Origin of the sequence: Polaribacter pectinis (assembly GCF_014352875.1) — a bacterium.
In the GTDB taxonomy this organism is placed as follows: domain Bacteria; phylum Bacteroidota; class Bacteroidia; order Flavobacteriales; family Flavobacteriaceae; genus Polaribacter; species Polaribacter pectinis.
This window is the reverse complement of sequence record NZ_CP060695.1, coordinates 2,495,583-2,553,253: the sequence shown is the minus strand read 5'-3', so window position 1 is coordinate 2,553,253 and position 57,671 is coordinate 2,495,583. Positions and strand designations below refer to the sequence as shown.

56 protein-coding genes and 1 tRNA gene (2 of these 57 cut by a window edge) are annotated in these 57,671 nt (G+C 30.0%); 24 read left to right on the top strand and 33 right to left on the bottom strand.

From position 1 onward, the window contains the following. Positions 1-391, bottom strand: the beginning of a protein-coding gene (gene recJ, locus H9W90_RS11370; RefSeq protein WP_187481714.1) for a single-stranded-DNA-specific exonuclease RecJ. Its footprint begins 1,295 nt before the window's first position; only the first 391 of its 1,686 coding nucleotides appear in the window; the start codon lies at positions 389-391; its stop codon lies off the left edge, out of view. A 20-nt stretch (positions 392-411) separates the two neighbouring features. Then, on the bottom strand, positions 412-852 hold the full coding sequence (locus H9W90_RS11365) for an OsmC family protein (RefSeq protein ID WP_187481713.1): 441 nt from the start codon (positions 850-852) through the stop codon (positions 412-414). A gap of 106 nt (positions 853-958) precedes the next feature. Between H9W90_RS11365 and H9W90_RS11360 the strand changes: the two genes are divergently transcribed. From H9W90_RS11360 to H9W90_RS11350, 3 genes are all read left to right on the top strand, one after another. Then, entirely contained in the window at positions 959-3,121 is a 2,163-nt protein-coding gene (locus tag H9W90_RS11360) for an Ig-like domain-containing protein (protein ID WP_254712481.1), read from the top strand. 7 nt (positions 3,122-3,128) lie between these two features. Beyond that, positions 3,129-3,719: a carboxymuconolactone decarboxylase family protein gene (locus H9W90_RS11355; protein ID WP_187481712.1), complete on the top strand. Its 591-nt coding sequence runs from the start codon at positions 3,129-3,131 to the stop codon at positions 3,717-3,719. A gap of 189 nt (positions 3,720-3,908) precedes the next feature. After that, positions 3,909-4,877 carry a helix-turn-helix domain-containing protein gene (locus H9W90_RS11350; protein ID WP_187481711.1) on the top strand — a complete coding sequence of 323 codons (969 nt, stop codon included), beginning with the start codon at positions 3,909-3,911 and terminating at the stop codon, positions 4,875-4,877. Positions 4,878-4,904: 27 nt separating this feature from the next. Here H9W90_RS11350 and H9W90_RS11345 read toward each other — a convergent pair whose 3' ends face one another. From H9W90_RS11345 to H9W90_RS11325, 5 genes are all read right to left on the bottom strand, one after another. Continuing rightward, positions 4,905-5,381 carry a hypothetical protein gene (locus H9W90_RS11345; protein ID WP_187481710.1) on the bottom strand — a complete coding sequence of 159 codons (477 nt, stop codon included), beginning with the start codon at positions 5,379-5,381 and terminating at the stop codon, positions 4,905-4,907. A gap of 10 nt (positions 5,382-5,391) precedes the next feature. Further along, the gene (locus H9W90_RS11340; protein ID WP_187481709.1) at positions 5,392-5,733 is read right to left on the bottom strand and encodes a HopJ type III effector protein; all 342 of its coding nucleotides are present in this window, start codon (positions 5,731-5,733) and stop codon (positions 5,392-5,394) included. A gap of 14 nt (positions 5,734-5,747) precedes the next feature. Continuing rightward, positions 5,748-6,149 carry a DUF3997 domain-containing protein gene (locus tag H9W90_RS11335; protein WP_187481708.1) on the bottom strand — a complete coding sequence of 134 codons (402 nt, stop codon included), beginning with the start codon at positions 6,147-6,149 and terminating at the stop codon, positions 5,748-5,750. 6 nt (positions 6,150-6,155) lie between these two features. After that, complete coding sequence (rsmI, locus tag H9W90_RS11330) at positions 6,156-6,827, bottom strand: 16S rRNA (cytidine(1402)-2'-O)-methyltransferase (protein ID WP_187481707.1); 672 nt, start codon at positions 6,825-6,827, stop codon at positions 6,156-6,158. A gap of 73 nt (positions 6,828-6,900) precedes the next feature. Continuing rightward, on the bottom strand, positions 6,901-7,260 hold the full coding sequence (locus tag H9W90_RS11325; RefSeq protein ID WP_187481706.1) for a cupin domain-containing protein: 360 nt from the start codon (positions 7,258-7,260) through the stop codon (positions 6,901-6,903). Between the two features lie 182 nt (positions 7,261-7,442). Between H9W90_RS11325 and aspS the strand changes: the two genes are divergently transcribed. The 3 genes from aspS to H9W90_RS11310 all read left to right on the top strand — a co-directional run bounded on the left by aspS (position 7,443) and on the right by H9W90_RS11310 (position 11,764). Continuing rightward, positions 7,443-9,197 (top strand): aspartate--tRNA ligase, encoded by a 1,755-nt coding sequence (gene aspS, locus H9W90_RS11320; RefSeq protein WP_187481705.1) that lies wholly within the window; start codon positions 7,443-7,445, stop codon positions 9,195-9,197. Between the two features lie 83 nt (positions 9,198-9,280). Further along, positions 9,281-9,988, top strand: coding sequence for a DUF6503 family protein (locus H9W90_RS11315; protein WP_187481704.1), 708 nt, complete (start codon positions 9,281-9,283; stop codon positions 9,986-9,988). Beyond that, positions 9,989-11,764 (top strand): chloride channel protein, encoded by a 1,776-nt coding sequence (locus tag H9W90_RS11310; protein WP_187481703.1) that lies wholly within the window; start codon positions 9,989-9,991, stop codon positions 11,762-11,764. It abuts the gene before it with no gap. Here H9W90_RS11310 and glpQ read toward each other — a convergent pair. Continuing rightward, on the bottom strand, positions 11,761-12,669 hold the full coding sequence (gene glpQ, locus H9W90_RS11305; RefSeq protein WP_254712480.1) for a glycerophosphodiester phosphodiesterase: 909 nt from the start codon (positions 12,667-12,669) through the stop codon (positions 11,761-11,763). The genes H9W90_RS11310 and glpQ overlap by 4 nt on opposite strands. A 108-nt stretch (positions 12,670-12,777) precedes the next feature. Between glpQ and H9W90_RS11300 the strand changes: the two genes are divergently transcribed. Further along, a complete protein-coding gene (locus H9W90_RS11300) occupies positions 12,778-13,017 on the top strand; it encodes a hypothetical protein (protein WP_187481701.1) in 240 nt (79 codons plus the stop codon). Here H9W90_RS11300 and H9W90_RS11295 read toward each other — a convergent pair. The 3 genes from H9W90_RS11295 to fbp all read right to left on the bottom strand — a co-directional run bounded on the left by H9W90_RS11295 (position 13,014) and on the right by fbp (position 15,892). Continuing rightward, complete coding sequence (locus H9W90_RS11295; RefSeq protein WP_187481700.1) at positions 13,014-13,988, bottom strand: endonuclease/exonuclease/phosphatase family protein; 975 nt, start codon at positions 13,986-13,988, stop codon at positions 13,014-13,016. The genes H9W90_RS11300 and H9W90_RS11295 overlap by 4 nt on opposite strands. A gap of 177 nt (positions 13,989-14,165) precedes the next feature. Continuing rightward, the gene (locus tag H9W90_RS11290; RefSeq protein ID WP_187481699.1) at positions 14,166-14,771 is read right to left on the bottom strand and encodes a superoxide dismutase; all 606 of its coding nucleotides are present in this window, start codon (positions 14,769-14,771) and stop codon (positions 14,166-14,168) included. 110 nt (positions 14,772-14,881) lie between these two features. Beyond that, on the bottom strand, positions 14,882-15,892 hold the full coding sequence (fbp, locus tag H9W90_RS11285; protein WP_187481698.1) for a class 1 fructose-bisphosphatase: 1,011 nt from the start codon (positions 15,890-15,892) through the stop codon (positions 14,882-14,884). A gap of 215 nt (positions 15,893-16,107) precedes the next feature. On the opposite strand from fbp, the gene H9W90_RS11280 reads away from it, so the two are divergent. The 5 genes from H9W90_RS11280 to H9W90_RS11260 all read left to right on the top strand — a co-directional run bounded on the left by H9W90_RS11280 (position 16,108) and on the right by H9W90_RS11260 (position 21,603). Continuing rightward, a complete protein-coding gene (locus tag H9W90_RS11280; RefSeq protein ID WP_088354962.1) occupies positions 16,108-16,587 on the top strand; it encodes a GNAT family N-acetyltransferase in 480 nt (159 codons plus the stop codon). A gap of 2 nt (positions 16,588-16,589) precedes the next feature. Next, positions 16,590-17,843, top strand: a complete 1,254-nt coding sequence (locus tag H9W90_RS11275; RefSeq protein ID WP_187481697.1) for an aspartate kinase — start codon at positions 16,590-16,592, stop codon at positions 17,841-17,843. Positions 17,844-18,063: 220 nt separating this feature from the next. Beyond that, complete coding sequence (locus H9W90_RS11270) at positions 18,064-19,110, top strand: hypothetical protein (protein WP_187481696.1); 1,047 nt, start codon at positions 18,064-18,066, stop codon at positions 19,108-19,110. Next, positions 19,111-19,707 carry an SCO family protein gene (locus H9W90_RS11265; RefSeq protein ID WP_187481695.1) on the top strand — a complete coding sequence of 199 codons (597 nt, stop codon included), beginning with the start codon at positions 19,111-19,113 and terminating at the stop codon, positions 19,705-19,707. It begins immediately after the preceding gene. A gap of 81 nt (positions 19,708-19,788) precedes the next feature. After that, a complete protein-coding gene (locus H9W90_RS11260) occupies positions 19,789-21,603 on the top strand; it encodes a GNAT family N-acyltransferase (RefSeq protein ID WP_187481694.1) in 1,815 nt (604 codons plus the stop codon). Between the two features lie 19 nt (positions 21,604-21,622). Here the strand turns inward: H9W90_RS11260 and H9W90_RS11255 are convergent, their stop codons facing one another. Continuing rightward, entirely contained in the window at positions 21,623-22,321 is a 699-nt protein-coding gene (locus H9W90_RS11255; protein WP_187481693.1) for a hypothetical protein, read from the bottom strand. Positions 22,322-22,435: 114 nt separating this feature from the next. On the opposite strand from H9W90_RS11255, the gene H9W90_RS11250 reads away from it, so the two are divergent. The 6 genes from H9W90_RS11250 (at position 22,436) to H9W90_RS15500 (ending at position 28,847) form a co-directional block, all read left to right on the top strand. Next, a complete protein-coding gene (locus tag H9W90_RS11250) occupies positions 22,436-22,792 on the top strand; it encodes a phage holin family protein (RefSeq protein WP_088354967.1) in 357 nt (118 codons plus the stop codon). 96 nt (positions 22,793-22,888) lie between these two features. Beyond that, positions 22,889-24,211, top strand: a complete 1,323-nt coding sequence (tig, locus tag H9W90_RS11245) for a trigger factor (RefSeq protein WP_187481692.1) — start codon at positions 22,889-22,891, stop codon at positions 24,209-24,211. Positions 24,212-24,387: 176 nt separating this feature from the next. Continuing rightward, positions 24,388-25,050 (top strand): ATP-dependent Clp endopeptidase proteolytic subunit ClpP, encoded by a 663-nt coding sequence (gene clpP, locus H9W90_RS11240; protein WP_187481691.1) that lies wholly within the window; start codon positions 24,388-24,390, stop codon positions 25,048-25,050. Between the two features lie 71 nt (positions 25,051-25,121). Beyond that, positions 25,122-26,360 (top strand): ATP-dependent Clp protease ATP-binding subunit ClpX, encoded by a 1,239-nt coding sequence (gene clpX, locus H9W90_RS11235; RefSeq protein WP_187481690.1) that lies wholly within the window; start codon positions 25,122-25,124, stop codon positions 26,358-26,360. 246 nt (positions 26,361-26,606) lie between these two features. Further along, the gene (gene dnaG, locus H9W90_RS11230) at positions 26,607-28,613 is read left to right on the top strand and encodes a DNA primase (protein ID WP_187481689.1); all 2,007 of its coding nucleotides are present in this window, start codon (positions 26,607-26,609) and stop codon (positions 28,611-28,613) included. 102 nt (positions 28,614-28,715) lie between these two features. Continuing rightward, on the top strand, positions 28,716-28,847 hold the full coding sequence (locus H9W90_RS15500) for a hypothetical protein (protein ID WP_302849807.1): 132 nt from the start codon (positions 28,716-28,718) through the stop codon (positions 28,845-28,847). A gap of 69 nt (positions 28,848-28,916) precedes the next feature. On the opposite strand, the gene nadE is transcribed toward H9W90_RS15500, so the two are convergent. After that, positions 28,917-29,705, bottom strand: a complete 789-nt coding sequence (gene nadE, locus H9W90_RS11225) for an NAD(+) synthase (RefSeq protein WP_187481688.1) — start codon at positions 29,703-29,705, stop codon at positions 28,917-28,919. Between the two features lie 58 nt (positions 29,706-29,763). Here nadE and gldB point away from each other — a divergent pair, with 58 nt between their 5' ends. Further along, on the top strand, positions 29,764-30,723 hold the full coding sequence (gene gldB, locus H9W90_RS11220) for a gliding motility lipoprotein GldB (RefSeq protein WP_187481687.1): 960 nt from the start codon (positions 29,764-29,766) through the stop codon (positions 30,721-30,723). 2 nt (positions 30,724-30,725) lie between these two features. Beyond that, complete coding sequence (gene gldC, locus H9W90_RS11215; protein WP_187481686.1) at positions 30,726-31,061, top strand: gliding motility protein GldC; 336 nt, start codon at positions 30,726-30,728, stop codon at positions 31,059-31,061. A 144-nt stretch (positions 31,062-31,205) separates the two neighbouring features. Here the strand turns inward: gldC and H9W90_RS11210 are convergent, their stop codons facing one another. The 7 genes from H9W90_RS11210 to tamL all read right to left on the bottom strand — a co-directional run bounded on the left by H9W90_RS11210 (position 31,206) and on the right by tamL (position 41,511). Next, positions 31,206-32,687, bottom strand: coding sequence for an OmpA family protein (locus tag H9W90_RS11210; RefSeq protein ID WP_187481685.1), 1,482 nt, complete (start codon positions 32,685-32,687; stop codon positions 31,206-31,208). Positions 32,688-32,754: 67 nt separating this feature from the next. After that, positions 32,755-33,879 carry a 2-amino-4-hydroxy-6-hydroxymethyldihydropteridine diphosphokinase gene (gene folK, locus H9W90_RS11205; RefSeq protein ID WP_187483975.1) on the bottom strand — a complete coding sequence of 375 codons (1,125 nt, stop codon included), beginning with the start codon at positions 33,877-33,879 and terminating at the stop codon, positions 32,755-32,757. Between the two features lie 101 nt (positions 33,880-33,980). Beyond that, positions 33,981-36,212 (bottom strand): polyribonucleotide nucleotidyltransferase, encoded by a 2,232-nt coding sequence (locus H9W90_RS11200; protein WP_187481684.1) that lies wholly within the window; start codon positions 36,210-36,212, stop codon positions 33,981-33,983. 218 nt (positions 36,213-36,430) lie between these two features. After that, positions 36,431-36,700 (bottom strand): 30S ribosomal protein S15, encoded by a 270-nt coding sequence (gene rpsO, locus H9W90_RS11195; protein ID WP_187481683.1) that lies wholly within the window; start codon positions 36,698-36,700, stop codon positions 36,431-36,433. Between the two features lie 108 nt (positions 36,701-36,808). Next, positions 36,809-37,669, bottom strand: coding sequence for an acetyl-CoA carboxylase, carboxyltransferase subunit beta (gene accD / locus H9W90_RS11190; protein ID WP_187481682.1), 861 nt, complete (start codon positions 37,667-37,669; stop codon positions 36,809-36,811). A 177-nt stretch (positions 37,670-37,846) separates the two neighbouring features. Beyond that, the gene (gene fbaA / locus H9W90_RS11185) at positions 37,847-38,914 is read right to left on the bottom strand and encodes a class II fructose-bisphosphate aldolase (RefSeq protein WP_187481681.1); all 1,068 of its coding nucleotides are present in this window, start codon (positions 38,912-38,914) and stop codon (positions 37,847-37,849) included. 119 nt (positions 38,915-39,033) lie between these two features. Further along, complete coding sequence (tamL, locus tag H9W90_RS11180) at positions 39,034-41,511, bottom strand: translocation and assembly module lipoprotein TamL (protein ID WP_187481680.1); 2,478 nt, start codon at positions 41,509-41,511, stop codon at positions 39,034-39,036. Positions 41,512-41,580: 69 nt separating this feature from the next. Between tamL and H9W90_RS11175 the strand changes: the two genes are divergently transcribed. Then, entirely contained in the window at positions 41,581-42,312 is a 732-nt protein-coding gene (locus H9W90_RS11175; RefSeq protein ID WP_187481679.1) for a TrmH family RNA methyltransferase, read from the top strand. 3 nt (positions 42,313-42,315) lie between these two features. On the opposite strand, the gene porT is transcribed toward H9W90_RS11175, so the two are convergent. From porT to H9W90_RS11150, 5 genes are all read right to left on the bottom strand, one after another. Next, positions 42,316-43,023, bottom strand: a complete 708-nt coding sequence (gene porT, locus H9W90_RS11170) for a type IX secretion/gliding motility protein PorT/SprT (RefSeq protein ID WP_187481678.1) — start codon at positions 43,021-43,023, stop codon at positions 42,316-42,318. A 2-nt stretch (positions 43,024-43,025) separates the two neighbouring features. Continuing rightward, positions 43,026-43,757, bottom strand: coding sequence for a bifunctional demethylmenaquinone methyltransferase/2-methoxy-6-polyprenyl-1,4-benzoquinol methylase UbiE (gene ubiE, locus H9W90_RS11165; protein ID WP_187481677.1), 732 nt, complete (start codon positions 43,755-43,757; stop codon positions 43,026-43,028). A gap of 3 nt (positions 43,758-43,760) precedes the next feature. Further along, positions 43,761-44,669: a NifU family protein gene (locus tag H9W90_RS11160; RefSeq protein WP_187481676.1), complete on the bottom strand. Its 909-nt coding sequence runs from the start codon at positions 44,667-44,669 to the stop codon at positions 43,761-43,763. Positions 44,670-44,785: 116 nt separating this feature from the next. Continuing rightward, positions 44,786-46,171, bottom strand: coding sequence for an OmpP1/FadL family transporter (locus H9W90_RS11155; RefSeq protein ID WP_187481675.1), 1,386 nt, complete (start codon positions 46,169-46,171; stop codon positions 44,786-44,788). A gap of 36 nt (positions 46,172-46,207) precedes the next feature. After that, complete coding sequence (locus H9W90_RS11150) at positions 46,208-47,362, bottom strand: hypothetical protein (protein WP_187481674.1); 1,155 nt, start codon at positions 47,360-47,362, stop codon at positions 46,208-46,210. A gap of 156 nt (positions 47,363-47,518) precedes the next feature. Between H9W90_RS11150 and proS the strand changes: the two genes are divergently transcribed. The 3 genes from proS (at position 47,519) to rpsT (ending at position 49,455) form a co-directional block, all read left to right on the top strand. Further along, positions 47,519-48,997 (top strand): proline--tRNA ligase, encoded by a 1,479-nt coding sequence (proS, locus tag H9W90_RS11145; RefSeq protein ID WP_187481673.1) that lies wholly within the window; start codon positions 47,519-47,521, stop codon positions 48,995-48,997. A 97-nt stretch (positions 48,998-49,094) separates the two neighbouring features. Further along, positions 49,095-49,166 (top strand) — tRNA-Glu (locus H9W90_RS11140). 37 nt (positions 49,167-49,203) lie between these two features. Next, positions 49,204-49,455, top strand: a complete 252-nt coding sequence (gene rpsT, locus H9W90_RS11135; RefSeq protein WP_187481672.1) for a 30S ribosomal protein S20 — start codon at positions 49,204-49,206, stop codon at positions 49,453-49,455. Positions 49,456-49,684: 229 nt separating this feature from the next. Here the strand turns inward: rpsT and rodA are convergent, their stop codons facing one another. From rodA to H9W90_RS11100, 8 genes are all read right to left on the bottom strand, one after another. Beyond that, positions 49,685-50,965, bottom strand: a complete 1,281-nt coding sequence (gene rodA, locus H9W90_RS11130) for a rod shape-determining protein RodA (protein WP_187481671.1) — start codon at positions 50,963-50,965, stop codon at positions 49,685-49,687. Beyond that, positions 50,946-52,832, bottom strand: coding sequence for a penicillin-binding protein 2 (gene mrdA, locus H9W90_RS11125; RefSeq protein WP_187481670.1), 1,887 nt, complete (start codon positions 52,830-52,832; stop codon positions 50,946-50,948). Before mrdA ends, rodA begins: the two co-directional genes overlap by 20 nt. After that, a complete protein-coding gene (gene mreD / locus H9W90_RS11120; RefSeq protein WP_187481669.1) occupies positions 52,832-53,335 on the bottom strand; it encodes a rod shape-determining protein MreD in 504 nt (167 codons plus the stop codon). Before mreD ends, mrdA begins: the two co-directional genes overlap by 1 nt. After that, positions 53,328-54,155 carry a rod shape-determining protein MreC gene (gene mreC / locus H9W90_RS11115; RefSeq protein ID WP_187481668.1) on the bottom strand — a complete coding sequence of 276 codons (828 nt, stop codon included), beginning with the start codon at positions 54,153-54,155 and terminating at the stop codon, positions 53,328-53,330. The genes mreD and mreC overlap by 8 nt, the downstream gene beginning before the upstream one ends. Positions 54,156-54,178: 23 nt before the next feature. Beyond that, positions 54,179-55,207 (bottom strand): rod shape-determining protein, encoded by a 1,029-nt coding sequence (locus H9W90_RS11110; protein WP_187481667.1) that lies wholly within the window; start codon positions 55,205-55,207, stop codon positions 54,179-54,181. Positions 55,208-55,285: 78 nt separating this feature from the next. Then, a complete protein-coding gene (gene purH / locus H9W90_RS11105; RefSeq protein WP_187481666.1) occupies positions 55,286-56,815 on the bottom strand; it encodes a bifunctional phosphoribosylaminoimidazolecarboxamide formyltransferase/IMP cyclohydrolase in 1,530 nt (509 codons plus the stop codon). Between the two features lie 91 nt (positions 56,816-56,906). Next, complete coding sequence (locus tag H9W90_RS15495; protein ID WP_302849806.1) at positions 56,907-57,035, bottom strand: hypothetical protein; 129 nt, start codon at positions 57,033-57,035, stop codon at positions 56,907-56,909. A gap of 235 nt (positions 57,036-57,270) precedes the next feature. Continuing rightward, positions 57,271-57,671, bottom strand: partial view of a GAF domain-containing protein gene (locus tag H9W90_RS11100; RefSeq protein WP_187481665.1) — the 3' portion only. The gene runs 52 nt beyond the window's last position; 401 of the gene's 453 nt are visible here — the last part of the coding sequence; its start codon lies beyond the right edge, outside the window — the gene reads right to left on this strand; it ends in the stop codon at positions 57,271-57,273.

Below are 57,671 nucleotides of genomic sequence, written 5' to 3'. Positions count from 1 at the left end.
CTTGTGCAAAATCAATTCCCATATAAGAAACGCCATAACCTTCTGCATATCTATCAGGAATATAAGTTGCAATATTTGGGTGAATCGTTTTTAAATATGAAGAAACTAAAGAAACAGCTGTTGTTCCATCCACATCATAATCGCCAAAAACTAGGATGTTTTCGTTGTTTGAAATTGCTTTTTCAATTCTTTCCACAGCCAAATCCATATCTTTCATTAAAAAAGGATCGTGAATATCTTCTAAACTAGGACGAAAATACTTTTTTGCTTCTTCGAAAGTTTCAATATTTCTTTGACAAAGAATTGTAGCAATTGTTTTATTAACTTGTAAGTCTTTGGCAAGTTGTGCGATTTTTTCTTTATTTGGTGGTTTTTTTAAAGTCCATCTCATAGCAATTTTTTAATAGTACTTTATTCTTTCACGGTAATTTCATGTAAAAATATTTCTGTTTTTACATCTGCAAACTGTCTAAACATTTCCATAACACCACAATACTTTGTAACAGATAAATTTACTGCTTTTTGTATTTTTTCTGGTTGTAATTCTGCATCTGAAAAATGGTAATCTACTTTTACTTTGTTGTAAAATTTAGGGTGTTCATCTGTTAATTCTGCAGTTATTTCAATTTTAAAATCTTCTACTTCTGCTCGCATTTTTTTCAATAAAGAAATTACATCTAAAGCAGAGCAACCAGCTAAAGAAGAAAGCATTAGAGCTTTTGGTCCATAACCAGTTGTGTCTTTGTTTTCTTCATCTGCCACAGAAAACATTGTTAATTTATGTCCACTTGGGTTGTCAGATTCAAATTGTTCTTTTTGTGCCCAAACTGTAGTAACTGTATTTGTTGCCATATTAGATGGTTTTATTTTGGTGTTTTAAGATTTGAAGTATTAAATTGTGCTTTCTTACAAAAATAAGAACAAGACCTTTAAGTTAGTGATTAAAAATGAATAAATATTGAATATTAAAAACTCCTTTTTATCAATTGTAATATTATTAACGTTTTTTCAGTTGAATTCACAAACGAACAAACCACCAGTATTAACTGCAACTGGGAGGCAAGTTTTTTGCCCTCAAAGCCAGATTAATATTGTTACAGATTTTACAATAACAGATGAAGATGATACAGAATTATCGTCTTTTTTTATTCAAATATCTGCTGGCTACCAATCTGGGTTTGATGAGCTATCATTAACAGGAAATCATCCAACAATAAATTCTGATTGGAATGCAACTGAAGGAAAATTAAGTTTAACAGGTATTGGAACTAGTAAAATTTTACTTACTGATTTAGAAAAAGCTGTTAAAGAGGTTGTTTTTTCAACTACCGCAACAACAATTACTGAAGATAAGTTTTTCTCATTAACAATTGGTGATGCAAATTATTTACCATCTACAGACCATTTTTATGAATTTATTTCTGATTTAAGCATTACATGGAGTGATGCAAGAATAGCAGCAGAAAACAGAACTTATTATGGAAGACAAGGTTATTTGGCAACTTTAACAAGTGCAGAAGAAGCACAATTTGCAGGAGAACAAGCTTCTGGTGCAGGTTGGATTGGTGGAAGTGATGAAGAAACAGAAGGTGTTTGGAAATGGGTTACTGGGCCAGAGGCTGGAACTATTTTTTGGAATGGACAAGTAAATGGAACCACACCTAATTATGCAAATTGGAACAATAATGAACCTAATGATCATAGAGAGGATAACACTACAGGAGAAGATTATGCACATATAACAGACCCTTCAATTGGAATTGTTGGGGCTTGGAATGACTTGCCAAATATAGGTGGAACAGATTTGTATATTCCAAAAGGTTATATTGTTGAATATGGGAAACCAAGTGATCCAGTTCTAAATATTGTTGCAACCACAAGTATTTATATCCCTAAAATTGATTCTACAACAGATGCATCAGTATGTGAAACTGGATCAGCAACAATAAATGCAATACCTACTGAAGGACAAGTTTTATGGTATGATGCTCAAACAGGAGGAACATTACTATTTGCTGGGAATGATTTTACAACACCAGTTTTAACTAGTTCTACAACCTATTATGCAACTGTTTCTGTAAATGGTTGTAATACTTTTGAAAGAAAACCGGTTATGGTTACTGTTATTCAAAGACCAACAATAACAAGTACTTCAAACGATTTAATTTGTAGTGGATCTGCAAATTTAGCAGCACAAACATCTGATGGAAGTGTTTTTTGGTACGATTCTTTAACAAGTACAACCCCTATTTTTACAGGAAATAATTTTAAAACTCCAAACTTAACAGCTACAACTTCATATTATGTAGAAGCAAGATATTTTGACTGTAAATCTTCTTCTAGAACAGAAGTAATTGCAGAATTAGATACAAGAATACCCGAGTTTGATTTAGTAGAAAGTGAGTATGTTTTATGCAAAGATATTGGTTCAATTACTCTAGAAACTGAAAATTCACAAGATAATTATGTATATCAATGGTTTAAAGAAGGTGAAGTTATTGCAGGGAATTCTGCTTCAATTTCAATAAACACTTCAGGTAATTATAGTGTAAAAGCTATTTCAATTGCAGGCTGTGAATCTAAACCTAAAACAATTTTAGTTAATGATTCTGAAATTGCAACAATTACCAAAGAAGATATTTTAATTATTGATGACTCAAATAATAATTCTATACAAATAATAAATACTAATTTAGGAATAGGAGAGTATCAGTTTTCTATTGATGATAAATTTGGGTCATATAAAGATGTTGGTTTTTTTGAAAATATTTCTACAGGAACTCATGTATTATTTATAAAAGATATGGGTGGTTGTGGAATAATAGAATACACGTTCTCAATTTTAGAATATCCAAAATTTTTTACACCAAATAATGATGGGAAAAATGATATGTGGAACATTAAAGGATACAACAAAGATCAATACACTGTAACCGATATTTATATTTATAATAGGTTTGGAGTTTTAATATATAAAATAGACGCAGGAAGTTCTGGTTGGAACGGAACCTATAATGGAAAAAAATTACCACCCAATAGTTATTGGTTTCAAACAATTTTAACAGATAAAAACGGACTTTCAGTAGAGAAAAAAGGAAGTATTAGCTTAATTAGAAATTAAAAAAAATATGGCATTAGTAACACCACTATCATCAGAACACGATTTAGAAACAAAAGAACTAGCAGAATTTTTTAATGAAACTTTGGGTTTTTGCCCAAATTCAGTTTTAACAATGCAGCGCAGACCTGCAATATCTAAAGCATTTATTAATTTAAATAAAGCTGTAATGGCAAATGAAGGTAGAGTTACATCTGCCCTAAAAAGAATGATTGCTTGGGTTTCTAGTAATGCAACAGGTTGTAGATATTGCCAAGCACATGCAATTAGAGCTGCTGAACGTTATGGTGCAGAACAAGAACAATTAGATAATATTTGGGAATATAAAACGCACAAGGCTTTTTCTGATGCTGAAAGAGCCGCATTAGATTTTTCTTTGGCTGCTTCTATGGTGCCAAATGCTGTAGATGCTTCTATAAAAGAAGAACTATATAAATATTGGAACGAAGGTGAAATTGTAGAAATGTTAGGAGTAATTTCTCTTTTTGGATATTTAAATCGTTGGAACGATTCTATGGGAACAACCCTTGAAGAAGACGCTATAGAAAGCGGAAATAAATATCTAGGGAAACATGGTTTTAATGTAGGAAAACATCAATAAAAAAAGTATTTTTAATTTTTTTAAAAAAACCTTCTCATGTAAAAATGAGAAGGCTAAAAAAATATTAAGGTCCCCCAACCTCTTTAAATTCATAAATCAAAAATAGTGAAAACATGAAGTTTTGCTATTGTGAATTTTGCAAAATCATTTTTCTGTTTTTGTAAATTTTAAGTAAAAAAGAAAGGCCTTATGCTAAAAGTTGAAGAAAGACTATTTAATTTTATACAACAAAAATTACCTAAAAATGTTTCTTTTATAGAGGAAATTGCAGACGTTTTAGATGTTAGTTACGATGCAGCTTACAGGAGAATAAAAGGGAAAACAGCTGTAACTTTATCAGAAATTTTAAAACTTACAAAACATTATAATTTTGTAATTTCAGATGTTTTTTCTGAAAACAAAGAAGTTATTAGTGTTAGTAAATCTGGTAATGTTAATTCTATAGAAGAATTAAAAAAATATTTTGATTATGTAATTAATGAAACAAAAGAATTCTCGAAGTTCAATGATTCAGATATGCTTTTTGCAGCAAAAGACCTACCTTTTTATTATTCTTCTGGTTTGTTTAGAAAGTTTAAAATGTATACTTTTTTAAATGTTTTGGCAGAAGATTTTAAGTTTGAAAAATTGCCATTTAAAGACTTTGATAAAGAAAATGTCCTTGTTAGTAAGATTTATGAATTAGAAAAATCGTACGAAAGTATTCATACAACTGAAATTTGGAGCGAGAATACTTTAACAAGTTCTATAAATCAAATTTTATATTTTTTTAAAATTAAATTATTAGATAAAGAAAGTGCTTTAGAAATTTGTTGTGATTTAAGAAAGGTAATTAAAAGAATAGAAAACCAGTGTGTTTCTGAAAAAAGAGGAAACGAAAACAAAAAATATGAGCTATTTAATAACGAAATTTTAAATTTAAATAATACTGTTTTCTTTAGAGCAGTAAAGCAAAAAAAACTTTTTATACCGTTTACAACACTCTCTTATTTAAAAATATCTGATGAAGATACTTGTAATACAATAGAAAAATATTTTTTAAAACAATTACAGTTTTCTAAACAATTGTCTGGAAATGCAGAAATAGAAAGAACCATTTTTTTTAACACTCTTTACGAGAGAATTAATATGTTGAAAAAACAAATAGAACTAGGGTAGTTTTTTTAACCGCTAATTTGTTTCCATCTAATAATCTAACCAATATTTTCCTTTTTTTGTAGCGAAATTAATAGCTTTATGAATATCGTTAAACTGCCAATTAGGATTTTCTTCAGAATTTGTAGGAGTTAACAAAGTTAAAATTCCTTTAACACATTTTTCTGAAGTAACAACAATTATGGGGAATTCTGGTTCATCGATATTGTTTCCAGCATCTTTAAATTGAGAGATATCTTGAAAAACTTTTAACAATGTGTTTCCGTAAGAATATTTCATCTTTCTAAAATCTAATACAATAGCTTCAGCTTCAAAAGACATCAATCCTTCAATTGCTTTTCTAGCTATAAATTCTCCATGTTCTTTTCCAGAAGATCCATTTGGATATTCTCCAGAGAAACTAACAATCAAAACATCTGTATTGTCTTCAGTATTTTTTTCTTTTGAAAAGAATTTACAAGATAAATCTGATGGATTTTTTATGTTTTGAGAGATAAGTTGATGCATAAAATAATTTTTACTTTAATTCTAAAGCTTCACCTTCAAAAGATAAACCATCAAAACCAGTTTTCATAAAGTTTCTAATATTTTGATGAGAATCTCCATTTTCATCTTCTAAAACAGATTTATAATGTTCGCCAAAGCAAAATAAAGTTTCTTCTTTTGTTAATTTTTGAAGTTTTGCAAACGCAAATAATTTACAAGAACCAGAATTTTCACCAGCGTTGTTTTTTATTTCTCCGTTTGTAAAAGTAGTTGGAGTGAAATTGTAATTATCTTCAATTACTTGCATTGTATCTGAAAAAGTAATTGCTGTTGGGTTTGATTTTAGTATTGTTTTGAATTCTTGGATGATCATAATTAGCTTTTTTTTTAATTTTTTGCAATTTCATGATAAACTAAAGTAAAGTTTAAGTCATAAGGTAACTTTAAACTTTCTCTCTTTAATTTATAATCTTGAAAGGATAAATTTAAGTTAATTTGATTTAACTCCTTTTCAACTTCAATTATATGGTAAAGAATTAAGTTCTTATTTACAGAATAACTTTTAGCAATTATATATTCTTTATTAAAGCCAACTGCAAAAACTGCTTCATCAACGACAATGTTGTAAATTGATTTATTGTTAGAGTTATTTATAATTGATAATTCTTCTATTGAGTTATTAGCAAATAACATAAAACTTCCTGGAAGTTCCTCTTCAATTAAACCTGCTCCAAAATAACAGGATTGTAATAAAATAATTGATAATATTAATACAATATTTTTTTTCATAATGAATTACTTCTTCCCTTCCACAATCACAACAATTTCTCCTTTAGGTGGTTTTGCAGTATAATGTGCCAACACTTCTGTGGCAGTTCCTCTAATGGTTTCTTCAAACATTTTTGTGAGTTCTCTGGAAACAGAAACTCTTCTTTCTGTACCAAAATATTCTACAAAATGACCCAATGTTTTCACCAATTTATGTGGAGATTCATAAAAAATCATCGTTCTTGTTTCTTCTGCCAATATTAAAAAACGTGTTTGTCTTCCTTTTTTAACTGGAAGAAATCCTTCAAAAACAAATTTATCATTTGGCAAACCAGAATTTACCAAAGCTGGTACAAATGCAGTTGCACCTGGTAAACAATCAACCTCGATATTATTTTCTACACAAGCTCTTGTTAGTAAAAAACCAGGATCTGAAATTGCTGGCGTTCCAGCATCTGAAATTAATGCACACGTTTCTCCATTCTGAATTCTCTGCACAACACCTTTTACAGATTTATGCTCATTATGCATATGGTGACTGTGCATTTGTGTAGCAATTTCAAAATGTTTTAATAGTTTTCCACTTGTGCGTGTGTCTTCTGCTAAAATAAAATCGACTTCTTTTAAAACACGAATCGCTCTAAAAGTGATGTCTTCTAGATTACCAATTGGTGTTGGAACTATATATAATTTACTCATAATTTAAAGTTTTTAGTTTTTAATGTTTAGTTTTTAGTGAACTTAAAACTCACAACTCAACACTCAAAACTTTTTATATCGATTCATATTCATCAACAGTAATATCTGCAATAATATCTCCTGTGTGTTTTATACTTAAAGGCTCAAATAAAACAATATGGACTTCTTCTTTTGCAATAGGTTTGTGTTCTACTCCTTTAGGTACAATGTAAAATTCGCCTTCGTTTAAAGTAATCGTTTTATCACGAAACTCGATATCTAAAGTTCCTTTAATAACCATAAATAACTCGTCTTCATTATCGTGTTTATGAAAAACGAATTCTCCTTTTAATTTGGCTAATAATATTTGTTGTCCGTTTAATTGCCCAACTTTTTTTGGAGACCATAAGTCTTGAAACAATTTAAATTTCTCTTGAATATTAATTACACTCATAAAGACAAATTTACAAAGAATTGGACGGATTCTGCGTTACCGATTGAAGCAATTGTTTGAGCTCTTTTTTGTTTAAAAAAAGCGAGTGCGAAAAGCGGGGCATTTCTGTTTAGAAATGAACGCCCAAAACATTAATATTTAACGGAAAATGATTAATTTCGCAACTTAAATTATTGAAAGAAATGTATAGAAGTCATTCTTGTGGCGAGTTAAGAGATTCGCATATAAATACAGAAGTAACCTTGGCTGGTTGGGTACAAAAATCGCGCGATAAAGGGTTTATGATTTGGGTAGATTTACGCGATCGTTATGGAATTACGCAATTAATGTTTGATGAAGAACGCACGCCAAAAGAAATGATGGAGAAAGCAAAATCTTTGGGAAGAGAGTTTGTAATTCAGGTAACTGGAACTGTTATTGAGCGTGAGTCGAAAAACAGTAAAATGCCAACTGGAAATGTGGAAGTTTTGGTTTCTAAATTAGAAATTTTAAATGCTTCTATTACTCCGCCTTTTACAATTGAAGACAAAACCGATGGTGGAGACGATTTAAGAATGAAATACAGATACTTGGATATTAGAAGAAATCCGGTAAAAGACAGTTTAATCTTTCGTCATAAAGTTTCGATGGAAGTTCGTAAATACTTGTCTGACCAAGAATTTATTGAAGTTGAAACACCTTATTTAATAAAATCTACGCCAGAAGGAGCAAGAGATTTTGTAGTGCCTTCAAGAATGAATGAAGGTCAGTTTTACGCATTGCCACAATCTCCACAAACATTCAAACAGCTATTAATGGTTGGTGGAATGGATAAATATTTTCAGATTGTAAAATGTTTTAGAGATGAAGATTTACGTGCAGACAGACAGCCAGAATTTACACAAATTGACTGTGAAATGGCGTTTGTTGAGCAAGAAGATATTCTAAATATTTTTGAAGGATTAACGCGTCATTTACTAAAAGAAGTAAATGGAGTAGAGGTGGAGAAGTTTCCAAGAATGTTATATGATGATGCAATGCGTTTGTACGGAAATGACAAACCAGATATCCGTTTTGGGATGGAATTTGCTGAATTAAATTCAGTTACTCAACACAAAGATTTTGGTGTTTTTAATAACGCAGAATTGGTAGTTGGAATTGCTGTTCCTGGAGGAAATTCTTACACAAGAAAAGAAATTGACAATATTATAAAATGGGTTAAAAGACCACAAGTTGGTGCTTTAGGAATGATTTATTGTCGTGTAAACGAAGATGGAAGTTTTAAATCTTCGGTTGATAAATTCTATGACCAAGAAGATTTAGCAAAATGGGTAGAAGCTACAGATGCAAAACCTGGAGATTTAGTTTGTGTTTTGTCTGGAGAAACAAATAAAGTAAGAGCACAATTATCGGCTTTAAGAATGGAATTGGCAGAGCGTTTAGGATTGAGAGATCCAAAAGTATTTGCACCACTTTGGGTTATTGATTTTCCATTATTAGAATTAGATGAAGAAACAGGGCATTATCATGCAATGCATCATCCATTTACTTCTCCAAAACCTGGGCAAATCGAATTGTTAGACACAGATCCTGGAGCTGTAAAAGCAAATGCTTATGATTTGGTTTTAAACGGAAATGAAATTGGTGGAGGTTCTATTAGAATTCACGATAAGCAAATGCAAGCAACCATGTTGAAGCATTTAGGTTTTTCTGAAGAAGATGCAAAAGCGCAATTTGGTTTCTTAATGGATGCATTCGAATATGGAGCACCACCTCATGGAGGTTTGGCTTTTGGTTTGGATAGATTGGTTGCTATTTTAGGTGGACAAGAAACAATTCGTGATTTTATTGCGTTTCCTAAAAATAATTCAGGACGCGATGTTATGATTGATGCACCTGCATTTATAGATGATGAACAATTGAAAGAATTAAGTTTGAAATTGAATATTCAAGAGTAAAATATATTTTGTAAATATTTAGACCTCAAAGGTTTTGAAAACCTTTGAGGTCTTTTTTGTTAGAATTTTACTACTTTTAAATTATGAAAAAACTATTCACATTTTTACTGCTTTTCATATCAATAATTTCATTTTCTCAAGAAATCACAGGAAATCAATTATTAGAAAAAGCAATTAAATTTCACGACCCAAATGGAAATTGGGAAACCTTTAAAGGCGAACTTTTTGTAACGATGGAAATGCCTAAAAGCTCTCCAAGAAAAAGTAGAATCAGAATTAATTTACCTGAACAATATTTTTTAGTGAAAGCTGTAAAAGACACAATCGTAACAGAATATGCGATTCATAAAGGCGATTGTAGTATGGCAATTAACGGAAATACAAATCCGTCTGAAGAGCTAAAAAAGAAACATAGTCTAAGTTGCGAACGCGCAAATTTGTATAAAAATTATTACACCTACTTATATGGTTTGCCAATGAAATTGAAAGATGAAGGCACAATTATCGAAGAAAAAGTAGAAAGAAAAACCTTTAAAGGAAAAGAATATTTAGTGTTAAAAGCCACATACTCTAAAGAAGTAGGTAAAGATACTTGGTACTTTTATTTCGATCCAAAAACGTATGCAATGGAAGTGTATCAGTTTTTTAAAGAAGCAAAAGATAGTGGAGAATATATTTTATTATCTGGTTTAGAAACGATTAATGGTGTAAAAATGCCAAAAAACAGAGCTTGGTATTATAATAAAGACAATGGTTATTTAGGAACGGATATTTTATCAGCAAAAAAATAAATGCCAACAAAATATAAAATACTTAAAAAGGTTTTAATTTGGAGATATAAATATATTTCCGAAAGACAATTTGTCTATGTTTTAAGTGTTTTAGTTGGGTTTTTAGCAGGTTTAGGAACCTTTATTCTAAAAGATTTAACCTTTATAATTGAAGAATTATTAGAAGGTAAATTTATTAAAGATTATCATTATTCGCTTTATTTTATCTTTCCAATTATTGGACTGTTTTTGGTGTACTCGATTAAGAAATTCATCCTAAAAAAAGAAATAGGACACGGAATTTCTACTACTTTACATTCTATTTCTAAAAGAAACGGAATTATAGAACGTTATAAAATGTTTGCTTCCTTAATTACAGCGCCATTAACAGTTGGTTTTGGAGGTTCTGCAGGTTTGCAAGGTCCTGCTGTAAGTACAGGAGCAGCTTTGGGTTCTAACGTTGCACAGTTGTTTCACATGAATGCAAAAACCCGAATGTTATTAGTGGGTTGTGCAACTGCTGGTGCAATGTCTTCTATGTTTCAAGCACCAATTGCAGCAATTATTTTTGCTGTGGAAATTTTTAGTTTAGACTTGGCTTTTGCTTCATTAGTTCCACTATTATTGGCATCAGTTTCTGCAGTAATTACAAGTTACTTTTTTGTGGGAACAGATGTTTTATTCGGTTTTAAATTGGTAGATGTTTTTCAAGTTGAAGACATTCCGTTTTACATAGTTTTGGCTTTTTTTACAGGAATTGCCTCTGTATATTTTTCTAAAATGTACTTTGCAATTACTCGTTTTTTTGCACGATTTAAAAGTCCATTTAAAAAACTAATTATAGGAGGAATTGCGATAGGAGTTATGTTGTATTTAATTCCGCCTTTGTATGGAGAAGGATATGGATTAATCAATAATTTATTAAATGGAAATACTGCAAAAGCGTTGAACGATATTCCATATAATATCGATTTAAATAACGTTTATATGGTTGCTTTCATGTTATTGATTATTGCAATATTTAAAGCAATTGCAATGACAACTACATTTGCAGCTGGTGGAGTTGGTGGAATTTTTATTCCTACCATTTTTATGGGTTCCGCATTGGGAAATGCGATTGCCAAAATTATAAATCAGTTGGGTTTCTCAGTTTCTGAATCGAACTTTACACTGATAGGAATGACAGGTTTAATGGCAGGAGTTTTACATGCGCCATTAACTGCGATTTTCTTAATTGCGGAAATTACTGGAGGTTATGAGCTTTTTGTTCCTTTAATGTTGGTTGCTGCTATTAGTTTTGCGTTTACAAAATACTTTATTTCGAACTCCATTTATACAGTTGAATTGGCAAAAAGAGGAGAATTGATAACACATAATAAAGATAAAAATGTGTTAATGATGATGCGAATTGACACTTTAATTGAAAAGAATTTCAAACCAATTACACCAGAAATGACATTTGGAGAAATGCTTAAAAAATCGGTTGCAAAATCGAAACGAAATATTTTTCCTGTTTTAGATGAAGAAAAACGCTTTTTAGGAATTGTTTTGTTAGATGATATAAGACCTATGATGTTCGATCAAACACAATATGAAGTTGCCACTGTTGCTGATTTTATGAAGTCTGCACCAGAAATTATTTTTCATGATGATACTGTGGAAAAAGTAATGCAAAAATTTAAAGACAGTAATGCTTGGAATTTACCAGTTGTTAAAGACGAAAAGTATATTGGTTTTATTTCTAAATCTAAATTATTAACTGCCTACAGAAATAAGTTGATTGAAGTTACTTCTTAATAAATTGAATTTACAAATTCAACAACTAAATCAGGAAAATCCGTAAAAGCACCATCTACATTTGCATCAATTAATAAAGTTTGCATCATTTCCTTAAACGAAGAAAACTCATCTAATTGATCTGCTCTAAAAGTATAAGGATGTACTTTTAAATCGAATTTATGAGCTTCAGAAACTAAAGAGGTAAATTCCCATTGTCCATCTACTTTTTTATCTAAAATTTGTTTGTACCAAGGTCCAATTCCATCTGCATAATTTGCAAAATGTTTTAAGTTTTTGGTTTCCTCAGGGAATTCCATTAATTGTACTAAAAATAATTTGGACTTTAATTCTTTACGAATTCTCTCTAATTCTTTCGCATCAAAACATTGTAAAATACAATTGTCTTTTTTTGTTTTGTAACCATAATTAGAAAGTGTTTTCAAAACAATTTCTGTTAGGTTTTTTCCTTCTTTTTTATGGAATTCAGGTTCTTTAATTTCTGGGTAAATACCGATGTTTTTTCCAGTAGATTTGTTTAAACCTTGTATCAATTCAATTTCTTGTTGTAAAGAATGGAGTTTAAAATAACCTTTTCCTTTTGGAAATCTATTTGGGTAAAATTGTTCACCAGTTTTTGGGTTAAAACGTTCAGAAACTGCTAAAGTTTGCAATTCTTTAAAAGTAAAATCTATCACATAAAAACGATTGTCTTCTCTTTTTTTATTTGGAAATTTTGTTGCAACATCTGTAACATCGTCTAAATAAATATCATGTATAACAATTGGCACATCATCTTTACTTAAAACAACATCTTGTTCAATAAAATTAGGATTCATTGCAAAAGCCATAGCTTTAGATTCCATTGTATGTTCAGGCAAATAGCCAGAAGCGCCTCTGTGAGCAATTACTAATTTTTTGTTCATTGGAGATTGTTTTTTAGTTTCATTACAAGAAATAAATAGCAGACTAATCAAAAATAATAAAATTGATTTCATTTATCTTTAAAGATAGACTTTTTGTAGTTTTGCAATATGAAGTTAACATTAAAAATAATGTTTATCGTCTTTTTAATTTGGATGGTAATTGGAATTTACTTGCTAAACACAGATCATGAGAAAGCACAAATTGTAATGGGTTTAGGCATTTTCTATTTCTCTTTTTTAGTAATGCCAATCTTCATTTATCATAGATATAAAGATGGTAAATACAAGAAATATATTCTTAATGACCAAAAATTAAGAGATGCTTTTAATCAGAGAGGGAAAGATTAATCTTCCTTTTTCAAAAAAGCATACACTGGAAAATGGTCGGAAAAACCACCTTGATACCAAGGACCAATATAAGTTCTAAAAGGACTTCCTTTTAGTTTTCCTTTAAAGACTTTTAACCATTTTTTATTGAAAACTTCTGCATGTTTAAAATATAATTTACCTTCTTTTTTCTCTAAAAAGTTTTTACTAAAAATAATTTGATCGAATAAGTTCCATTTTTTGTTGTAGGTAGAAGTTCCAAATTTCTCTTTGTTTAAGAGTTTCTCCATGGGATTTATAAAATCATCAGAAGTTAAATTTTTCAAACTAATGCTTGCTGGGTCGTCATTAAAATCTCCCATAATTATAATTTTAGCATCGTAATTTTTATCTTTAATTTGGGAAATAATAGTTCTATTTAATGCTGCTGCCTTTAATCTTTTTGGCTCTGTAGCTTCATAACCATCTCTTCTAGATGGCCAATGATTTACTAAAACATGTATCAATTCGCCATGTAAATTTCCAGTAACTTTTAAAACATCTCTTGTGTAATCTCTAACACCTGGCTCATTTTCTATTTCTAAAACAAAGGTTTCTGAACTTAAAAATTCAAAAACAAGTTTGTTATATAAAAGTGCAACATCAATTCCACGTTCGTCTGGAGAATCGTGATGAACAAAACCATAATGATGTTTTCTTAAATTGGTAGCATTTACCAAATCGTCTACAACTTTGGCATTTTCAACTTCAACCAAACCAACAATTGCTGGTGGATTTTTAGAACGATTCATGCCTAATTGAGAAATTACAGAGCCTAATTTCTTAAGTTTTATTTTATAACGTTTATTCGTCCATTTGTATTTTCCATCTAAAGTATAATCGTCATCTAAAGTTTTTGGATCATCAATAGTGTCAAATAAATTTTCAACATTATAAAATGCGATGGTTGTAATTTTATCACTCTGTTTTTTTGATGCAATTGATGGAAACATAGAATAATTTTAATTGTAAAAGTAGTTAATTTGAGAGTGTCAATTTAGAGAAATAAATTTCATAAAAAAAGCATCCAAATAAATTGGATGCTTTTTTATTTTATAATTTTTTTTGAAATCCACCACATCAATTAATTATGAGTGAAATACAAAAAGCAACTGTGTTGCCTGTGTTGCTTACTTTGCAGCTGCGTAACGTTTTTCAACTTCGTTCCAGTTAATAACATTAAAAAACGCATTAATATAATCTGGTCTTCTGTTTTGGTAGTTTAAGTAATATGCATGTTCCCAAACATCTAAACCTAAAATTGGAGTTCCTCCACAACCATTAGGCATTAAAGGATTGTCTTGATTTGGCGTAGAACAAACAGAGACTTTACCTCCTTTATCTACACATAACCAAGCCCAACCAGAACCGAATTGTGTTGCTGCAGCTTTAGAAAAAGCCTCGATAAACGCTTCTTTAGAACCAAAAGCGGCTTCAATAGCATCTTTTAATTCTCCAGATAAATATCCTCTATCATTTGGGTTTAAAACTGTCCAGAATAAAGAGTGATTGTAAAAACCACCACCATTATTTCTTACAGCTTTGTTATCTAAATCTAAAGTAGTTAAAATATCTTCTATAGATTTTCCTTCTAAATCAGTTCCTGCAATTGCATTATTTAAATTATTTGTATATCCATTATGATGTTTACTGTGGTGAATTTCCATAGTTCTTGCATCAATATTAGGTTCTAAAGCATCATAAGCATATCCTAATTCTGGTAGTTTAAAAGCCATTTTTTTATTTTTTAAAAGTTAATATTAGTTTTCTGATGTAAATTTAATCAATATGGAACAGTTTCCCAAAATATTAAGGCTTTCTTAACTTATAATGGTATAAAGAGTCTTTATTCTCCAAATTCTTGCATAAAAGCTTCTAATTTTTCTACCATATTTTTGCTTCCGCAAATAAAAGGAACTCTTTGGTGTAATTCAGTAGGTTCTACATCCATAGTTCTTGTATAACCATCAGAAGATTTTCCATTGGCTTGTTCTGCTATAAAAGCAATAGGATTACATTCGTACAATAAACGTAGTTTTCCATTTGGGTTTCTAGAGCCTTTAGGATACATATAAATTCCACCTTTTATCATATTTCTATGAAAATCGGAAACCAAAGAACCAATATATCTACTTGTATAAGGTCTGTCTCCTTCTTCTTCCTGACAGTATTTTATGTATTTTTTTACACCTAAAGGAAAATCTAAATAATTTCCTTCATTCACAGAATACATATTTCCATCTTCTGGGAAAGTCATATTTGGGTGCGATAAATAAAACGAACCAATTGCAGGATTTAATGTAAAACCATTTACGCCATCTCCAGTTGTGTACACCAACATTGTAGATGTTCCATAAACCACATAACCAGCAGCAACTTGCTCACTTCCTTTTTGTAAAAAGTCTTCTAATTGAACAGGAGTTCCAACAGGAGTTACTCTTCTATAAATAGAAAAAATGGTTCCTACAGAAACATTTACATCAATATTAGAAGAACCATCTAAAGGGTCTATTAAAACAATATATTTATTTTGATGATTCTCATCTATACTATTAATACTGATAAAACTATCTTCTTCTTCACTCGCAATTCCACAAACAATATTTCTACGAGTTAAGGTTTGTATAAACTTATCATTCGCGTAAACATCTAATTTTTGTTGGTCTTCACCTTGAATATTAGTATCGCCATAAGCACCAATAATATCTACCAAACCTGCTTTGTTTACTTCGTGGTTTACCACTTTTGCAGCTAATCTAATAGAGTTTAAAAGACTGGAAAGTTCTCCAGAACTGTATTTAAAAGAATGTTGGTTTTCAATAATAAATTCGCCTAAAGTTTGTTTTTTTACAGTCATTTTTAATGAGTATGGTTTGTGTTACAAAGATGCTAAAATTTAGCCAACTACACCGATTTCGTAACTATTTTTTTTGTAAAAATTACCCTAATTAATTATGAATTAGATAATTCTGTTTTCAGAAAAATTTAAACAAAATAAGATTAACTGTATAAAATATTCAAATATTTTAGAGCGGAAACAAAAAAACTATCTTTGACCAAAATTTACAACAAATGAGTTTTATCATAAGAAAAGGCGAAGAAAAAGATGTACAATCTGTATTTGATTTAATTACAGAATTGGCAGTTTTCGAGAAAGAACCAGAAGCAGTAGAAATTACTGTAGAAGATTTATTGAAAGATGGTTTTTCTGATAAACCTAGATTCAATTTATTTGTTGCAGAAGAAGATTCTAAAATTATTGGAATTGCACTTTTTTATGAGCGTTATTCAACTTGGAAAGGAAAAACGATTCATTTAGAAGATTTAATTGTTACCAAAAACAAGCAGAAAATTGGTGCAGGAAAAGCATTGTATTCTGCAGTTTTAAAATATGCTCATGACAATGGTTTTAACAGAGTTGCATGGGAAGTTATCGATTGGAACACCAACGCAATTGATTTTTATAAAAGTACAGGAGCAACCTATTTAAACGATTGGTCTGTAGTACAAATGAACAAAGAAAATTTATCAACATATATTCAAAATAATTAAAAATGAAGATTTTTAAATTTGGAGGAGCATCTGTAAAAGATGCAGCAAGCGTAAAAAATGTAACAAACATTTTACAAAGTGAAGGAACAGAAAGTACAGTAGTTGTAATTTCTGCAATGGGAAAAATTACCAATGCATTTGAGGAAGTTATTGATGCGTATTATAATAAGACTGATAAATTATCAGAAAAATTAGGCGTTATAGAAGATTTTCATAAAAGTTTAATGAGTGATTTGTTTGATGCAAATGATGAAATTTACAAAGAAATTGATATTCTTTTAGGGGAATTAAGCTGGTTTTTGGCAAGAAATACATCACAAAGATATAACTATGTTTATGACCAAATTATATGTTTTGGAGAATTGTTATCAACCAAAATAGTAAGTGCTTATTTAACAAAAATAGGCGTAGAAAATAATTGGTTCGATGTAAGAAATTATGTTAAAACGGATAGTAATTATAGAGATGCAAAGGTAAATTGGGAATTAACGCAAGACATTATCAATGAAAAATTAGATGCATCTAAATTAAATATTACTCAAGGTTTTATTGCAGCAAATGATACAGAAAACACCACAACATTAGGTAGAGAAGGTTCAGATTATACAGCAGGAATTTTTGCATATTGTTTAAATGCAGAAAATGTTACGATATGGAAAGATGTTCCAGGAGTTTTAAATGCAGATCCAAGAGTTTTTGAAGACACCACTTTATTAAGACAAATTTCTTATGAAGAAGCAATTGAAATGGCATTTTATGGTGCTTCTGTAATTCACCCAAAAACATTACAACCATTAGAAAGGAAAGAAATTCCTTTATTAGTTCGTTCTTTTATCAACCCAAAAGAACCAGGAACAAGAATTTCTAAAGGATCGGATTTAGAGCCATTAATTCCTTGTTTTATTGTGAAAAAAGACCAAATTTTGGTATCCATTTCTGCATTAGATTTTTCTTTTATGGTGGAAAACAACATCAGTTATATTTTTCAAAAATTACATGAATATCAATTAAAAGTAAATTTAATTCAGAATTCTGCGATTAGTTTTTCTGTTTGTATTGATAATAAATTCAAAAATTTTGATGCCTTTTACAACGACTTAAAAAAGGAGTTTAAAATTGAAGTTCAAAAAGGAGTAGACATGTTTACGGTTCGTCATTTCGATGACAAAGCCATCACAAGTATAGAAGAAAAAGGAACGTCTTTACTAACGCAAGTAAATAAAGAAACGATTCAAATAGTTTTGGCAGCGAATTAATATTTATCATATTTTTTTTCAACTAAATTTTTCAAGCACTATTATCTATTAAAAAGATTTGATTATTAATTTTTTTAGCATATATTTCATTTATAATGTTAAAATCTAAAAAAATAAGATGCTTAAAAAAACGCTGATATTTTTAGGAGTCTTTTTTCTTGGAATTTCTCTTTATTATATGTCATTTTCTAAAGTAAAACAAAATCAAGTTAAAAATTTTGTGTTACATAAAACGGGTATTTTGTCTGCAGATTGGACAATTTCAACCAAAGAAAAAGAAGGTGAATATATTACTACATTCGAATCTCCAACGTTATTTATAGACAATATTTACACTTCTATGCAAGGTCCTCACACCAATGAGAAGTTTAAATTGAATGAAAAAGAAGACCAGTTATATTGGGTAACAAAATTTAAAGGAACAGCAAACAGCAAATTTAATTCTAATGATTTTATATGTCATATGAATTTATTTCATAGTAACGAAGAGCATTTTGCTAGATTGGGTTTCGAAGAGAGAATAAACTTGCAAGATTCTAGATTAATCACCTTAACAGATGGAACTTTATTACTAGAATTTCCTGAAGGATTTGCATATCCTATTTACTCCAATGAGAAAATGTTTATCAGTTCTCAAGCTTTAAATTTGCATAAAAAAGACGCTAATTTTAATGTGAATTTCGATTTTAAATTACATTATTCCAAGAATGAACATAAAGAATTGAAACCTTTATACATGAAATACTTGGTTTTGTCTTTACCTTACACAGACGATTCTGAAGAAAATTATACTACATCTAAACAATTAGAAGTAGGAGCACCTTTTGTAGAATGTGCTGCGCCAAGTTCAGATAATAGGTTTGAAGCAGAAAATATAGATGGAGATAAATTTACTGCTTTTTGGAAAATTCCTCCAGGAGAAAACACCTATATTAATGATATGACAAGCAAGTTGAATCTCCAAAAAATAGAAACCGTACATTTTATTAACGCACACGCACATCCTTATGCAACTTCTTTAGAGTTGAAAGACGAAACTACAAATACTACCGTTTTTAAATCTATTATCACAAATACTAAAGGGAAAAAAGGAATTGAAGATATGACTCGTTTTTCATCTACAGAAGGTATAAAAATGTATCCAAATCATAAATATGTTTTAATTCAGAAAGTAAATAATACTTCTAAAGAAGAAGCAGATATGATGGCAAGTATGTTTATTTATTTTTATGATAAAGCTTTAGATTCAAAATTAAATAAAGTTTAGATGTCTTTTAAAAATACGTTTTTTATAAACATATTAATTATTTTAATTTTTTCTTCTTGTGATTCAAGTGACATTAAACTTCCTATAATTAGCAAAGCATTTGTAGAAACTGAAAATGTTTCCGAAGTTAAAAAAATGTCTTTTAAGAGTCAGTTAAATGAAGAATTTCCTATTTATAGTTTGAAGGGTAAAATTCATCTTGTAAATTTTTTCTTTGCTTCTTGTACTGCAATTTGCCCAGTTATGGAGAGTAATTTAAAAGATGTTGTTTTGGCAAATGAAAACATTCCTTTGCTTTCTTTTACAATAGATCCAGAAAGAGATACCTTTTCTGTGTTAAAAGAACATCATAGGATTGTTGCAGAAAATGCTACAAATTGGTTGTTTTTAAGAGGAAATAAATCCGATTTAAAAAAAATAGCAAAGCTTTATCTTTCTCATATTTCTAATGATGGGGATGATGATAGTTATTTTTATCATACAAGTTCTGTTGTTTTATTAGACAAAGAAATGAGAATTAGAGGAATTTACGATTCATTAGACGAAGTAGAGATAAAATTATTAAAAAGAGATATAGCAATACTGTTTAATGAATAACGTCTTTTTACCAATTTGTTTAAAACAGAGTTTTCTTTTATCATTTTTTTGTAAGTTTGCAATTACGTCTAATTATTTTTTATGGCATTAGTTACTTCTAAAGAAATCTCGCAAGTAGTTGGTTTACAGAAACTTGGATTTTTGGGAACTTTTATTGGGTGGATATTATTAAGAATACTTCGTATTTCTGCCATCAATAAAATATACAATAAGAACAAAAACAAATCAGATTTAGATTTCTTAAATGGTGTTTTAGACGATTGTAAAATTAAGTTTGAAATTCCAGAGGAAGATTTGAAAAGAATTCCAAAAGATGGAGCTTTTATAACGATTTCTAATCACCCTTTGGGAGGAATTGATGGAGTTTTATTATTAAAATTGTTAATTGAAAAAAGAACAGATTTTAAAATAATTGCTAACTTTTTATTGCATAGAGTAGAGCCTTTAAAACCTTATGTAATGCCAGTAAATCCTTTTGAAACCAGAAAGGATGCAAAATCGAGTGTTGCAGGAATTAAAAGTGCATTATCACACTTAAAAGAAGGAAAACCATTGGGAATTTTCCCTGCAGGAGAAGTTTCAACATATAAAGACGGAAAATTAAAAGTAGATAAACCTTGGGAAGAAGGTGCAGTTCGTTTGATTAAAAAAGCAAATGTTCCTGTAATTCCTATTTATTTTCACGCTAAAAATAGCCGTTTATTTTATTTCTTATCTAAAATTTCAGATACTTTAAGAACAGCAAAATTACCTTCGGAAGTTATTTCTCAAGGAGGCAGAGTTATAAAAGTAAGAATAGGGAAACCAATTTCTGTTGCAGACCAAAATGAGTTTAAAGAGATTCCTGCTTTTTATGAATTCATTAGGAAGAAAACCTATATGTTGGCAAATCCTTTTGAGAAAGCACACAAATTAATCTCTACTCAGAACATAAAAATTCCGAAGAAACCAGCCAAAAAAATTACCTCACAAAGAAACACTAGCTTATTTGTTAAGGAAATAAATGCTTTAAGAGAAAAAGAGGTTCGTTTATTAGAAAGTAAAAATTATGAAGTCTTTTTTGCAAGCGCAAAAGACATTCCTAATTTATTACACGAAATTGGTCGATTACGTGAAATTACGTTTAGAGAAGTTGGAGAAGGAACTAATAAAGAGATAGATTTAGATAAGTTCGATAAATATTATCACCATTTATTATTGTGGGACAGAGAAGCAAATTGTTTGGCTGGAGCATACAGAATGGGACTTGGAAAAGAGATTTATAAAAAGTACGGAATTAACGGTTTTTATATTCAAACATTGTTTAGAATTGAGCCTGAATTGCACCAAATGATGTCTAATACCATAGAAATGGGACGTGCTTTTATCATTGGTGAATATCAGCAAAAACCAATGCCGTTATTCTTGTTATGGAAAGGAATTGTACACGTGACTTTACGTTACCCTGAATATAAATATTTAATGGGTGGAGTTTCTATAAGTAATCAGTTTTCAGATTTCTCTAAATCGTTAATGATTGAGTTTATGAAATCTCACTATTACGATCCATACATTGCACAATACATTTATCCGAAGAAAGAATACAAAGTAAAATTAAAAGACGGAGATAAAGATTTTGTTTTTGACGCTACAAAAGCAGACATGCAAAAGTTCGATAAAATTATTGATGAAATTGAACCAGGAGCATTAAGAATTCCTGTTTTAATTAAGAAATATGTCAAGCAAAATGCACGTTTAGTAGCTTTTAATGTAGATCCAAAATTTAACAATGCAGTAGATGGATTAATGTATATTAAAGTGGCAGACATTCCAGATAGTACTGTAAAACCTGTGATGGAAGAATTTCAAGCAGAGTTAGAAAGAAAAGCTACAGAGTTGCAGAATAGCAAACAATAAAACTTCATTAATTTAATTTCTAACAAATTAACAACAATCTGCTTTGTCCATTTTTCTCTTTTGGCGCTCGATGTAAACATGGTAAAACGTTACTTTTAGGATGGTCAACTGCTAATTTCCACAAATTCCCAATTCCTAAACTTATTGGTTTTGCATTTGGTTTTGGTGCATAATGTAAATCAAAAAAGTATTCACTTAAAAAGGCTTCAAAACCAGCATCATTTCCATCATATAATTTTTTGAGTTCTTCACGAATTTCTGGGATCAAAATTTTTTGTGTGGCTTGTTCATTAGCAATTATATCACTTGGTTCACCATAATAAGTGCATAAAAAAGTATCAACAGGAATTGGAGAACGATCTACATGAAAAGAATAAACATCCGTTGGTAAAAACGGAAAATCAGTATCTCTTTCGTAGTTTTTAATGATGTTTAGAATTGGCTTCGCTCCATGAGATTTTAAAACATTTAAATCATTTAAAAGAATTTTACGTGCAAGGTTTCCTTTTTCGCTTAATTTGAGTTCTTGAAGTTCATCTTCATTTAATAATTTTATATTTTCTTGAAATGTCACTTTTTTTACAATTTCACCAAAATTACCAATTAAGTCACGTTTCCAGCAAATTGCATTTATTTTCTTTTGAAATGATGTGGTTAAAAGGTCATGAAAATTTTTAACAAAATTAATTTGATTTTCAGGATGAGATGAATTGGACATATTCAGCAATATATTTTTCACGAAATTAGTAATATTTAAGCAAAACTGCACTTTTGTCAGTTTTTAAATTTGGTACACTTTTCGCTATTTAACAGAAGAATTAAATCAATTAAAATGAAAACATTTTTAAAAATATTATTAACTGCAGTTGCAGTTATTGTTTTAGCTAATATTTTACCAGGAATTTCTGTTGCAGGTTATGTGTCAGCAATCATTGTAGCAGTAGTAATTTCGTTATTAAACATGATTGTAAGACCCTTATTAATATTCTTTACGTTACCAGCTACTATTGTTACGTTTGGCTTATTTATTTTTGTAATAAATGCAATTATAATTTTATTGGCAGATAAATTAGTTGATGGTTTTGCAGTTTCAGGATTCTGGGCAGCCTTATTCTTTAGTATTTTATTGTCGATATTTAGATCGGCTTTATTTTCGCTTTTAAAAGATGATAGAAAACAGTTGAATTAATAAAATAAACACTGAAATAGAACCACTTAAACATTTGTGCAATCAATTAAAAAGCTTAATTTTGCACTCGATTTTTTCAAGATAAAAGACAAATAAATGAATATTACAAGAGAGAATAAAGATGCGTTAAACGCAGTTGTAAAGATTGATATTGTTGCAGACGATTATCAAGCAAAAGTAGACCAATTATTAACAGATTACCGTAAAAAGGCAGACGTTCCAGGTTTTAGAAAAGGGCATGTGCCAATGGGAATGATTAAAAAACAGTATGGTAAATCTATAATGATAGATGAGGTAAACAAGCTTTTACAAGAGTCTTTAAATAAATTTATTACAGAAGAAAAAATAGACATTTTAGGAAATCCGTTACCAAGAGTTCAAGACGATTTCAATTGGGATGCAGATAAATTTTCTTTTGAATTCGAATTAGGTTTAGTACCAGAATTCGATGTAGATTTAAAATCTAAAAAGAAAGTTACTGAATATAAAATCATTGCTACTAAAGAATTATTAGAAGAAGAAGTAAAGAATATTCAAACTCGTTATGGAAAAATGTCTCCTTTAGAAGAAGTTACTAAAGAAGCAAACGTAACAGGTACTTTCGTAAACGAAGAAAAAGAAATCAATAAAAAAGGAACTTTTTTAGTTAGCGATTTAGAGGGTAAGAAAAACGAAAAGAAAGTTGTTGGCGCTAAAGTTGGTGATGTAATTGAGTTAGAAACTAAAAAACTTTTTAAAGACGACCATAAGTTACAAGCTATTTTAGGTGTTGCTCACGAAGAAATTCACGATTTAGACATCAAAGTAACTTTAACTGTTGAAGATATTACAAAAACTGAACCTGCAGATTTAGATCAAGAATTGTTCGATAAATTATTTCCTGATGGAAGTGTAAAAACAGCATCAGAATTAAAGGACAAGATTAAAGAAGATGCAGAAAAGCAATTTGCACAGCAAGGAGATCAACAATTATTAAATGCAGTTACAGAACATTTAGTAGAAAATACAAAGTTCGATTTACCTGCAGAATTCTTGCAAAAGTGGTTAGCAACTGCTGGTGAAAAACCATTATCTCCAGAAGAAGCAAAAGCTGAATTTGAAAAATCTGAAAAAGGTTTACGTTATCAATTAATCGAAGGAAAAGTGATGAAAGATAACGACATCAAATTAGATTATGCAGAATTGGTAGACTATGCAAAAGGATTTATCCGCACGCAAATGGCACAATTTGGGAATATGAATCCAGAAGAAAAAGAATTGGACGATATTGCTGGTAGAATTTTACAAAACCAAGAAGAAGCTCAAAAATTACAGTCTCAATTAATTAGTCAGAAATTATTGGCTTTTTACAAAGAGAACATGAGTTTTAAATCGAAAGAACTTTCTTACGAAGATTTCATCAAAGAAGTTTATAAATAAATATTTTTAATTCTAACATGTCACTTCGAGCGCAGTCGAGAAGTCTCTTTAGAATCTGAATGTAAAAATTAGAAACCTGAATTGTAAAATTCAGGTTTTTTTACCGACAAACTCTAACAAAATATTAAGAGAATAGTTCTTATATTTACAAATCAAACATTAAAAGAATCACGAAAATGGATTACGGAAAAGAGTTCGAAAAATACGCAACAAAACATCACGGAATTAGTAGTACTAATTATACAAAAATAACAAGTAGTTTAACGCCATATATTATGGAAGAACGTCAAATGAACATCACACAAATGGATGTTTTTTCACGTTTAATGATGGATAGAATTATTTTTTTAGGAACAGGAATTAACGACCAAGTTGCTAATATTATTCAAGCACAATTATTGTTTTTAGAAAGTGTAGATGCTAATAAAGACATTTCAATATATATCAATTCTCCAGGAGGAGGCGTTTATGCAGGTTTAGGTATTTATGATACTATGCAGTTTATAAAACCAGATGTTGCAACAATTTGTACAGGAATGGCAGCTTCTATGGGAGCAGTTTTAATGTGTGCAGGAGAAAAAGGAAAACGTTCTGCGTTACCACATTCAAGAATTATGATTCACCAACCATTAGGAGGTGCTCAAGGACAAGCTTCTGATATTGAAATTACTGCAAGAGAAATCTTAAAGTTGAAAGATGAATTGTATGCAATTATAGCAAATCATTCAGGGCAATCAATCGAAAAAGTTCACAACGATTCAGATAGAGATTATTGGATGAAAGCAGATGAAGCTAAAACATACGGAATGATTGATGAAATTTTAGCAAGAAAAAAATAGTTATTAGTTTTTGGTTTTTGGTTGATGGTTTATATCCAGCAACCAAAAACTATCAACCAAAAACCAATTAAATGTCAAAAGAAGAAAATTTAGAATGTTCGTTTTGCGGACGAAAAAAAGCAGAAACCGACTTGCTAATTGCAGGAATGGATGCTCATATTTGCGATAAATGTATAGAACAAGCGCATGGAATTGTAGAAGAAGAGGTTTCTGAAGCAAAAACAAGTAGCTTGTCGAAAGATTTAACGCTAAAAAAACCTTTACAAATCAAGGAATTTTTAGACCAATATATCATTGGGCAAGATGAAACAAAACGTTCTATGGCAGTGGCTGTATATAATCATTATAAAAGATTATTGCAGACAAAAGATGATGAAGATGAAGTAGAAATCGAAAAATCGAACATTGTTTTAGTGGGAGAAACAGGTACAGGAAAAACATTGGTTGCAAAAACAATTGCAAAAATGTTAAATGTTCCTTTTTCAATTGTAGATGCGACTGTTTTAACGCAAGCAGGTTATGTTGGGGAAGATGTAGAAAGCATTTTAAGTCGTCTTTTACAAGCTGCAGATTACGATGTAGAAAAAGCACAAAGAGGAATTGTTTTTATAGATGAAATTGATAAAATCGCCAGAAAAGGAGACAATCCGTCAATTACAAGAGACGTTTCTGGAGAAGGTGTACAGCAAGCTTTACTTAAATTATTAGAAGGAACTGTTGTAAATGTGGCACCAAAAGGCGGAAGAAAACATCCTGAACAAAAATTTGTAGAAGTAGACACCAAAGAGATTTTATTTATTGCAGGAGGTGCATTTTCAGGAATCGAAAGAATTATTAGCAAGCGTTTAAATATGCAGGCTGTAGGTTTTAGCGCATCTTTAGATGACGATAAAGTTGATGAGGAAAACTTATTACAATACATCATTCCATCAGACTTAAAAGCGTTTGGTTTAATTCCAGAAATTATTGGACGTTTACCAGTTTTAAGTTATATGAATCCTTTAGATGCGACTACGTTAAGAGCGATTTTAACAGAGCCTAAAAACTCGATAATTAAACAATATTCGAAGCTGTTTACAATGGACGATGTTGCTTTTACTATTGAAGAAGATGCTTTAAATTACATCGTAGAAAAAGCCGTAGAATATAAATTGGGTGCAAGAGGTTTACGTTCTTTATGTGAAGCGATTTTTACAGATGCAATGTTCGAGTTACCAAGTTCAGATGAGAAGGAATTCAACGTAACCAAAGAATACGCAGAAGCAAAATTGACGAATACAACATTAAAAAAGTTAAGAGCCGCTTCTTAATTTTCTTTGGGCGTTTTAACAGGCTTTCGCACTCGCTTTTTTTGTGAAAAACAAAAAAGAGCTCAAACAATTGCTCAATCCTTAACGCGTATTGCAAACTAAAAAAGGAAGTTCGTAAAAACAACTTTTAGAATTAATACAAACCTCAAAGGTTTTTAAAACCTTTGAGGTTTTTCATTTTATAAATTTCAAAAAATGAAACTTCTAATTCTTATATTTGTCATCACTTTTCCAAACAAACAATAAATGATTTCAAGAAGTACCATAGACCGTGTTTTCGAATCTGCGAGAGTAGAAGAGGTTATTGGCGAATTTGTACAATTGAAAAAAGCAGGAAGTAACTTTAAAGGTTTAAGTCCGTTTGTAGACGAGAAATCACCTTCATTTATGGTTTCACCTGTAAAACAAATCTGGAAAGATTTCTCTACAGGAAAAGGAGGAAACGCAGTTTCATTTTTAATGGAACATGAACATTATACGTATCCAGAAGCGTTACGTTGGTTGGCCAAAAAGTATAATATAGAAATCGAAGAAACCGAGCAAACATCTGAAGAAAAAGCGCAGATGAATGAGCGAGAAAGTATGTTTTTGGTCTCTAAATTCGCCAAAGATTATTTTCATGAAACCATGCTAAATTCCAACAAAGGAAAAGCAATCGGACTTTCATATTTTAAAGAACGAGGTTTTACAAACGAAACCATAGAAAAGTTTGAATTAGGCTATTGTTTAGACGAATGGGATGGTTTTACAAACGCAGCTTTGGCAAAAGGTTACGATTTAAAATATTTAGCTTCCACAGGTTTAACCATTGTAAAAGAAAACAAACAATTCGACCGTTTTAAAGGACGTGTAATGTTTCCTATACATTCCATGTCTGGGCGTATTTTAGGTTTTGGAGGACGAATTTTAACTGCAGATAAAAAAGCAGCAAAATATCTAAATTCACCAGAAAGCGATATTTACCACAAGAGTAAAATTTTATACGGATTATTTCAAGCCAAAAAAGAAATCGCAAAACAAGACAATTGTTATTTGGTAGAAGGGTATACAGATGTAATTTCTTTCAATCAATCTGGCGTAGAAAATGTGGTTGCTTCTTCAGGAACAGCTTTAACATCCGACCAAATTCGTTTGGTAAACAGATTAACAAAAAATATTACAGTTCTTTTCGATGGAGATGCTGCAGGAGTTAGAGCTTCCATTCGTGGAATCGATTTAATTCTAGAACAAGGAATGAATGTAAAAGTCGTTCAGTTTCCAGATGGCGAAGATCCAGATAGTTTTGCTAAAAAACATTCAACAGCCGAATTAAAAGCATATTTAGAGGAATCTGCACAAGATTTTATCAATTTTAAGGTGTCACTTTTATTACAAGACTCTAATAATGATCCTATTAAAAAAGCGAGTGTAATAAGAGATATTGTAAGTAGCATTTCTAAAATTCCAGATGGCATTCAGCGAGAAGTTTATGTGCAAGAATGTGCTCGAATTATGGATATTTCTGAACGTGTTTTATTTAGTGAGTTAGCACAATTATTAAAAAAGGATATTCAAGATAAAAGTAAAGCTGCTAAAAAACAGAGTTATTCTCAACCTCAAGACCCAAATGAACCACCACCAGAATATTTTTTAGAGCAAGAACAGGCTCAAATGGGAATTGTAAAAGGAAAATCTTCTTCAGAAAAAATAGATCAATTGTCTATTTTAGAGAAAGAAATTATTCGAATTTTACTGTTATATGGTAATGAAGAAGCAGAATTTATCGAAGAAGTAGAAACAGAAGATGAAGAAGGAAAAGTTACAATAACAAATAGAAAATATAATAACAATGTTTCAGCAGAAATTTATGTGCATTTGCAAGATGATGAAACAGAATTTACAAATGTTATTTTTCAAGAGATTTATACTGAAATAATTCATCAACTAAATCAATTAGAAAAAGTTGAAACAGATTCTTTAGTAAATCATAAAAATTCTGAAATATCAAATACAGTTACTTCTATTTTAATGGATGAAGAAAAATACCAATTAAGTAATTGGGAAAGTAAACATATTGAAGTAAAAAAGGAAATTGAAGTACTTCCAAAATTAGTAATAGATGCCGTTTTTAATTTGAGAAGAATTTTAATAGGGAAGAAAATTGAGGAGTTGGTAAAGCAAGCTGGTGAAGAGATGACAATAGATTTGGAAACTATAAAAGGTTATACTGGCTTAAAAATCAGACTCTTTGAAAAGCTAAATAGAGTTGTTTAATATTATTAAATTGTAAAATTAGGTGTTTTCCCCTATAGCAAAAATTAAGTAATAAATAGTTTTTTTGTATATTGCTCCCGCTAATGAGAAAAACGATCAACTATGAAAAGACTTTTACAACTATTAAAAATTGTTCAGTTATTTATTCTATTACCATTTGAAATCTCTAAAGGTTCCAAGAAAAGAGCTTACATGAGAATCAAAAAAATGATGGTTGCAGCAAATTTATTGTAACATTCATCTAAAAACCTAATTAAAATGCCTTCAATTAGATTGAAGGCATTTTTGTTTCAAAAACAAATATTATTTTAAATTATCAGGAATTTCACAAATAGGAATTGGAACCATTTTATGTTGATTAATTCTATTTAATCTTTCATAGATTTTGTAAACCTCTTTTTCTCTTCCACTAAAATCATTTTCAGTTTTACCTGCATCTTGCATTTTCATTGCCCATTCTAATTCGTCATAAGAAGCACCTATTTGATCTTCATCTGTTCTGCTATCTCCAAACAAACCATCTGTAGGTTGCGCTTTTTGTATGGAATTAGGTACATCTAAAAATGCTGCTAAATCATACACTTCAGATTTCATTAAATCTGCAATCGGACTTAAATCTACACCTCCATCTCCATATTTAGTATAAAAACCAACACCAAAATCTTCTACTTTATTTCCAGTTCCTGCAACCAAATAACTATGTAAACCTGCAAAATAATACAAGGTTGTCATTCTTAACCTTGCTCTTGTATTTGCTAAAGACAAATCTACTTTTGGAGAAGATTCTGCAGCTGGAACTACATTTTTAAAATCTTCGAAAGTAGAAGTTAAATCTACTCTAACTTCAGAAACATTAGAAAACTTTTGTTTCAATTGTTTAATATGTTCTTCTGCCCTAGTAACTTGACTTTGAGCCTGATGAATGGGCATTTCCACACAAAGTGTTGGAAAACCCGTTTTAGCGCATAAAGTAGATGTTAATGCAGAGTCTATTCCACCAGAAACACCAACTACAAATCCTTTTACTTTTGCATTTTCAGCATATTCTTTTAACCAACTTATAATGTATTCTGCAACTTTTTCGGTCTTCATTGATAAACTATTTTAGTATTTTTATCGTTTGTAATTCTAACAGCAAGATACAAAGTTTATGAGGTTTTTTATAACAGTTTTTATCGTTTTATTAATGTTTTTATCATGTAATTCAGATAAAAATAAGAAAATTGATGTTTCTGATATTGATGTAAACTTTTCCGTAGAAAGATTTGATGTAGATTTTTATACTTCAACAAAAGAAACATTGCCAAGGTTAAAAGAGAAATACCCGTTCTTTTTCCCTAATGAAATTACAGATAGTATTTCTTTATCAAAAATTGCTAATGCAGATGAGCAAGAATTATTTTCTGAAACTCAAAAAATATATAAAGACTTTTCTTCAAGGAAAAACGAGCTAACATCATTATTTAAACATGTAAAATATTACAACCCAAAATTTAAAGCACCAAATGTAATAACAATGCTAACTAACATAGATTATGATAGTAGGGTTATTTATGCAGATAGTTTACTAATAATATCTTTAGATGTTTATTTAGGTAAGAACCACCAATTTTATGCAGATTATCCTAATTATATTAAAGAAAACAATACTAAAGGACATTTAATTGTAGATGTTGCTAACACACTTATTGAGAAACAAATATCAACATCTATTAATAGAGATTTTTTAGGTAAAATTATTCATGAAGGAAAAAAAATGTATTTACTAGATATGTATTTACCAGAAGTTTCTAATAAAGAAAAAATTGGTTTTGAGCAAGATAAACTGAATTGGGCAATTGCTAATGAAGAACAAATTTGGATGTATTTTATTGAAAAAGAATTATTATACAGTACGGATACCAAGTTAAATAAAAGGTTTATTGATAAAGCTCCTTTTTCTAAATTTTATATGGAACAAGATAATTTATCTCCTGGTAGAATAGGTGTTTGGTTAGGTTGGCAAATTGTACGTTCTTATATGAACCATAATGATGTATCTTTGCAAGAATTATTAAAAATAAATGCAACAGATTTATTTAATAAATCTAAATACAAACCAAAAAAATAATAATGTCAGTAAAACATACTTCAGAAATAAAATTTAAGATTGGCTTAGATGAAAACAAAGTTCCAGAAGAAATCTCTTGGATTGCAAAAGATGGAGGAATAAATAATGAAGCATCTAAAGCAATAATGGTTTCAGTTTGGGATCATAAACAAAAAGATACTTTACGCATGGACTTATGGACTAAAGATATGCCTGTAGACGAAATGAAGCAATTCTATCATCAAACACTAGTATCTATGGCAGATAGTTTTGAACGTGCAACAGATGACGCTAAAATGAGTGCGACAATGCGTGATTTTTGCGACTACTTTGCTGAAAAGCTAGAATTAAAAAAGTAATTTTTTTACACTAAATAAATTTATGCAAAAGTGTGTTTACTTTATAAAGTAAACACACTTTTTTTGTTTTGGAAGTGGTTGTAAATAAAAAAGGCTAACCTTAAGGTTAGCCTTTTTTATTACTATTTAATTAATTCTTTTAAGTTAATCTAAAGAGCCAGAAGGTTTAATTTCTACCCTTCTATTTAACTGTCTACCACCAGCATTGTCGTTTGAGAATTTTGGTCTAGATTCACCAAAACCTTTAGCGTCTAATCTCTCATTGGCAATACCTTGTTGAATCATATATTTTCTAACAGATGCAGCTCTCTTTTGAGATAAGTATAAGTTATATCTATCGCTATTTCTATCATCTGTATGTCCTTCAATAACAAACTTAACATCTGGTACTTGCTTCATTAATGTTATAATTTTATCAATTGTTGCAAAAGAAATACTTTTAATTCTGTCGCTATTTGTATCAAAATAGATACTTGCAGCTAACAAGCCAATTTGTTGGTTAATGTTACTTGGTTGTACAGCTTCTTGTTTAGGACAACCTCTATTTTCTACAGTTCCTGGTGTGTTAGGACATAAGTCTTCTCCATCCATAATTCCATCTCCATCAGAATCTACATTTAATGGACATCCTTCATTAGAAACAGGTCCGTATTTAAGAGGACATTTATCTTTATAGTCTGGTAAACCATCTTTGTCAGAATCTACAGCTTTACCATTACCATATACCATTACACCTGCAGGTGTATTAGGTTCAATATCTAATTGATCCATTACACCATCTTTATCTGTGTCAATAATTTTAAAAGCATTTCCACCACCTTTATTTTCATCTCCCCAAATAGTAAATATTTTTTTCTTACCAAGTTTAACAGTTGCACCTATACTAGTTACAAAAAATGTTTCCCAATCTTGTTTTCTAGAAATAGCAGCATCTAAATGATCTTCATAGTTAAAATACATTCCTGTTCTAAACTCAACATCGACACGTTTATTAACTCTTCTTTTTATACCTAATTGAGCAGATAAATAAATAGAACTTGCCTCATTTTGACTGTTCCTAGCAGGGTTTTTACCAAAATCTGCATCAGGTATTTTTATATTATCTCCATTTTTGTATTCATATAAAGCTGAATTGTATTGGTGATAACCAACACCAAAATAACCAGCAGCATGCCATTTACTTGCTGTTGTTTGGTATAAGTTTGTAAAACTGAAAATCAAGTTTAATTCAGCACCATAAGCTCTACCTTTAAAATTTGTATTATTTAAATCGGTTACGCTTTCAGCATATTGTATATTGTAGTAAAGACTAGAATTGTTAAAGTACTGTGCACCACCAGATATTTGACTATATGTAGCTTTTAATTCTAAACCTAATAAAGGGTTAAACATTTTGTCTACATATAAGAAACCACCAAAGTTTAGGTAATTGGTGTCATCTCCTGTTCCTATAGAACGCAAATCACCATGCATAATAAAATTGCTAAACCCACCACCTACAGCCCAGCTGTTAGAATTTTCTAAATCGATTCTGTTTCCGTAAGTAATTTCGTCTGTAGTAAATTGACCAAATGATTTGGTTGCTATTAAGCAACTAAATAAAATAAATATAAAAATTCTCCTCATTATATTCTAGTATATTTGTTTAACAATTTGGGGGAATCATATAAGTTGCAAAAGTATAATTTTTTTTTTAAAAACTCCTGATTTTCTTAATTATGTAATTATAATTATTACTATCGTTTACAAAATCTAATTCAGACACATCTATTATTAATGAATTTAGATTTTGTTCAGTGTTTATAAAGCTTTTATACCCATTATGTATTTTTTCTAAATACTCTGGTTGTATGTTTTGCTCGTATTTTCTTCCCCTTTTTTTAATATTTTCTAATAATCTCTCTGTATTTTGGTACAAATATACATACAAATCTGGCTTTGTAATTTCTTTGTACATTAAATCGAACATTTTTCTGTACAATAAGTATTCTTCTTTTTGAAGTGTTACTTGTGCAAAAATTAATGATTTAAAGATATAATAATCAGAAATTATAAAGTTTTTAAATAAGTCGAATTGAGCCAAATCATCGCTTAACTGTTGATATCTATCGGCAAGAAAACTCATCTCTAAAGGGAACGCATAACGCTCTTTATCTTCGTAAAACTTTGGTAAAAATGGATTTTCTGCAAAACGTTCTAAAACTAATTTTGCATTAAAATCTTCTGCCATCATTTTTGCTAATGATGTTTTTCCTGCACCAATATTTCCTTCAATAGCTATATAATTATATTTTTCTGATAACGGAATTGGACGATTTAATTTTTTTTCAATTTTTTCTATTTCCGAAGCATCATCTATATTTTGTAAACAAACAGTAATTGGTTTTTTTTCTATCGGATGATTTATGTTCGGAGCAATTTCAGCCAAGGGAACCATCACAAATTTACGACTCAACATTTTTGAATGAGGAACAATTAGATCTTTTGATAAAATAATTTCATCATCAAACAATAAAATATCAATATCTATATTTCTATTTTGATATACTCCAGAATTGTTTCTTTGTCTTCCTAAATCTTTTTCAATTTGTAAAAGTGAAATAATTAAGGTCTCTGGATTTTGATTTGTAAAAACTTGAATACAGATATTATAAAAATCATCACCATCAAAACCCCAGGCAGGTGTGCTATAAATAGAGGATATTTTTTGAACAGCACCAATTTCATTTGCAATTAAATTTATTGCATTTTGAAGGTTTTCAAACTTATTCCCTTGGTTTGTTCCTAAAGATAAATATGTATTATGTTTTATATTCATAAAGTGATACAAAGAAAATAAAAGCATTTTATAAAAACCCTATAAACGAAAAAAATCGCTAAAATTAATTAGCGATTTTTAATATCAATTTAAGAAAGAAATTAATCTTCTTTTCTTGGAGCTCTTGGCTTTCTATCATCACGTCTGTTATCACGTCCGCGATTATCTCTACCTCCAGAACGTTTATCGTCTCTTGGTGGTCTTGCTACATAACCTTCAGGTTTTGGTAACAATGCTTTTCTAGAAACTTTTTCTTTACGAGTTCTTGGGTCTAAACCAAAGTACTTCACATCAAAAACATCACCCATGTTTACAACATCAGTTACATTTTCTGTACGTTCCCAAGCTAATTCAGAAACATGTAATAAAACTTCGTTTCCTGGAGCTTCCACATATTCTACAACAGCACCAAAATCTAACATTTTAATAACTTTTACTTCGTATGCGCTACCAACTTCTGGTTTAAATAACATAGATTCGATACGAGCAATTACTTGTTCGATTCCTGCTGGGTCTGTTCCTAAAATTTCGATAATTCCTTCTTCAGTTACAGCATCTTCAGTAATTACAATTGTAGTTCCTGTTTCTTTCTGTAATTCTTGAATATGTTTACCTCCTGGTCCAATAAATGCACCAATCATATCATTAGGAATTCTTCTGTTGATCATTTTAGGAGCATGAGCTTTTACTTCTTCGTTTGCAGTTGGAATTGTATCCGTCAATTTCTCTAAAATGTGTAAACGACCACTTCTTGCTTGTTTTAATGCATTCACTAAAATCTCGTAAGAAAGTCCTTTTACTTTAATATCCATTTGACATGCGGTAATTCCTTCAGAAGTACCTGTTACTTTAAAATCCATATCACCTAAATGATCTTCATCACCTAAAATATCAGATAAAACTGCGTAACGATCTCCGTCAGAAATTAATCCCATTGCAATACCAGAAACTGGTCTTGTCATTTGAACTCCTGCATCCATTAATGCCATTGTACCAGCACAAACTGTTGCCATAGAAGAAGAACCATTAGATTCTAAAACTTCGGAAACAACTCTTACTGTATATGGGCAATCATCAGGAATCATTCCTTTTAAACCACGCTGAGCCAAGTTACCATGACCAACTTCTCTTCTTGAAGTTCCTCTTAATGGTCTTGCTTCACCTGTACAAAAAGGAGGGAAGTTATAATGTAAATAGAAATTCTCCTCACCTTCGTAAGATGGCATGTCTATTTTATTTGCATCTCTAGAAGTTCCTAAAGTTACAGTTGCTAATGCTTGTGTTTCTCCACGAGTAAAGATTGATGAACCATGTACAGATGGTAAGTAATCTACCTCACACCAAATTGGTCTAATCTCGTCAGTCTTACGACCATCTAAACGTAAACCTTCTGCTAAAGTTAATTCTCTAACAGCATTTTTTTGAGATTTGTTGAAGTATTTTCCAACTAATTCTGCATAATCCTCCAATTCTTCTTCTGTAAATGAAGCTTTTAATTCTTCTTTTACTTCGTCGAAAGCTGCAGAACGTTCTGCTTTAGAAGTTCCTTTTTTAGCGATTGCATAACATTTGTCGTAACAAAAGTCGTTTATTTTTGCTGCTAATTCTTCATCTTCTCTTTCACCTTCGTATTCTCTTGTTTCTTTCTTTCCGAAAGCTTCAGCTAAACGAACTTGCGCAGCACATTGTACTTTTATAGCTTCATGTGCAAACTTAATTGCGTCTGCCATTTCTTCTTCAGAAATTTCATCCATTTCACCTTCTACCATCATTACAGAATCAGCACTTGCTCCAATCATCATATCAATGTCAGATTCTGCTAATTGAGCTCTTGTTGGGTTGATTACGAATTCTCCATTTACTCTAGCAACACGTGCTTCAGAAATTGGACATTCGAAAGGGAAATCTGATAATTGAATAGCTGCTGAAGCTGCTAAACCTGCTAATGCATCTGGCATAACATCTTCATCATGAGACATTAATTGTATCATTACCTGTACTTCAGAATGATAATCTTTTGGAAATAACGGACGTAAAACACGGTCTACTAAACGCATTGTTAATACTTCACCATCACTTGGTCTTGCTTCTCTTTTAAAGAATCCTCCAGGATATCTTCCTGCAGCAGCAAATTTTTCTCTATAATCTACAGTTAATGGTAAAAAGTCTACTGTACCAGCTTTATAGCTAGATACAACTGTACATAATAACATTGCTTTTCCCATTTGAACAACAACAGAACCGTGCGCTTGTTTCGCTAATTTACCGGTTTCTAATGAGATGGTTCTTCCATCTCCAAGGTCTATAACCTCTCTAAATACTTTTGGAATCATAAAATTTAATTCTAATTTTTAATTACTGTTTGTTGTTGTGTTGTTGTCTGTTGTTACAATGGAAATACAGAATTATTGTTGGTAACTCCGATCTTTTATATTGCTTGCTGATGTTGTTAAAATCAGACTTTAAATTTTTAAAGTTTGTTACTCTTTAAAAATTAGTTTTTTAAAATAAAAAAAAGAGGCACGTTTATAGAGCCTCTTTTATGTAAGAATTATTTTCTAATTCCTAATTCTTTAATTATTGCACGATATCTAGTAATATCAGATTTCTTAAGATAATCTAATAAACTTCTTCTTTTACCTACCATCATTACTAATGAACGTTCAGTGTTAAAATCTTTACGATTTCTCTTTAAGTGTTCAGTTAAGTGGTTGATTCTGTGTGTGAATAATGCAATTTGCCCTTCTGAAGTACCAGTATCGTTTTTTCCTTTACCGTGTTTTTCGAAGATGCTTTCTTTTACTTCTTTAGTTAAGTACATGCCAATATTATTTAAATGATTTTTATGTATATCAATGATGTTTTCATTGAAGCTGCAAATATATAATTATTTTTTTGAATAAGAACTTAACTAAAGTAGTTCTTTTTATTATGCTCTTACAGGAATGTTCTGAATTAAATCGATATATAAATTTACTTGCTTTTTTAAGTTCTTACGTTCATAAATAGCATCTAAAAAACCATGTTCTAAAACAAATTCAGATTTTTGAAAACCTTCTGGTAATTCTTTACCTGTAGTATCTTTTACAACTCTAGGCCCTGCAAAGGCAATTAAAGCGTTTGGTTCTGCTATATTAATATCACCTAACATTGCATAAGAAGCAGTTGTACCACCAGTTGTAGGGTCTGTACATAAAGAAATATAAGGAATTTTAACTTCTGCTAATTGTGCTAATTTTGCAGATGTTTTTACTAATTGCATTAAAGATAGAGATGCTTCCATCATTCTTGCTCCACCAGATTTAGAAATCATTAAAAATGGTATCTTCTTTTCTATTGAATAATTTATTGCTCGAGCAATTTTTTCTCCAACAACAGAACCCATAGAACCACCAATAAAAGCGAAATCCATAGCAGCAATTACTAAATCTTTACCTAAAGATTTACCTACTGCAGTTCTTACAGCATCATTTAACTTTGTTTTTTCTTGAGCTGCCTTTAATCTGTCTGGGTATTTTTTTGTGTCTTCAAATTTTAAAGGGTCTTTAGAAGTTAAAGTTGCATTTAATTCGGTGAATTTATTATCATCAAAAAATAACTCGAAATACTCTTTACTACCTATTCTTACGTGATAACCATCTTCTGGACTAACATATAAGTTCTTTTTTAGTTCTTCAGTATCTATTATTTTTCCGCTAGGAGTTTTATACCAAAGACCTTTTGGAGTGTCTTTTTTATCTTCTGTTGCAGTCTGTATTCCTTTATCTGTACGTTTAAACCAAGCTGTCATAAATCAATATATTTTATAAAAGTTGTTACTTTTTTAAATGTAATCTTAATTACAAATGTAAAAGATTTTTGCGAACTATAAATTTTCTTTGAAATTAATCTTTTAAAATAATTTTATAAAAACAAAAAAGCATTTTGAAATCTATCAAAATGCTTTTTTAAAAATTTCTTGTAGCTTTTATAAAGTGTCTACATTATTTAAGTCTTGGAAAGCTTGCTTTAAACGTGTAATGAAAGTAGCTTCTCCTTCACGTAACCATTTTCTTGGGTCATACGTTTTTTTGTTTGGTTGGTCTGCTCCATCAGGATTACCAATTTGGGTTGCTAAATAATCAGCCTTACCTTGCATGTAATCTCTAATCCCTTCTGTAAAAGCAAATTGTAAATCAGTGTCAATATTCATTTTTATAACACCATAACCAATTGCTTCTCTAATTTCTTCTACTGTAGAACCAGAACCTCCATGAAATACAAAATCGATATGATTGTGTCCAACTCCATATTTTTCAGAAATAAATTCTTGAGAATTTTTTAAGATTTTTGGAGTTAATTTTACGTTACCTGGCTTATAAACACCATGTACATTACCAAAAGCTGCTGCAATTGTAAACTGTGGAGAAACTTTTAGTAACTCTTCGTAAGCATATGCTACTTCTTCTGGTTGTGTGTATAATTTAGATGCATCTACATCAGAATTATCTACACCATCTTCTTCACCACCAGTTATTCCTAATTCAATTTCTAAAGTCATATCCATTTTACTCATACGAGCTAAATATTCTTTACAAATTGCTATGTTTTCTTCTAAAGGCTCTTCAGATAAATCTATCATGTGTGAGCTATATAAAGATTTACCAGTTTCAGCAAAATGTTTTTCTGAAGCGTCTAATAAACCGTCTATCCAAGGTAATAATTTTTTTGCAGCGTGATCTGTATGTAAAATTACAGGAACTCCGTAAGCTACAGCTAATTCATGAATATGTTTTGCACCAGCTATTGCACCAGCAATTGCTGCTTTTTCACCTTCATTAGATAAACCTTTACCTGCATTAAATTGAGCACCACCATTTGAAAACTGAATAATTACAGGAGCATTTAAATCTCTTGCAGTTTCTAAAACACCGTTAATTGTGTTAGAACCAACAACGTTTACAGCTGGTAAAGCAAATCCTTTTTCTTTTGCTAATTTAAAAATTTCTTGAACTTCTTTTCCTGTTGCAACACCAGGTTTTATATTATGACTCATAATTATTGTTTTAAATAAATTGATACTATTACTTGTCAAAAGTACTAAAAATTAGCCTCTTTTATTGTTGTTGAAGTTATAAAATAACGAAAACGTTATAGGGTAAGAAGTGAATTTTTTTAGAAAGGATAGTTAATACCTATATTGTAAACGGCATTTGCAAAGTTGTAATTTTTAAACCATTTGCTATTATTTAGGTATGGTTCATAAGTTTTAAAACCAACGTCTACTCGAAGAATAAGAAAACTAAAGTCTAATCTTGCACCAAAACCAGAACCAACTGCAATGTCTTTTAATGAAGAAAGGCCTTTAAATTTTGCATCTTCGTCTACAAAAGAAGAACCTGTAATGTCCCAGATATTTCCTGCATCTACAAATAATGCTCCTTTTAATTTACTAACTACGTTAAATCTATATTCTGCACTTGTTAGAAATTTAAAACTACCTACATTATATTCTAAACCTGTATTTTTACTTCCAGGGCCTAACCCGTACGTTTGCCAAGCTCTAATATCATTAGAGCCACCAGCAAAGTAACTTTTTGTAAAAGGAATGTCTGAATTATCATAGGTTAAAATTGCACCTAAAAATGTTCTAAAACCGAATACTGAATTTTCTCCTACACCCCAAAATTGTTTATACTCTAAATCGGTTTTAAAGTATTGAGCTAAAGGTATTTTAGCAAATGTTTTTTTACCTTTATTGTTATAGTCTTTAGAAAAAAGGCCTAAAACATTTCCAGAGTTTGCAATTCTAGCCTTGAAAAATTTGAAGTTGTTATCTTTAAAACTATTTTGACTATTATAAGTGTAAGAATAAGCTAAAACAGGAATTAAAAAATCTGAAGTAACAATATTATATCTATTTAAAATATTAAGTGTAGTATTGTATTCTTCTGGATTAGAGGTTTTAAAACTATTGTCATTAGATACAGTACTCATAAAACTTACAGCTTCAGCTGGTAAATTAAGTTCTCTATTTGGGTCATTATAATATGTTTGGGCTACACTATTTAGATTGTTGTATTCCGAACTATAAATATTAAAAAATCGATCAATATTTAGGTTTTGAATGTACTGTGTATTAAATATCTCTAGCTGTATTGTTTTCTTACGATTGTACTGCCATCTATAATCTGATAAAAAAGTAAACGTTTGTCTATCTAAACCAATGTTTTTTTGAAAACTAGAACCAATAGAAAATAATGTTCTTGGAGACATTTCTTTAGGAACCAATTTTGCCAAACCAAAAGGAGCTACAAACCTTGGTATTTCTAAAGAAGCATCTACACCAATTTCCCAACCAGGACCATTATTAGATGTAAAATAAGAACCTAAAAAAGATAGTTTTAATAATTCTGCACCTCTAAAAGCATTTCTATTTGTAATAGAAAATTTGGCTGAAGTTCCAATTTCTCTAATATTAGAATGTGTTAATTCAGTCTCAAAACCTAGTGTATATTTTTCTAAAGGAGATAAAAAAACATCCATTTTTAGTTCATCTCCAGAACCACCAATAGGAGTAAAGATAATGTTACTAGATTTAAAGTTCTTAAGTGATTTTAAATGACTTCTAGTTAAGTTTCTTAAAGTGTCTTTATAGATTTCATCTGGTTTTAAAAAAATAGATTGCGCTAAATATTTAGGGTTGTATTTAATTTTACCATGTGCTAAAAAGTTAATCCCTTTGTAAGAAATAGAATCTGTATGTACTTCGTCTTTTTTAGTGTAGGAATAATCTGTAATTACATTTACTTCTCTTATTTTATGAACCTTAAATGGTTTTTTTATATAAGTTCCGTTTTCAGAAATTAATCGATCTTTAGAAATCAAGAAATCTACATTGGTTTTATAATCTGTTCTTGTAGAATCTACGTAGAAGCCCAAAGCAGATTCTGTAAAATGATAAATTCCGTTATTTCTATAAAGTTTTAAAACACTGCTAGCTTCGTCTCTAAAGGTCTTATCATTATACTGGTCTCCCGTTTTTAGTAAAGAACTAATGCCAGAATTTTTATAAATAGAATCTAAAACAGGCGAATCTATTTTTAGTTTTATAGTATCTAAAATTGTTGGTTTACCTTTATCTATGTAATAATCTACTGTTGCTTTTTTATCATCATATCTATTAATTTTTGATACAACTTTAGATTTAAAAAAACCTTGAGTTTTGTAATATGCCCATAAATTATTTTCTGTATTCTCTACTTTTTTTTCATTTACAATTACAGGTCCGTCATATTTTAAAAACCAATTATTTAAATTGATAAAAGATTTTGCATAAGCAATACTTTGTTTTTCAGAAAAAACGTTTTTAATAAAATTATAAGAACGTGGGTTTTTTTCACCCCATTCTGTAGGTGTTTTAGGTTTGTTATGATTACCAATATTATGAAAATACAACGCAATAGGTAGATCTAATAAACGTGGGTTGGGTTTCTGTAAGACATATTTTTGTAGTTCTGTACTTTTATCTCTAACACTGTCTACAAAAATATAATTTTGTGTAAGCATGTGTTCATCTTCAGCAACATGTTTTGTAGAATTACATGAAACCAAAATGAAAACTAATAAAAAGTAAAAAGAAAGTTTTTTCATTACTTTAGCAGTGCTATCAAAATCAAAAATAGTATTTTTCGGCGGTTTATTTCAATATACAATCAATTAATGAGCATATCAAAAAATCAACTAAAATTAATAACAAGTTTATCACAAAAAAAGTATAGACAAAAGCATAATTTATTTATTGCTGAAGGTGTAAAAGTGGTAAATGAATTATTAAATTCTGCATTTAAAGTTGAAACACTTTTTTGTACAGACGATTTTTCTTGTAATATTTCTGCTGAAAAAATAGTTCAGGTTTCAGAAATAGATTTAAAGAAAATAAGCAGCTTAAAAACACCAAATAAAGTTTTGGGTTTGTTTAAAATTCCTGATGAAAAAGAGCTTCAAAATAAAGGTTTAATTCTTGCTTTGGATGATATTAATGATCCTGGAAATTTAGGTACTATCATTCGTTTATGTGATTGGTTTGGGGTTTCTGAACTTATTTGTTCTACAAAAACAGTAGATTGTTACAACCAAAAAGTTGTGCAAGCAAGTATGGGTTCTTTAACAAGAATTCCTATTCATTATATAGATTTAGAAGCTTATTTGTCAAAGACCAATTTACCAACTTTTATAGCTGATATGGATGGTGAAAATGTTTATAAATCTAGTTTACCAAAAGAAGGAATTCTTATTATGGGTAATGAAGCAAATGGTATTTCTGATGAAATAAAAAAGTTGATTTCTAATAAAATTTCAATACCACGTTTTGGAGAAACCCAAGAAACCGAAAGTTTGAATGTGGCAACTGCAACAGCAATTTTATTAAGTGAGTTTAAGAGAGCTTTTTAGTTTTTACTCAAAAGCAAAAGTTAAAAATATACCACGAGTTCCCATATAATTTACAGGAGCAGTCCATTTACTATTAGGATCATCATCATATTTTATCTCGTTGTTCATGGCAAAAACACCACGAATTGATGGCGAGAATTTAAAATAATACAAGTAAATATCAATTCCAATACCAACTTCATACATAAAGTTATGGGTTTGCATTCTAAATTGTCCTGCAGAATTATCATCTTGGTTGGCTTCGTTACTAGAAAAATTATAATCGTAAGAAATTCCACCTAAAACATACGGACGAACATTTTTATATCTATCTGTACTAAATTTAAAAACCAAAGGAAGATGTAAGTAAGTAGAACCAATTTCTCTAATACTGTCTTTTGGTGTAGAACTGCCTTTTAAATGATTGAATAAGATTCTTTTAGAGTTACTAACCAAACCTGGTTCTAAACGTAAGTTTAAATTTTTATGTAAACGTAAATCTGCAATTAAACCAACGTTAAAACCAGAAGTTGGTTCTACGCTAATATCTGCATTTGGAACGCTACTTTCTCTTAAATTTAATTTGAAGTCATTCTTGTTTAAACCCAAATAAAAACCATAATGCAATCTCTTTTTATCGAAACTTGGTAAATATTCTACTCTTTCGCTTTGCGCAAAAAAGGCTATAGAAGATAATAGGAAAAACCCAAAAATTAAGAATCTTTTACTCATAATTATTTGCTTGCCGTATAAATTGTTGCAACTCCAAAAGTTACAGGATCATGTTTTGTATTTGTAAACCCATTTTTTTGCAAAATATTGTTGAAGGCTTCACCAAAAGGAAAAGAATTTGCAGATTCAGATAAATAAGAATAGGCAACTTTGTCTTTAGAAAATAGTTTTCCAACAACGGGTAAAAATAAATTTGTGTATAATTTATAACCTTGTTTAAAAGGAAATTTGGTTGGGTTAGAAGTTTCTAAAATAACCAAAACACCAGAAGGTTTTAAAACTCTTGCTATTTCTTTAATTCCTTTGGCTAGGTTTGCAAAATTTCTTACTCCGAATGAAACTGTAATTGCATCAAATGTATTGTCTTCGAAAGGCATGTCTTCAGAATCTCCAACCATCATTTCTATCTTTTCTGATAAATTTGCTTTGTCAATTTTTTGTTTTCCAACTTCTAACATTCCTGCAGAAATATCTAAACCTACAATTCTATCAGGATTTAATGCAGCCATCATTAATGCTAAATCTCCAGTTCCTGTAGCGATATCTAAAATTTGTTTTGGGTTGTTTTTACCAACAATTTCAACCACTTTTTTACGCCACTTTACATCAATACCTAAAGAAATTACACGGTTTAAACCATCGTAATTTTCAGAAATATTGTCGAACATTTGTGTAACCTGTTCTTTTTTTCCTAGTTTAGAATCTTTGTAAGGATTTATTTTTTCTGCTGACATTTTTTATCCGTTAATTGCTACTACTTCATTAATTTGATTTGGTAACATTTCTTTTAATAAGCTTTCTATTCCGTTTTTTAAAGTTGCGGTAGAAGATGGGCAACCACTACAAGCTCCTTGTAAAACTACGCTTACAACTTTGTGTTCTGCGTCATAAGAACGGAAAGCAATATTTCCTCCATCACCAGCTACAGCAGGTTTTATGTATTCATCTAAAATATCTGCAATTTGTGCAGAAACTCCTTCTAGTTCTACTTCAGGAATTGCTTCTTTTGCGCCTTCTGCAACAGTTTCTTGTTTAGGTAATTCTTTAATAATTGTTTTTCCATCCGCTAAATATTCGCGAATAAACGTTCTTAATTCACCATAAACTTCATTCCAATCTACCATATCATATTTGGTAACAGAAATATAGTTATCAGAAATAAATACTTCTTTTACAAAAGGAAAGTTGAAAATTGCTTGTGCTAAAGGAGATGATGCATTTGCCTCATCTATGTTTTTAAACTCGACATCTGTTTGCGTTAATGCTTTGTTTGTGCCAAATTTCATTACTGCAGGGTTTGGTGTAACTTCTGCATACACTTCTATAGCTTCTTTTTTCGTTGATGTTTTTTGCTCGTTTACTGCAGGATTTCCATCATTTAAAAAAGTTTCTATTTGCTCTCTAACTTCTTCTTGTACATCTAACCATTCTAAAATATCATAACGTTGTATTGCTATAAAATTAGCCGTTATAAATACTTTTTTTACAAAAGGTAAGTAGAATAATTGTTGTGCTAAAGGAGAGTTTTTAGCTTCGTCTATATTATTGAATTCGTAACTACCACCATTAATTAAAATTTGATTACTGTTAAATTTTAATATAGTATTGTTAGTAGTTTCTTGAATTTTAATTTCAGTATTTTTCATATTCTAAAAATGAGTTGCAAAATTAAGGGAAAAAAGATAAATAGAATTGTTTTACAGGTATAAAAAAAGCCTATTAAATTCATTTAACAGGCTTTGTAAATTTATTTTGATGAATTTTACAGATTCAGGGTTACTGTAGCTGTAAATGTTCTATTGTCAAACGTTAAGTTTGTAGGAGTTACTGTGTTAAATTGCGGATAAAAATTATACAATCCTGTTCTGTTATTATCGCTATATGAAAAATCTAATTTAAAACTACCAAAGTTATAACCAGCTCCTAAAGAATAGCCTTCTAAATTATCTGAATCTAAAGCTAACTTATCTGGACTTTGCTCAAATTTATATCCACCACGAATACTAAATCTGTCTAAACGCCATTCTGTACCAACATTAATATTGTGCGTATTTCTTAATTCATTTTGAAAAAATTGATTTTCAGTTGAAAAATTATTTCCAGACAATTTAATGTTTTTGTAGTTTTTATTGGTATAATCTAAACTTATTAAACCATTTTTTCCAAAAATAAAAGCAGCACTACCTGTTAATTTACTTGGTGTTTTTAAACGATAAAGTAGTTCTTGTGTAGGGAAATTACCTCCAAATGTATTGTCGTAAACCCTATTGTCATTACTAACGGCTATTTCTGTGTCTCCAAAAAAGCCATCATTATTTGTAATGTTAGTTGTTTCATAAACTTCTGAAAACCAAGTTGGTGTTTGGTAAGAAAGACCGAATCTAAAGTTTGGATGAGCTTTATAGATAAAACCTGCGTTTGCAGAGAAACCTGTACCAGTTGTTATATTTTCTTGATAAAAATTAGCATCTAAATCATTTCCATTTCCATCATTATTAAATTCAGTTAAATTAGAACGTTGACTGAAATTTAGATCATAAAAATTTAATCCTAAACCAACATATAATTTATTTTGATGTACTGAAGAAAACGCAAAATTTAACTCGCTAATTTCACCACCAAAGTTGTTTACAAATCTTTGTTCATCTGCAATATTATAATTTATTGTAGGATTGTTGTTGTCTAAAGGAAATTCTGTAAAAGTAGCAACACCACTATTTCCTTGTGCTAAAAAACTATCTGTAAAATCTTTTGTTATTCTATAATTGAATCCGACTGCAAATTTACTCCATTCAGAATTATAAGCACTGTCAAAAACCAATACTGCACCAGCGTGAGAAAGATTAAAATATTGTTCTTGCGTGGTTAGAGAATTTCCATAATAGTTAGAAATAATATCAGAATTTCTAGAATTAAATGTCCCAGAAAAAGAGCTGTTATTAAAAACGGCAATTCCTGCAGGGTTAATATTTATGGCAGAAATATCTCCACCTAATGCTCCAAAAGCACCACTCATAGAAGTAAAACGAGCAGATCCAATTTCGTCATTTCCAGAGAAAAGGATTCCTAAATCTTGGTATCCTAAAGATTGAGAATAGGATGTAAAAGTTACTGCGAACAATGTCGCTATTATGAATAATTTTTTCATTTTTAATACTGTTTAATATCTTAAAATCTAATGTTTTTAATTTCCTCTTCTAGATGAAGAAGAACTTCTAGAACTACTTCTACTTGTAGACGCAGAACTTCTTCTAGAACTACTATTAGAGGAAGCTCTTGTTGAAGTGTTGTTTCTTCTATAATTTGCGCTCGAAGTAGAACGTCTTGTACTAGGTGTTACTGACCTAGTTGTACTTCTTGTAGAAGTTGTTGCTCTTCTATTTGTAGTAGGTTTATAATTTCTAGTGGTTGTAGTTCTTCTTGTAGTACTAGAGTTTCCTGTACTAGAATTATTGTAATTTCTATTAATACTTGCACTGTTATTTCTTCTACTTCCAGTACTTCTTCTTGTAGATGACCCGCTACTTCTTCTCGTTGGTGTAATACTTCTTCGTGTAGTAGTAGAGTTACGCCTTGTTGTAGAACTTCTTCTTGTTGGAGATGTTGTTGTAGAATTCCTTCTTGATGTTGTTGTAGATGGTCTTCTAGTGGTTGTGCTACTTCTTCTAGTAGTTGTACTGTTATTTCTAGAGCTTATTGTATTTCTCCTGTAAGTAGAGTTTGAAGCTGTTCTTCTTCCGTATCTTGTATTTCTATTATATCTAGGATACTGATAGTAATATCTTGGATGATATGCTATATAATAAGGAACAAAATTATTTCTCAAATTAAAATTATGGTATGGATGCCAATATGGATTACGGTTCCAGTAATTAAATCCTCTGTAACCCCAATATCTGTAGTTCCATGAGTTATAGTACCCATAACCGTAAAAATCGTTCCAATAAGGGTTGTTGTTTCCTAAATTTATATTTACAACAACATCATTATTATCACTATAACCCCAAGGTTCACTTGCATTATAATTTAAAGTATCATCAATAGTTTCATCATCTACATAAACGTTTTCATCAGAATTATAATTATCAACATCTGTAAAAACATCATTGTCGTTAATTCTTTCTAAACTTTCTAATTTTTTAAGAAAATAATTATCCTCATAATTTTCATACTCTTCTTCATCTGCAACAACAACTCTTCTTTCTTGTCTTGTAGATGTTTCGTCATCATAAATACCATCATCATTATAGACGCTTTGGTAAGTTCCGCAAGAAACTAACAATAGATTAGTCAGAAATAGTAAAGTAAGTTGATTAAGATTTATAGAACGTAGTTTCATAATGATATATATTTTGATGAATGCTTATTTATTGATGAATTTTTGCTTAAAAAACACTAAATTATAGTAATTTTGCACTGTTTTTGTAAAATAGATACAATTCTTTAACAAAAATTTCACTTTAAAGGTAACAATATTTGTGCCAAACTTTTGATTATGAGCAAACATTTAACAAAACGAGCAGACGATTATTCTAAATGGTATAATGAATTGGTTGTAAAAGCCGATTTAGCAGAAAATTCTGCAGTAAGAGGTTGTATGGTTATTAAACCATACGGATTTGCAATTTGGGAAAAAATGCAAGCAGAATTAGATAGAATGTTTAAAGAAACAGGACATGAGAATGCTTATTTTCCGCTTTTTGTGCCTAAAAGTTTGTTTGAAGCAGAAGAAAAAAATGCAGAAGGTTTTGCTAAAGAATGTGCTGTGGTTACACATTATCGTTTACAAAACGATCCTGATAACCCAGGGAAATTAAGAGTAGATCCAGAGGCAAAATTAGAAGAAGAATTAGTTGTAAGACCAACTTCTGAAGCAATTATTTGGAATACTTATAAGGGTTGGATTGAATCGTATAGAGATTTACCTTTATTAATAAATCAGTGGGCAAATGTAGTTCGTTGGGAAATGAGAACGCGTTTATTTTTAAGAACAGCAGAATTTTTATGGCAAGAAGGTCATACTGCACATGCTACAAAAGCAGAAGCAATTGCAGAATCTAGGCAAATGCAAGATGTGTATGCAGAGTTTGCAGAAAATTTTATGGCAATGCCTGTTGTAAAAGGATATAAATCGGATAGCGAACGTTTTGCAGGTGCAGAAGATACATTTACGATTGAAGCTTTAATGCAAGATGGAAAAGCTTTACAAGCTGGAACAAGTCATTTTTTAGGGCAAAATTTCGCCAAAGCTTTTGATGTAAAATTTACTTCCAAAGAAGGAAAGCAAGAATATGTTTGGGCAACTTCTTGGGGAGTTTCTACGAGATTAATAGGTGGTTTAATTATGACACATTCAGACGATAGTGGATTGGTTTTGCCTCCAAAATTAGCACCAATTCAAGTGGTAATTGTTCCTATTTATAAAGGAGAAGAACAATTGGCTGCAATTTCAGAAAAAGTTGCAATATTTGTAAAAGAACTTCGTGCTAAAGGCATTTCTGTTAAGTTTGATGATAGAGATACATATAGACCAGGAGCAAAGTTTGCTGAATACGAATTAAAAGGAGTTCCTGTAAGAATTGCTTTTGGAGGAAGAGATTTAGAAAATAATACAGTAGAAGTTGCTAGAAGAGATACTTTTGAGAAAGAAACTGTTTCGCAAGATGAGGTTGTAGATTTTGTTGCTAACTTATTAGAAAAGATTCAAGAGAATTTATTTAAAAAAGCAATAGACTACAGAACTGAAAATATTACTGAAGTAGATGACTTTAAAGAATTTAAAAAAGTAATTAAAAAGAAAGGCGGTTTTGTTTCTGCTCATTGGGATGGAACAGAAGAAACAGAAGACAAAATAAAAGAATATACAAAAGCAACTATTAGGTGTATACCAAATGATGCAAAAGAAGAAGTTGGAGTATGTGTTTTTTCAGGAAAACCGTCTTCTAGAAGGGTGCTTTTTGCTAAAGCGTATTAATTTTCAAAAAAAAAGTAATTTTTTTTAAAAAATTATTGCAGAATTTAAAAAACATTGTATATTTGCACCCGCAATTGAGATATATTTTAGTTGTAATGGTCCGTTCGTCTAGGGGTTAGGACGCATGGTTTTCATCCATGTAACACGGGTTCGATTCCCGTACGGACTACAAAAGTTTTAATAAAAAAACGAATAAATTAAGAATTATGGCAAATCATAAGTCAGCATTAAAAAGAATCAGAAGTAACGAAGCTAAAAGGTTACGTAACAAATATCAGCATAAGACTACTCGTAATGCTGTAAGAGATTTACGTTCTGTAGAAGATAAGAAAGAAGCTGAAGGAACTTTAAGTAAAGTTATTTCTATGTTAGATAAGTTAGCTAAAAATAACATTATCCACAAAAACAAAGCTGCAAACTTAAAATCTAAATTAACAAAGCACGTTGCTGCATTGTAAGATTTTATTTTTCTAAAATATTTAAAAGCTCTGAATTTATTTCAGAGCTTTTTTTTTGGTTTATATTTTTGGTTAAATGTATATAGAAATAAGCGTAAGAGTTAAGATTGATAATAACGTTAAAATATCTTGTTTTAAACAAGGTATTTATCTTTTAAGTACTCTTGTTGTTTTTTACAGAAAAGTTTTGGTTAATGAAGTGTTTTGAGTTTATCAACTCAAAACTATTTTACCAGTCGTAATTTTTATGGGCATCTAATCTAACAAATATAAAGAGTAGAATTGTAAATCCCCAAAGAGAGGAACCTCCATAACTAAAAAATGGTAGTGGAATACCAACAGTTGGCAATAAGCCAATAACCATTCCTACATTAACAATTACATGAAAAAAGAGAATAGAGGCTAAACCATAACCGTAAATTCGTCCGAATTTATTTGTGTGTGTTTCTGCTAAATAAATAATTCTATACAGCATTAGCATAAATAAAATAATAACAAAACTACTTCCAACAAATCCCCATTCTTCACCAACAGTACTAAAAATATAATCTGTATGTTGCTCTGGCACAAAATCTCCTTGTGTAATATCTCCTTCTAAAAAACCTTTTCCGAACCAACCTCCAGAACTAATGGTTAATTCAGATTGATAGGAATTATAACCAATATTTTTATTGTCAACTTTTAACCCTAATAAAACTTCGAAACGATCTCTGTGGTGTTGTTTAAAAACATTGTTGTAAGTATATCCGGTTCCAAAAATAAAAGCACCTACAATAAGGTAAACGCCTAAAATTTTATACCAATTAAAACGTAAAAAATGTGTTCCTCCTTTATAAACTGCATATCCAACTAAAATTGAAATAAGAATAAACAGAGATAAAAACATCCAATTAGCACCAAAAAAGATGGTTAAGATAAATAGTATTATAAATGTTGAACCTAAAAGAATATAGTTTAGAGTTAGACCTTCTCTATAAAGAACAAAAAAGAAGGAAAGATAAATTAAGGCAGAGCCAGCATCTGGTTGTAATGTTATTAATACAGCTGGCAGAAAAATTATAAAGAAAGCTTTAATTTGATTTTTAATTAAGTTTAAATTATACTGCCTGTCACTTAAAAGTTTTGCTACTGCTAATGCAGTAAAAGCTTTTACAAATTCTGATGGTTGCAAACCTAAAACACCAAAATTAAACCAAGATTTCGCTCCATTTATTTCTTTTCCAAAAGGGAATAAAAGTAAGAGAGAAAATATGGATACCATATATAAAATACTTGCATACCGTTCGTAAAACTTGGAATTAAAAAAAAGAATAATAATAATTAAAGGGATTGTTAAACAGATAAAATTTAACTGTTTTCCGTATTTAGTAGAAAATGAAATCATATCTACATCTTCTGCTGTTTTAGAAGCTGCATAAATGTTTAACCAACCAAAACTGACTAAAATTATATATATAAATACTAAAATCCAGTCTATTCCTGCAAAAATATTATTTCGTTCCTGACGCAATTTCTTTAGGTTTTTGAATGAGTTTATCGTAAATATCTTGCAAACTTAAGTTTAACATATTTTGTTCTCTATATTTATTTGCTTTAGATATTTTACCATTTAAATATTTTTCTATTAATAAACTAGTTATTGGTGCAGCAATGGTAGACCCATAACCACCATTTTCAACAAAAATAGCTAATGCAATTTTTGGGTTTTCTTTAGGAGCAAAAGCAACTAAAATAGAATGATCTGGAAGCTGAATTTTTTGTCCATCTATTCTTGCAAAGTTTTCTGCAGTACCTGTTTTTCCACAAATTTCTATACCTTTAACTTGGCTCCATTTTCCTGTTCCAGTTTTAAAAACTTCATGCATAGCTTCAATTACTGGTGAGAAATGCTTTTCATCAATTGTAGTTTTCTTACGAACAGTATATTTTGGGTTCTCAATCGATTTTTTATCAACTTCTTTTAAAATATGAGGTGTGTAGAAATAACCTTTGTTAGCAATTGCAGCAGTAAAATTTGCAAGCTGAATAGGCGTTGTTAAAACTTCTCCTTGGCCAATTGCATTTGAAATAATGGTAGAACCATTCCAAGTATATTTATACTGGTCATCATAATATTTTCCTGTAGGAATTAACCCAGGACTACCTGCAGGTAAATCGTAACCAAGATAATCTCCTAAACCAAAACTAGCAACGTGTTTGTGCCAATTATCTACACCATCTGATGGATTATTATTTTGTTCAACAATTCTTTTATAAGTATTAGAAAAATAGCTGTTACAAGATTTAGAAATTGCCGTTTTAAGTTTTATTGGTCTTCCAAAAATTCCACAATGACATCCCATAAATTCACTGGCTCTGTTTCCGTATTTATAGCCATTGTAACACTTAAAAGTTGTATGTTCATTTATAACATTTTCTTGTAAACCAATTAAGGCATTCATCATTTTAAAAGGAGAACCTGGCGCATAAGTAGCTAATAAACCTCTGTCATAAGCTGGTTTATTGATTGAATCTTTAAAAAGAATTACAGAATTTTTAGAACGCTTTCTACCTACTAACATATTAGGGTCATAGGAAGGAGCAGTAACCAAAGCTAAAATTTCGCCAGAAGAAGGCTCAATAGCAACAATACCACCTCTTTTTCCTTTCATTAATTTTTGGGCATATTCTTGTAAAGCAATATCTAAAGTTAGGGTTAAGTCTTGTCCGTTTTCTGGTAATGTATCTTTTTCGCCATCTCTGTAGGATCCAGTAACTTTATTAAAGCGATTTCTATGCAAATATTTTTTTCCTTTTCTTCCTCTTAAATATTCTTCATATTCTACTTCTACACCATCTTTTCCTATTAGTTCTCCAGCTTCATAATAGTTGCTTTTTCTTGCTAGATTATCATTTACTTCGCCAATATATCCTAAAACATTTGCGGCCGCATTTATAGGGTATTCTCTAATAATTCTTTTTTGAATAAAAAATCCTTTGTATTTGTGAAGCTTTTCTTGTAGATAAGCAAAGTCATCTTTAGCCAATTGTTTTAAAAATACAGAAGGTAAATATGAAGCATAATTTTTTGCCTTATTGTAACGCTTTAAAAAATCTTCTTTGTCTATTTTTAATAAAGCACAAAACTCTAAAGTATCTAATGGCTTTACTTGATTTGGCTGAATCATTACATCATAAGAAAGTTGATTAGCTACTAAAAGTTCACCATTTCTATCGTAAATATAACCACGTTCTGGATAATCATATTCAACTTTTACAGCTGCATTATGAATAGGGTCGTAGTTTGCACTTTTAATTACTTGAAGCTGAAAAAGTCTTCCAATAAAAATAATACCAACTACTGTTATAAGAAAATAAAGTAAAAAACTTCTTTGCATTATTTGTTTTTAGTAAAAATATATGTTCCTAAAAAGAATAATATCAACGTAAAAATACTTGAAAAAAGTGTATTTAAAAGTACGTCAGATATATTTTGAAAACTAAAATTAGCAAAAGAAAATAAGATGAGGTGATGAATAACTGTTAAAGTTACAACATAGTTAAAAACTTTTCCAAAAGCTTCTGATTGTAGATTGAAAAAAGGATAATCTGCAGGTAGTTTTCTAAAATATATTCTAACAAAAATAAGTCTGATGTAAGCTATTGTTAGAATTGAAAAAGCATGGATTCCACCAGAATCTGAAAAGAAATCAATAAAAAGACCCAATAAAAAACTAATTAATAAAAAGCGAAAGCGACTTTCTTTTAAGGGATAAAAAAAAACAAATGCGATATATAAATACGGATTAACGTATCCTAAAAAGTTAATATTATTCAATATAAAAACTTGAAGAAATAGTAAGAAGAAAAAAAGCAAACCAAATTGTAGTGTCTTATTCATCTTCTATAATTTCTAATGATTTTATTTCCTTTTTGTGTAAATTTTTAATTACATAAACAGCGCCTAAATTACTCATGTCATTAAAAAGTTTTACATTTATTTTATTGTCTACTGTTTTTCCTTGATTTACTTCTAAAACAGTTCCAATTAAAACTCCTTCAGGAAAAATTGTCGATTTACCATCAGTTTCTATAGTATCTCCTATTTTTAAATTTGCTTGTCTTGGGATATCTTTTAATTGTACAATGTTGTAGTTTTTACCATCCCACTCTAAAGAACCAAAATAATTACCATTTTTTAAACGCGCATTAATTTTACTGTTCTTATTTAATATAGATTGCACTCTTGTGTAATTATTAGACGTGTTGTCTGTAATACCAATAATTCCTTTGCTATTAATAACGGCCATTTCTTTAGAGATACCGTGGTTTATTCCTTTGTTAATTGTTAGAAAATTAAATGCTTTTCTGTAATCATTTTTAATGATTTTTGCATTTGTATAGGTGTATTTTTGTTGGTATTTTAAAGAATCTATAACTGTAGAGTCAATGCTAAAAGAGATTGCTTCTTTCTGTTCTAATAAGTTTTTAAGACGCGTATTTTCTTCTGCTAAAATTTCATTTTCTGTTTTAAGGTTTAGGTATTCAGAAAAATTAGAAATTTTAGAATAAAATCCTCCAGTAACAGCATTTGCAGAATTTACATACTTACTTTTATGAAAATTAAGATTGTTAAATGTTAATGCAATAGCAATAAATTGCAACAATAAAAAAAACAGAAAATATTTAAACTTCTGAAAAAAGTAAATAAGTTGTTGCATTGGTTTATAGAGAACTTATAACGTTATTTCATTAAAACGTTTTTGTATTTGTTTAGTTCTTTTAAAGCAATTCCTGTACCACGCACAACAGCACGTAAAGGATCTTCTGCAACGTAAACAGGTAAATCTGTTTTTCTAGATAAACGTTTGTCTAAACCACGTAACATAGAGCCACCTCCAGCTAAATAAATTCCAGTGTTATATATATCTGCAGCTAATTCTGGTGGAGTTTTAGATAAAGTTTCCATTACAGCATCTTCTATTCTTAAAATAGATTTGTCTAACGCTTTTGCAATTTCTCTAAAAGAAACTTGTACTTGTTTTGGTTTCCCACTTAACAAATCTCTACCTTGTACTAGCATTTCATCTGGCGGAGTTTCTAAATCTTCAGTTGCTGCACCAATTGTAATTTTTATTTTTTCTGCAGTAGTTTCTCCAACATGTAAATTATGCTGTGTACGCATGTAATACATAATATCGTTGGTAAATAAATCTCCTGCAACTTTTACAGATTGGTCACAAACAATACCACCCAAAGCAATTACTGCAATTTCTGTTGTACCACCACCAATATCAATAATCATGTTTCCTTTTGGCTCCATAATATCTATTCCAACACCAATTGCAGCTGCCATTGGTTCGTAAATTAGATAGATTTCTTTGGCATTCATGTGTTTTGCAGAATCACGAACTGCTCGTTTCTCTACTTCAGTAATTCCAGAAGGAATACAAATAACCATTCTTAAAGCTGGTGGAAATAACTTCTTTTTAATGGAAGGAATTTGCTTTACAAATTCTTTAATCATTTCTTCCGAAGCTTGAAAATCTGCAATTACACCGTCTTTTAACGGACGAATTGTTTTAATATTTTCATGGGTTTTTCCTTGCATTAAATTGGCTTCTTTACCAATTGCAATAATTTTTCCGGTAATTCTATTTCTTGCAACAATAGAAGGACTGTCAATAACCACTTTTCCATTGTGGATTATCAACGTGTTTGCGGTCCCTAAATCAATCGCAATATCTTCCGTCATAAAATCAAAAAAACCCATAAAATATCTTTGTTGTATTATTTTTAATATAGTATTACAAACTTACTAAATTTCTGATTGCAAAACACATATAAAATATTAATGTTTAAAATGTCTTGTTCCAGTCATAACCATAGATAAACCATTTTCGTTACAGTAATCTATACTTAATTGATCTTTAATAGATCCTCCTGGTTGAATAACACTTTTTATACCAGCTTTATCTGCAATTTCCACACAATCTGGAAACGGGAAAAAAGCATCACTTGCCATTACACAACCTTTTAAATCAAATTTAAAAGAAGTTGCTTTTTCAATTGCTTGGTTTAAAGCATCAACTCTACTTGTTTGACCAGTTCCTCCAGCTAATAATTGTTTGTTTTTTACTAAAATAATTGTGTTAGATTTTGTGTTCTTACACAATTTAGATGCAAACAATAAATCTTCTAACTCGCTTTCTGTTGGTTTATTGTTGGTTGCATAAGTTAAATGCTCTAAAGTATCAGTAATATTATCTTTATCTTGAACTAAATTACCATTTAAACAAGTTCTAATTGTTGTTTGTGGTAATGCAACTTCTTTCTGAATTAAGATAATTCTATTCTTTTTTCCTTTTAAGATTGATAAAGCTTCGTCTGAATAACTTGGTGCAATTACTACTTCACAAAATAACGTATGAATTTTCTCTGCAGTTGCGGCATCAATTTCTGTATTTGCAATTAAGATTCCTCCAAAAGCAGAAACAGGATCTCCAGCCAAAGCATCTGAATAAGCCTGGCTAATAGATTCTCTTTGTGCAAAACCGCAAGCATTGTTATGCTTTAAAATAGCAAAAGTTGGTGCTTCACCTTTAAATTCTGCCATTAAATTTACAGCAGCATCTACATCTAATAGATTATTGTAACTTAATTCTTTACCATGAAGTTTGTCGAAAATCTCTTCTAAATCTCCAAAGAAATATCCTTTTTGATGAGGATTTTCTCCATATCTTAAAACTTGTGCTTTTGTTTCACTAATTTTTAATGCAGGCTCTTCATTATTATTAAAATAATTAAAAATTGCAGTATCGTAATGTGAAGAAATATTGAATGATTTTGCAGCAAATTTCTTTCTTTGTTCAATTGTAGTCGCTCCTTTATTTTCTGATAAAATTTCTAAAAAATCATCATATTGATCCATTGAAGAAACTGTAAAAGTATCTTTAAAGTTTTTTGCAGAAGCTCTAATTAAAGAAATTCCACCAATATCAATCTTTTCTACAATATCTTGTTCAGGTGCGCCAGATGCAACTGTTTTTTCAAACGGATACAAGTCTACAATTACCAAATCTATTTGCGGAATATTATATTCTGCTAATTCGGCAATATCACTTTCGTTATCTTGTCTGTTTAAAATTCCTCCAAAAACTTTAGGGTGTAACGTTTTAACTCTTCCTCCTAAAATAGAAGGATAAGAGGTTACTTCATCAACAGGAACTACGTTTATACCTAGTTCTTTAATGAATTTTTCTGTTCCACCAGTAGAGTAAATAGTTACATCTAGTTCGTTTAATTTTTGTACAATTGGTGCTAAACCATCTTTGTGAAATACCGAAATTAATGCGGATTTAATTGTTTTTGAAGTGCTCATTAGTTGTTATGTTGTTAAGCACGCAAATTTAGTAAAACCAATGTTGGTATCACAATAAAAGATAGTAACAATAAGTGCAAGTAATTAACAACTATTCTATTTGAACTCTAGTTTTAAAACTTTCTACTAATGTTGTGTAGTCTCTTGGACTCTTTTTTTCTTGGTTTTTGCGTAAAAACGGAAAAACCTTCAGCAAAACGCTGTTAGTTTGTTTTTTCATTTTAGGGGATTTAAAAGTTATTCTGCGTTTTCAATAAAGTCTCTAAACCAATTAGTAATTTGGCTTATAAAAGATTGATTTTCAACGGTGTAATTTGAGTTTGTATTGCCGCTGGCAATAGACGAAGTGTATTCTTCTTTTCTCATTATTAAGGGGGTTAATGATTAATAGAATTGTTAATTAATTATAAAAATGTTAAACAAACATAAAGAAAATTTTGGAATTAACCAATTTTTTATAAAATGCTTGCAACTTTTTTACATACATACTCTAGAAATTGTTCGTCTTTTTCGGTAAAAATATTTGCTGAATGTGAGTCTATATCTATTTGACCAATGTTGTTTCCATTCACAAAAATTGGAATTACAATTTCCGATTTTACTTTCCAACCACAAGAAATGTAATTATCTTGTTCAGAAACATCTTGTACAACAAAGTTTTCATTACTAACAGCAACTTGTCCACAAATTCCTTTACCAAAAGGTATAATAGTGTGTTCTGTTTCTTCTCCTGCATATTGTGCAAGTTTTAGTTCTTTTTTATTTTCATGGTTAAAATAAAAACCAACCCAATTGTAGTATGAAATACTGTTTTTTAGTGTGTTGCAGATTTCTTGTAACTTATTATCTACTGAAT

What these genes read in the sequence shown, in the direction of transcription:
- H9W90_RS11265 (WP_187481695.1), top strand. Translation starts at nt 19,111, where the DNA reads ATGTCTTTTAAAAATACGTTTTTTATAAACATATTAATTATTTTAATT.
- H9W90_RS11250 (WP_088354967.1), top strand. Translation starts at nt 22,436, where the DNA reads ATGAAAACATTTTTAAAAATATTATTAACTGCAGTTGCAGTTATTGTT.
- proS (WP_187481673.1), top strand. Translation starts at nt 47,519, where the DNA reads ATGAGCAAACATTTAACAAAACGAGCAGACGATTATTCTAAATGGTAT.
- ubiE (WP_187481677.1), bottom strand. Translation starts at nt 43,757, where the DNA reads ATGTCAGCAGAAAAAATAAATCCTTACAAAGATTCTAAACTAGGAAAA.
- glpQ (WP_254712480.1), bottom strand. Translation starts at nt 12,669, where the DNA reads ATGAACAAAAAATTAGTAATTGCTCACAGAGGCGCTTCTGGCTATTTG.
- H9W90_RS11365 (WP_187481713.1), bottom strand. Translation starts at nt 852, where the DNA reads ATGGCAACAAATACAGTTACTACAGTTTGGGCACAAAAAGAACAATTT.
- H9W90_RS11340 (WP_187481709.1), bottom strand. Translation starts at nt 5,733, where the DNA reads ATGATCATCCAAGAATTCAAAACAATACTAAAATCAAACCCAACAGCA.
- H9W90_RS15500 (WP_302849807.1), top strand. Translation starts at nt 28,716, where the DNA reads ATGAAAAGACTTTTACAACTATTAAAAATTGTTCAGTTATTTATTCTA.
- H9W90_RS11255 (WP_187481693.1), bottom strand. Translation starts at nt 22,321, where the DNA reads ATGTCCAATTCATCTCATCCTGAAAATCAAATTAATTTTGTTAAAAAT.
- H9W90_RS11160 (WP_187481676.1), bottom strand. Translation starts at nt 44,669, where the DNA reads ATGAAAAATACTGAAATTAAAATTCAAGAAACTACTAACAATACTATA.
- nadE (WP_187481688.1), bottom strand. Translation starts at nt 29,705, where the DNA reads ATGAAGACCGAAAAAGTTGCAGAATACATTATAAGTTGGTTAAAAGAA.
- H9W90_RS11345 (WP_187481710.1), bottom strand. Translation starts at nt 5,381, where the DNA reads ATGCATCAACTTATCTCTCAAAACATAAAAAATCCATCAGATTTATCT.
- H9W90_RS11310 (WP_187481703.1), top strand. Translation starts at nt 9,989, where the DNA reads ATGCCAACAAAATATAAAATACTTAAAAAGGTTTTAATTTGGAGATAT.
- H9W90_RS15495 (WP_302849806.1), bottom strand. Translation starts at nt 57,035, where the DNA reads ATGAAAAAACAAACTAACAGCGTTTTGCTGAAGGTTTTTCCGTTTTTA.
- H9W90_RS11150 (WP_187481674.1), bottom strand. Translation starts at nt 47,362, where the DNA reads ATGAAACTACGTTCTATAAATCTTAATCAACTTACTTTACTATTTCTG.
- rpsO (WP_187481683.1), bottom strand. Translation starts at nt 36,700, where the DNA reads ATGTACTTAACTAAAGAAGTAAAAGAAAGCATCTTCGAAAAACACGGT.
- clpP (WP_187481691.1), top strand. Translation starts at nt 24,388, where the DNA reads ATGGATTACGGAAAAGAGTTCGAAAAATACGCAACAAAACATCACGGA.
- H9W90_RS11300 (WP_187481701.1), top strand. Translation starts at nt 12,778, where the DNA reads ATGAAGTTAACATTAAAAATAATGTTTATCGTCTTTTTAATTTGGATG.
- rpsT (WP_187481672.1), top strand. Translation starts at nt 49,204, where the DNA reads ATGGCAAATCATAAGTCAGCATTAAAAAGAATCAGAAGTAACGAAGCT.
- tamL (WP_187481680.1), bottom strand. Translation starts at nt 41,511, where the DNA reads ATGAAAAAACTTTCTTTTTACTTTTTATTAGTTTTCATTTTGGTTTCA.
- H9W90_RS11315 (WP_187481704.1), top strand. Translation starts at nt 9,281, where the DNA reads ATGAAAAAACTATTCACATTTTTACTGCTTTTCATATCAATAATTTCA.
- H9W90_RS11200 (WP_187481684.1), bottom strand. Translation starts at nt 36,212, where the DNA reads ATGATTCCAAAAGTATTTAGAGAGGTTATAGACCTTGGAGATGGAAGA.
- H9W90_RS11210 (WP_187481685.1), bottom strand. Translation starts at nt 32,687, where the DNA reads ATGAGGAGAATTTTTATATTTATTTTATTTAGTTGCTTAATAGCAACC.
- rsmI (WP_187481707.1), bottom strand. Translation starts at nt 6,827, where the DNA reads ATGAGTAAATTATATATAGTTCCAACACCAATTGGTAATCTAGAAGAC.
- fbp (WP_187481698.1), bottom strand. Translation starts at nt 15,892, where the DNA reads ATGACTGTAAAAAAACAAACTTTAGGCGAATTTATTATTGAAAACCAA.
- H9W90_RS11290 (WP_187481699.1), bottom strand. Translation starts at nt 14,771, where the DNA reads ATGGCTTTTAAACTACCAGAATTAGGATATGCTTATGATGCTTTAGAA.
- fbaA (WP_187481681.1), bottom strand. Translation starts at nt 38,914, where the DNA reads ATGAGTCATAATATAAAACCTGGTGTTGCAACAGGAAAAGAAGTTCAA.
- H9W90_RS11280 (WP_088354962.1), top strand. Translation starts at nt 16,108, where the DNA reads ATGAGTTTTATCATAAGAAAAGGCGAAGAAAAAGATGTACAATCTGTA.
- mrdA (WP_187481670.1), bottom strand. Translation starts at nt 52,832, where the DNA reads ATGCAAAGAAGTTTTTTACTTTATTTTCTTATAACAGTAGTTGGTATT.
- dnaG (WP_187481689.1), top strand. Translation starts at nt 26,607, where the DNA reads ATGATTTCAAGAAGTACCATAGACCGTGTTTTCGAATCTGCGAGAGTA.
- gldB (WP_187481687.1), top strand. Translation starts at nt 29,764, where the DNA reads ATGAGGTTTTTTATAACAGTTTTTATCGTTTTATTAATGTTTTTATCA.
- accD (WP_187481682.1), bottom strand. Translation starts at nt 37,669, where the DNA reads ATGACAGCTTGGTTTAAACGTACAGATAAAGGAATACAGACTGCAACA.
- mreD (WP_187481669.1), bottom strand. Translation starts at nt 53,335, where the DNA reads ATGAATAAGACACTACAATTTGGTTTGCTTTTTTTCTTCTTACTATTT.
- H9W90_RS11355 (WP_187481712.1), top strand. Translation starts at nt 3,129, where the DNA reads ATGGCATTAGTAACACCACTATCATCAGAACACGATTTAGAAACAAAA.
- H9W90_RS11155 (WP_187481675.1), bottom strand. Translation starts at nt 46,171, where the DNA reads ATGAAAAAATTATTCATAATAGCGACATTGTTCGCAGTAACTTTTACA.
- H9W90_RS11275 (WP_187481697.1), top strand. Translation starts at nt 16,590, where the DNA reads ATGAAGATTTTTAAATTTGGAGGAGCATCTGTAAAAGATGCAGCAAGC.
- H9W90_RS11110 (WP_187481667.1), bottom strand. Translation starts at nt 55,207, where the DNA reads ATGGGTTTTTTTGATTTTATGACGGAAGATATTGCGATTGATTTAGGG.
- H9W90_RS11175 (WP_187481679.1), top strand. Translation starts at nt 41,581, where the DNA reads ATGAGCATATCAAAAAATCAACTAAAATTAATAACAAGTTTATCACAA.
- tig (WP_187481692.1), top strand. Translation starts at nt 22,889, where the DNA reads ATGAATATTACAAGAGAGAATAAAGATGCGTTAAACGCAGTTGTAAAG.
- folK (WP_187483975.1), bottom strand. Translation starts at nt 33,879, where the DNA reads ATGAATATAAAACATAATACATATTTATCTTTAGGAACAAACCAAGGG.
- H9W90_RS11335 (WP_187481708.1), bottom strand. Translation starts at nt 6,149, where the DNA reads ATGAAAAAAAATATTGTATTAATATTATCAATTATTTTATTACAATCC.
- purH (WP_187481666.1), bottom strand. Translation starts at nt 56,815, where the DNA reads ATGAGCACTTCAAAAACAATTAAATCCGCATTAATTTCGGTATTTCAC.
- H9W90_RS11295 (WP_187481700.1), bottom strand. Translation starts at nt 13,988, where the DNA reads ATGTTTCCATCAATTGCATCAAAAAAACAGAGTGATAAAATTACAACC.
- aspS (WP_187481705.1), top strand. Translation starts at nt 7,443, where the DNA reads ATGTATAGAAGTCATTCTTGTGGCGAGTTAAGAGATTCGCATATAAAT.
- gldC (WP_187481686.1), top strand. Translation starts at nt 30,726, where the DNA reads ATGTCAGTAAAACATACTTCAGAAATAAAATTTAAGATTGGCTTAGAT.
- H9W90_RS11260 (WP_187481694.1), top strand. Translation starts at nt 19,789, where the DNA reads ATGGCATTAGTTACTTCTAAAGAAATCTCGCAAGTAGTTGGTTTACAG.
- clpX (WP_187481690.1), top strand. Translation starts at nt 25,122, where the DNA reads ATGTCAAAAGAAGAAAATTTAGAATGTTCGTTTTGCGGACGAAAAAAA.
- H9W90_RS11325 (WP_187481706.1), bottom strand. Translation starts at nt 7,260, where the DNA reads ATGAGTGTAATTAATATTCAAGAGAAATTTAAATTGTTTCAAGACTTA.
- mreC (WP_187481668.1), bottom strand. Translation starts at nt 54,155, where the DNA reads ATGCAACAACTTATTTACTTTTTTCAGAAGTTTAAATATTTTCTGTTT.
- H9W90_RS11350 (WP_187481711.1), top strand. Translation starts at nt 3,909, where the DNA reads ATGCTAAAAGTTGAAGAAAGACTATTTAATTTTATACAACAAAAATTA.
- porT (WP_187481678.1), bottom strand. Translation starts at nt 43,023, where the DNA reads ATGAGTAAAAGATTCTTAATTTTTGGGTTTTTCCTATTATCTTCTATA.